This window comes from Sphingobacterium sp. FBM7-1 (assembly GCF_020687765.1).
In the GTDB taxonomy this organism is placed as follows: domain Bacteria; phylum Bacteroidota; class Bacteroidia; order Sphingobacteriales; family Sphingobacteriaceae; genus Sphingobacterium.
Window position 1 is genome coordinate 57,672 of the sequence record NZ_JAJEWJ010000010.1, and the last position, 57,671, is coordinate 115,342.

Sequence of the window (57,671 nt, forward strand, 5' to 3'; positions counted from 1 at the left end):
TTCCGTCGAGCGGGATAAGGCACATTGTTTGGGTTCGTATGTGTTTTTGTGGGGACAGAAGCAGGAGAGGACGCCGACCTGGTACGGTCTTTTGTCGGCTGATGGTAAGGAAAATCATGTAATGGATATCATGCAGTATGTATGGACGGGAGTATTGCCGGAAAATAAGGCGCCGCAGATTTACGGCTTCGTCATGAACGGTTTACAGGCCCATCAGAATGTCTATCTGAACAAAAACAAAAATTATGAGGTTACGGTCACGGCATCAGATCCCGATCACGACGAGATTACGTATCGCTGGGAGCTCCTATCGGAAGCGACCAATGTCGGCGAAGGGGGTGACTATGAGCGGAAACCGGAAACCAAAAAGATGCGGTACTCGGAAAAGGGGGAAGGAAAGATTACTTTTACTTCGCCAAAGGTGGGCGGGGCGTACCGCCTGTTCGTTTATGTGCATGATGGAAAGAATAAAATAGCCACAGCAAATATTCCGTTTTTTGTGAAACAATAAAGATTATTTTTTTTAGTATAAAAACAAGATGTCGAATGAAAGTATATAAATTGCTATTTAGAAGTATTTCGCTGGTTTTTTTATTATTGACCACGATGGGCATGAGTTGTAAAAAAGGATCGGAGGGTGGCGCGCCGTCCAATCTTGAGCTAGCAGTTAACGTATTTAAGGACGGTTCGGGAAGGGTTGATTTCATTGCCACCGCAAACAATGCCGACCGTTATTTTTTCTCTTTTGGACAGGGTAATGAGAGTATCCGTTCGAATGATGGTAAAGTGTCTACCGTCTACAAAGCAAGTGGCGTGTATAATGTAAAGGTGATTGCTTATTCTTCCGCAAATAAATCTATTGAACTTGCTCAAAACGTGTCCGTTAGTATGGACGATGCGATAGAGGATGTGGGTTATGTGTCGCCCGAAGATTACCCAGGTATGAGCTTGGTTTGGCAGGATGAATTCGATGGCAATCGCCTAAATACTAAATTCTGGAGTTTTGATATCGGTACAGGAGTTGACGGTTGGGGTAACCATGAATTGCAATATTATCGGGAAGAGAATGTCGAGGTGCAAAATGGTTATCTAACAATTACTGCAAAGAAAGAAGCTTATAGCGGTAAGCAATACACGTCGTCGCGGATAAAGACAGAAGGTAAAAAAAGCTTTTTATATGGCCGTATCGATATGAGGGCAAAGCTGCCGAAAGGGCAAGGGATCTGGCCAGCATTTTGGGCTTTGGGCGCTAACCATAACACAGTGGGTTGGCCATTATGCGGAGAAATCGATTTTATGGAAATGGTCGGCGGGGGGCCAGGCAAGGACAACACGGTGCACGGAACGGTACATTATGAGCATGGAGGACATCAGTATGTTGGTGGATCGCATACGTTAACATCTGGAGATTTTTATGATAAGTTTCACGTCTTCTCCATTGTTTGGACGGCGAATAAACTAACTTGGTATGTAGATAATGAAGAATACTATAGCTTTGATACTACGGACGAGCATAAAGACGAGTTTAGACGGCCTTACTTTATCTTACTGAATATGGCTGTCGGGGGTATTTGGCCGGGAAGCCCTGATGTAAATACCGTATTTCCACAGAAATATATTATAGACTACGTTCGCGTTTTCCAATAGGAAACGCGAACTTGTTTGTTAGCCTTCCTATTTAATGGGAGCTATATCGAATACGAATCTTCGCCAGCCTATCTGTATTATAGTCTACGGCTTCCGTTTTAAGCATATAATGAATACCTTTGCTTTCGCAACGTTACAGAATATTACAGCCTAGTATGCTGGCTTTCTGTAATTGTTAAGTTTCATTTTTTTAATAAATTAAAATCATATTCGTAGATGATTAACATTACACTGCCTGACGGCTCTGTCCGTCAGTATGAAAAGGGGACGACTGCGATGCAGATAGCCCAATCGATTTCTGAAGGTTTAGCTAGAAATGTATTAGGAGCCGAGGTTAATGGCGACGTATGGGATGCATCCCGAGCGATAGAAGAGGACGCCGCTGTTAAACTGCTGACTTGGAATGATGATAAAGGGAAATCTACCTTCTGGCATTCGTCTGCACATTTACTGGCAGAGGCTTTGGAAGCGTTGTATCCGGGGATAAAATTTGGGATTGGACCAGCAATCGAAACGGGGTTTTATTACGATGTGGATTTCGGCGATCGTGAATTTTCTTCCGACGATTTCAAGCAGATCGAAGACAAAATGCTAGCGCTGGCGAAGCAAAAAGAAACGTTTGAGCGTAAATCAGTTTCGAAGGCAGATGCAGTGGCTTATTTCACCGAGAAAGGCGATGAATATAAGTTGGATTTAATCAAGGATCTAGAGGATGGTAAAATCACGTTCTACACGCAGGGTAATTTTACAGATCTCTGTCGTGGTCCACATATTCCGCATACGGGAGTTATCAAGGCGATTAAGTTAACAAACGTTGCTGGAGCCTATTGGCGCGGCGATGAAACACGTAAACAGCTAACGCGTATATATGGTGTGAGTTTTCCAAAAGCGTCTGAGTTAAGCGAATATCTGAAATTTGTTGAAGAAGCGAAGAAACGCGATCACCGTAAGCTAGGAAAAGAATTGGAGCTTTTTGCTTTTTCAGACAAAGTAGGAGCAGGGTTACCGCTGTGGTTACCAAAAGGAGCAACACTTCGTCAAAAATTGCAAGAATTCTTACAACGTGCGCAAATAAAGGCTGGCTATGAACCGGTTGTGACACCGCACATTGGCCATAAACAATTATACGTTACATCGGGGCATTACGAAAAGTACGGCGAAGACGCCTTCCAACCGATTCAGACACCTGTGGAGGGGGAGGAATTTTTTCTGAAACCGATGAACTGTCCGCACCATTGCGAGATATACAAAACAAAACCACGTTCTTATAAGGATTTACCTGTACGCTTTGCTGAATTCGGAACCGTATATCGTTATGAAAAATCAGGCGAATTGCACGGTTTGACACGTGTAAGGGGGTTTACACAGGATGATGCACATTTGTTTTGTAGACCAGACCAAGTAAAAGAAGAGTTTAAAAAGGTAATAGACCTTACCCTATATGTGTTTGATGCCTTAGGCTTTGAAGATTATACGGCTCAAGTTTCCCTGCGTGATCCGGAAAATAGGACAAAATATATTGGTACGGATGAAAATTGGAATCTTGCAGAATCGGCAATTATGGAAGCGGCAGCGGAGAAAGGACTTTCGACGATTGTCGAGTATGGGGAAGCTGCATTTTATGGCCCGAAGCTCGACTTCATGGTAAAAGATGCATTGGGACGGAAATGGCAATTGGGGACGATTCAAGTGGATTACAATTTGCCAGAACGGTTTGAATTGGAATATACAGGAAGTGATAATCAGAAGCATCGTCCGGTGATGATTCACCGTGCACCATTTGGTTCTTTGGAGCGATTTGTAGCGGTACTTATAGAGCATTGTGGTGGCCAATTTCCATTATGGCTTGCACCAGAGCAATTTATAATCCTGCCGGTATCGGAAAAATATGAAGAAACTGCTAAAACCCTTTTAAATTCATTAAATAATTCCGATATTTGCGGACTGATTGACTTTCGTGATGAGAAGGTCGGTCGTAAGATTCGTGATGCAGAAGTGAAAAAAATCCCTTATATGTTGATTGTAGGGGAGAAAGAGCTGGAAAATGGCACAGTTTCTGTTCGTAAGCACGGGTCTGTAGATTTAGGTTCAATGAGCCCACAAGAATTTAAGGAATTATTAATTAAAGAAATAACCGTTTAATATTTAAACATTTGGCATTAAAAAGATCAGGTGGTTTCAGACCGCCAATGAGAAAGAAAGAACCAGAACATCGCATTAACGAATTTATCCGGGTACCGGAGGTTCGTTTAGTGGGAGATAACGTTGAGCAAGGTGTTTATCCTACTCGTAAGGCATTAGAAATGGCGGACGAGCTGGAGCTTGACTTAGTGGAGATTTCGCCAAATGCCACTCCTCCTGTTTGTAGAGTTATTGATTATAGCAAATTTGTATACGAACAGAAGAAGAAGCAAAAGGAGATCAAATCGAATGCGAAGCAAACTGTGGTTAAGGAAATCCGTTTTGGACCTAATACTAATGATCACGACTTCGAATTCAAATTAAAACATGCTATAAAGTTTTTGGAGAGTGGTGAGAAAGTCCGTGCTTACGTGCATTTTAAAGGTCGTGCTATTGTCTTCAAGGAGCAAGGAGAGATCTTGTTGTTACGTTTTGCGCAGGCCTTAGAGGATTACGGGAAAGTTGAATTGTTGCCGAAACTAGAGGGAAAGCGGATGTTTTTAACGCTTGCTCCGAAGACGGCTCCAAAAAAATAAAGAGAATCTAACAGATTGATATAAAATTAATTTCATTATGCCAAAAGTAAAAACCAATTCCAGCGCGAAAAAACGTTTCAAATTGACTGGAACAGGTAAGATTGCAAGAAAAAGTGCTTACAAAAGTCACATCTTGACAAAAAAGGAAACAAAGCAAAAACGTAATTTGACACAAACAAGTTATGTTTCTGACGCAGATATGGGCAACGTAAAACGTATGCTTGGTATCGGCAAATAAGTTTATTTCTATTATAATATCATTTTTTTAACCGGGTATTGGGCTGTAAGATTACTGAAAAACGTAACGCCTCATACCAAACTAAATTTTAAATAATATGCCACGTTCGGTTAACGCAGTAGCTTCGAGAAGAAGAAGAAAAAGAATCATGAAAATGGCCAAAGGCTATTTCGGTTCAAGAAGCAAAGTTTATACTATTGCTAAAAATACAGTAGAAAAAGGTTTACAGTACGCTTACCGCGACCGTAAAACTAAAAAACGTGAGTTCAGAGCTTTATGGATTCAACGTATCAACGCAGGTGCTCGTCAACATGGAATTTCTTATTCGCAGTTGATTGGTAAATTAAACGCTAAAAATATTGGCCTTAACCGTAAGGTTTTAGCTGATTTAGCGATGAATAATCCCGACGCTTTTAAAGCGGTAATTGATACTGTTAACAAATAGAGTTCTAACCGTTATCAATTTGTTAGAGATTTGAAAGAGGAGCCAAGAGGCTCCTTTTTTTTGTGCTCGATTTCGGCAACGTTTGCGTAACTTTTTTTTGATAAATGACTTATGTAATATAAATTGCATGTATATGCAACCGATTGCATATATCGTATTATTTATAAACCCAGAAAAGTTCTATGAGAGAAAAATTATTTTTGATGTGTGTACTTTTTTTCAGTATGTGGAAAAGTTATGCCCAACCATCCGAAATTGTCGGTACGGTGATCGAAGCACAGTCTAAGTTGCCGCTAGCGGGCGTTACTGTACGGTTTCAAGGAGAGACAAGTACCTCTTCTACCTCGACAGATGAATCGGGACGATTTGTGTTAAAAGCAAGTGAAGCCGCTGGAAACCTGTCGTTTAGTTTGGTAGGTTATTTAGCTCGTGAGGTAGTGTATCCAGGAGTGTCATTGCAAACTATAGCATTGACAAAAGAAAACACCGCATTGGATGAGGTGGTTGTTGTAGGGTACGGAACAGTAAGAAAACGTGACTTGACTGGTTCTGTTGTTTCGGTAAAGGGTGATGAAATAGCCAAAGTGCCTTCTGCAAATATCATCGAATCTATTCAGGGGAAAGTGCCCGGAGTAGATATTACAAGGAGTAGCGGGTCAGCTTCGTCAGGCGTTTCTATGACTGTACGCGGAAACCGCTCTATTACCGCACAAAATGGACCTTTGTTTATTGTTGATGGTGTTCAGTATAGTAATATTCAAGATATCAATCCAAACGATATCGAATCTATGGAAATATTAAAGGATGCTTCTTCCACCGCTATTTATGGATCAAGAGGGGCTAACGGGGTTGTTATAGTCACGACAAAGAAAGGGAAAGCTGGACAGGCACGGGTGAGCGTCAATTCGTATGCTGGTGTTTCTAAGGTGGATCGATATCCTAGTGTGATGAATCTGGAGCAATGGGTAAAATTAAGAAGGGAAGCGTATCGGACTACCGGCAGATGGAATTCGGAAGCTGATGACGATAAAGCCTTCAACAATGCGGAACTCGAGGCCATTCGTAACAATGATTATATCGACTATTTTGATTTGTTAGTTAAAGATGGTATGCAACAGAATTATCAGGTAAGTATTAACGGAGGTAGTGATAAGACGACCGTATACTTTAGCGGCGATTACATGAATGAGCGAGGTGTTTTTGACATGGATATGACGAATCGATTTGGTGGACGGTTGAATATAGACCAGAAATTAGGGGATTATTTCAAAGCAGGAATGCAGGCGCAGGTAACGAGATATGAAATTGATAAGCGAAGAGATCCGTTAAACCAAGCGAATAAGATTAATCCACTGGGACGGGTGTATGACGATGCCGGAAAGTTGATTATGTATCCATTAAGTGGTTCAGCAATCAGTCCGTTGGCCGATATGGAACCGAATGCTTATAAAGCGGAAGGTAATATCACGCGTACCCTCACGAACGCTTATGTAGAACTGACGAACTGGAAAGGTTTTTCGGGAAAATCGACGTTAGGTGTTACGTTTACGAATACACGTGATGGATCTTATGCAGGTTCGTATACTATAGATCGTAATGGTTCTTTTTCCAAAGCAACCTATGACGCAGGAAACAGTTACTTGATTAATATGGAAAATGTATTGTCCTATCAAAAAGAAATTGAGGATCATAACTTTACGTTGACGGCTGTTAATAGTTTTCTTTGGAACCGTTCGGATAATATCAATGCTTCAGGAGAGGAATTGTTATTAGATGGTCAGTTGTTTTATGCGTTAGGCAATGCGAGAAGAAATTTAGCTACCAATACGAATTATTCGATGAATAATTTGGTTTCTTTCGCGGGTCGCTTGAACTATGCGTATAAAGGAAAATATTTATTAACGGCTACGGGTCGTACGGATGGTTCTTCTATTCTGGCTCAAGGCCGGAAATGGGCTTTCTTTCCTTCAGTAGCAGCAGCATGGCGTATGGTAGATGAAAATTTTATGGCAGATCAAAATACATTTAGTGAATTAAAATTGAGGGCGAGCTATGGAAAGGCAGGGAATTATGCAGTCGACCCGTATTCCACGCAGAATAGTTTGACAAGGGTGGCGTTTGGCTGGGACGAGGAGCAAGCTACTGGATACACATTTTCACCTCGTATAGGTAACTATGGCCTAGGTTGGGAAATTACAGCCACGACAAATATCGGGGTTGATTTTGGTTTTTTGCAAAACCGGATTAATGCGTCCATCGATCTTTATGATTCGCGTACCAGTGATTTACTCCTTGAGCGGGGTCTTCCTCCTACAACAGGAGTAACTTCTGTGATACAGAACGTGGGCAAAACCCGGAATAGAGGTGTCGAGATTGCGGTGAATGCGGATCTCCTACGAGAGCGTGCGTTTAATTGGAATTCCGGATTGTCGTTCACTAGCAATAAAGAAGAAATTGTGGAACTGGTAACAAAAGATGATGATATCGGCAATGGTTGGTTCATCGGTCACCCTACGAGCGTTTTTTACGATTATGATAAGGTTGGCATATGGCAATTGGGAGAAGAAGCGGAAGCCGCAAAATGGGGACAAGAACCTGGGGATATACGGGTAAAGGATATCAATGGAGACGGGAAGATCGATGCTTCGAGCGATCGTATTATTTTGGGGTCGCCTCGTCCGAAATGGCTGATTGGCTGGGATAATACATTTACTTATAAAGGCTTTGATCTGAATGTATATATATTCGCGCGGTGGGGACAATTGATTCAGCCGAATTTCTTAAGAAGGTATGATCCACAGGGTTTAGGGCAAAGTACCGCTGCGATCGACTATTGGACGCCTGAAAACCCGACGAATGCTTACCCGAGACCAAATTCAGGAACTTCACTTAATAGTATGCTTTATACCAGTACACTGGGGTATGTAGATGGTTCATTTATTAGGGTGCGTAACTTATCGCTCGGTTATACGTTTGACAGCAATGTTCTAAGATCGGGATTTGTTAAGAACCTAAGGGTCTATGGAACTGCTCGAAATCCTTTTACATGGACAAAAGCAAACGAATTAAAAGAGTATGATCCGGAACGTGGTGGGTCAGAAAATTTTCCGATGACAAAATTATTTGTGTTTGGGGTAAATATTGGATTTTAAAAGAAGAGATATAATGAGAAATATAATTTTTAAGCTAGCGGCGGGAGCTTTATTGATAAATATGAATGTATCCTGTAGTGATATATTGGAGGAGTATAATCCAAGTGGTATTACAGCAGAGACGGTATACACCACTCCGGATGGTTTCGAAACACTGGTTAATGCTGCCTACTCTTATCAACGGTGGTGGTATGGAAAAGAGGAAGGATATAGTCTCTCTGAAATGGGAACAGATCTCTGGATGAGTGGGGCGGGAGATGTTTATCCGGATTTAACAAAGTATGTAAATCTGCAGAGTAATAACGGGGCAGTAACTACAGAATGGAAAGCACTATATGCGGCGGTTAATATTTGTAATGCTGGAATTGGCCGGATAGCAGATGCTGGACTTGATGAAGAATTGATGAATATACGCCTAGCTGAATTAAGATTTTTGCGGGCATTTTATTATTGGCATATTGTAGAGACCTGGGGTAATGTGCATTTAACTACGGATGAAACCAGTGGTATTGTAACGACGGCCAATAAGACTTCGGTCGACGAGTTCTATAAATTAATAGAGGAAGACTTGTTATTCGCTGTAAAGCATTTGCCCAGAACGACTAGTGATTATGGACGGGTTACTAATCCTGCAGCACAAGCATTTCTTTCTAGAATGTATTTAGTTACCGGAAATAATGAAAAGGCCAATCAATTTGCGACGAGCGTAATCAATGGGAATTTTGGTTTCGAGCTGGAGTCGAACTATGCAGACCTTTGGGAAATGTCTAATCTTAAAAGCAAGGAAGTTGTTTACGCGATAAATTATTCGACTAATCTGGCGTTAAATGATATTCAAAATAATATTCTCAATCCGCTAGGCCATAGTCGGGGCAGTAATACGGGACACCTCATGTTTATTATGAAATATGATACGGAGACAGGTATGATGCGAGATATAGAAAATGGTAGACCCTTCAATAGATATATGCCGACTCGATTTTTATTGGATTTATATCCAGAAGGAGATGCGCGATATGAAGGAAGCTTTAAAGATGTTTTCTATGTAAACAATCCCATTGGTAACCTATCGTTAGGTGACACGGCTGTTTACGTTACACGAGAATCAATAACCGCTACAGGTAAAGCGTATAAGACTTACGATCGGAATTATATGTATCAGACAGACGGTAAAGTGAAAGATCAATTGCGCTATCCTACACTTCGTAAATTTTTGGATAACACCCGTGCATCAGCCAATGAGGCACAAAGTGCAAGGGATGTATTTGTAATCCGCTTCGCCGAGCTATATCTAAATGCTGCAGAAGCACAACTGAAATTAGGAAATATAGATTCCGCTGCACATTGGGTGAATATCGTTCGCGATCGGGCAGCTAAACCGGGCTTCGAAGATCAGATGGAAGTTAGTCCATCTGAGATTACGCTAGATTTTATTTTAGATGAGCGCGCGAGGGAATTTGCGGGAGAGCAAATTCGTTGGTTTGACCTCAAACGGACGGGGAAATTGTTAGAGAGGGTAAAAGCGCACAACCCAGATGTAGCATCTACCGTGCAAAATTATCACGTGCTCCGACCTATTCCTCAAGAGCAACTTGACGCAATTTTTAATAAAGCAGAGTTCACCCAAAATGAGGGATATCAATAAAAATCATTTAACTTAAAACAAAAAGAGGCTGTCTCAAAAGGATAGTCTCTTTTTTATTTGGGACAATTTTGGTGTTTAAGGCATGGGAATGCTTTGAATCCTCGTTGTTTTCTTGAGCGGGATGATACGCAATATCGGCTAAGAGGTTTATACTTTTGGTGGACATTTCCGTGGGTAAAGGCAAATAATATGCGCGTATCGCGTATCTTTGTTGTTGTTTGTAAAGGGGCTGTGCCGACATTATGACCGCGGAGTACTTCGATCTGTCGTCGGAGTACTTCGATCTGTCGTCGGGGTACTTCGATCTGTCGCCGGGGTACATGAACACATCGGCGAGGTAGTCGGCGTTTCTGTTGGGCAATACAGCGTATAGGATGACGTAGGAGATACGCGAGTAGAGCTACTTTATACTGTCGTATCTATACAATGCTGCGTAGTCGGGCTCGCGTGTCATAATGTTAGCTGAGTGTAAGGTGCAGTCGGGGTACTTAGTCTTCGTTTCGCTCGACTTGAGGATCATGATGTATACATAAATGGCCAGCTAGTGCTATCGCATCATGGTGTTGGTCTTCATGCTCGTGCGGATAGACTAGCTCGTGATGTTGATACCCTAACCAAGCGTTAAATCCCTCTACTTCGTCACCTTGTGCCCCTAGCATGCGAGCATGATGCCCATCATAGCCACATGGAAAGATGTCTTACTCGCCGCGTACCTCGCCGTCCTCGTGATGTACTCCGTCGTCCTCGTGATGTACTCCGTCGTCCTCGTGATGTACTCCGTCGTCCTCGTAATGTACCCCGCCGTTCTCGTGAAGTACCCCGCCGTTCTCGTGAAGTACGCCGTCGTCCTCGTGATGTACTCCGCCGCCGTGATGATGTTGTTGTACGAAATGCCCCTAAAGCGATCAAATGCCATCAAAAAAAATGTTTTACTGACAATGAATAATGTTTTTCAGTATGCTTTTTACACCTGTATTCTCTCAGGTATCAACACTTAAATAGGTCACAAAAAAACCGTCTCATAACTGCTTATGAGACGGCCTCTGTGTTTTATCCTTTATTAAAACTTTTCAAAAGACTATTCTGCAGGCACTGCAGGGGTAACCGGTTGTGCATCCGGACTTATACCTAATTTAGAGCGCACGTCCATGGATATATCTTCGCCTCCTTGGAAATAAATGACGCTTCCAGAAGAAGTATCCAAAATGTAAGCATATCCTTTTTCTTTTGCTACCGCATTAATAGCAGTTATCACTTTTGTTTGGATAGGGTTTAAAAGTTCTTGTTGCTTTTTACCTAAATCTTCTTGTGCAACGCGTTGTACTTCTTGTATACGTTGTTCGATGTTTTGAAGTTCCTGACCTAAAACCTGTAATTCTGCATCAATTGTTTCCTTATTGGCCTCACTACGACTTCTGTATTTTTCGTTAGCCTCAGTCTGTTTCTTCTGAAACTCTGCATACATTCCCTGTAGCTCTTGTGTTTTGGTTTCATTTAAGGTTCTCAACTGATCATTCGCTGTTTTAAATTCAGGAGTCAATTGAAAAATCTCATCCGCATTGATATGACCAATTTTTTGTTGGGCATTTACGTTTTGTACACCCAAAAATACCACCGCTCCTAAAGCTAAACTTCTAAATAAACTTTTCATTCTTCTCATTTTAATCGTTTTGCTTGCGTCTTTTTGATCAACCAAGCCACTTTTTTGTTTTTAAATCTACCGTTGATAATTAATTGAAACTTGTTGTTACAAGTATAGTAAAAAAATTAATTTGCCAAGCTAGGATTAGGTTTTAATCCTAATTTTGTAATGATCTCATTACTTTTGTCTAAACTGGGATTAGCGAATACAATCGCTACCTCACTGCCTTTGTCTAGGATAAGGTCCAGACTTTCGTTTTTTGCTAATTCCTGAATGGCTTTTGAAACACGGTCCTGGATAGGTTGTATCAAACGTGTTCGTTCTTTGAAAAGATCTCCTTCGAAACCAAATTTTTGGCGTTGAAATTCTTTTACTTCTTTTTCTTTGTTAACAATTTCGTCTTCTCTGCGGCGACGCATGTCTTCATTTAACAGTACTTGATCGTTTTGATAAGCTTGGTACAGTTTTTCAATTTCTTCGTATTGTTTATCGACTTGCGCTTGCCAATTGCCGGAAAGTTCATCTAACTGTTTTTGAGCAGCTGTGTATTCTGGTATATGTTTTAAGATATATTCAGAATCCACATATGCTAAGCGCTGAGCGGAAGCTAAGGTTACGGAACCTATAATCAAGCTAATGACAAATATTACCTTTTTCATATATTTCAAATTATTTATTATCTAAATTTTAGGACAACAATGGTTCCAAAAAGTTTAAAAGCCTCCCATGTTTTGTAATATACTGAATGTAAAATTCTGTTTCCATTGACTAGATTGTAAGCCCGGTATAGGATCGAATGCATGACCATAATCTATACCCAACATACCAAATATGGGAAGGAAGATACGTGCGCCTATACCGGCAGAACGACGCATTTTCAATGGATTGACTTCGCTAAATTTATTCCAGGTATTACCCGCTTCAGCGAATGCTAACACAAATACAGTTGCTTGTTCGTTCAACATAACTGGGTGACGAAGTTCTAACTGATATTTCGCATAGATAGGGCTACCGGAATTGATCGCTCTATTGATGCCATTATTCTGTGATCCAGTGGATTCCGGAATAATGGTCCCGTTAGCGTAACCACGCATTGCAATAATCTCGGAACCTTGCAAAAAGTCAAATCCCATCATACCATCACCTCCTAATTTAAACCGCTCAAACGTAGAAGTTTCGGTTCTATTCGTGTAGTTGCCGAGATAACCAAATTGTGCTTGGCTTTTCAGAACTAGTTTTCCGGCAATTCGGGTATACCACTGACTGTCAAATTTCCATTTATGGTATTCTGTCCATTTGTATTTGACTTGACTGGACGCATTCTGATAATCTATATTATTCCATGCAGAATATGGAGGCGTTAATTGTACGGAAAATTTGAAATGTGATCCGGAGGTAGGATAGATAGGCGCGTCTACTGAATTACGGCTAATTTCTTGCGTAATGTTCATGTTATAGGCGGTGCCGTTGTCGAACAGGAAGTAGCCACCGTAGTTTTGCAGCTTATAACGTTGGAAGGAGAGTGACGTATTAACTTGAAAATAGTTATCCGGCCACTGTAAGCGTTTACCTAAAGTAGCAGTCACCCCTGTCATCCAAATACGGCTGAGTTGATCATCAGCGACCATTTGACGGCCAGTGAAATAATCAAATCCACCATAGGACGAGTTCGAAGTATAGGCACTCAAACCAAAATAAATAGGTTTTTTACCTCCCAGCCAAGGCTCGGAGAAGGAGAAGCTGTAAGACTGATAGCGCTTACCGGATGTTTGCCCGCGAATACTCAGCTTTTGTCCATCACCGCGAGGAAGTGGTTTCCATGCATCTTTCCTGAAAAGGTTACTTGTGGAAAAGTTATTGAAAGTTAACCCTAACGTCCCGATAACCTGTCCCGCTCCGTATCCACCGGATAATTCCACTTGGTCAGATGGTTTTTCCGCAACATTAAATACGAGATCCGTTGTTCCCTCTTCGTAATTCATGGAAGATTGCGGAATGTCCGGTTGAATTTTTTGTTCATCAAACATCCCCAGTTGGGAGATCTCACGTATACTACGCATGATAAGTTCGCGCGAATATTTTTGTCCCGGCTTAGAATAGATTGAACGTAATACGACGCGGTCATTGGTAACGTCGTTTCCTTTAACAATAACATTATTAATGGTGAACTGTTTTCCTTCACTTATCACGATTTCTACGTCTACCGTATCGTTGTAGATACGTTTGATAATGGGTTGCACACCAAAAGTAAGATATCCGTCGTTTTGATACAATGCACTTATATCGTCGCTATTGCGGGTAGGCCCTTGAAGCTTCGTGGTTAATTTTTCTTCGCTATATACATCTCCTTTTTCGATACCTAGCAATAGATTTAAAATAGAGTCGGTGTATTTCGAGTTTCCGGACCATTGGATATCGCCCATATAATATTGAGGCCCTTCATGAAGGTCAATGTGTATATCGATCTCGTTATTGTCATAACGCGATATGCTATCCTTAAGAATCTGTGCATCCCGATATCCTTTATCCTGCATTTTAGCAATCAGGTTTTCTTTGGCTTCTTTGTATTTGTCATCTTTGAATTTACCGGGCCCGAAAATGCGATACCATCGACGTGGTTTCACGCCTTTTAAATACTTGCTTAATTGGCGATCAGAAAAGGCTTCATTTCCGTCGAAATATACGCGATGCACTTTTATTTTCTTATTTTTGGTTACATCTACAACGACGATTTCATTATTTGCTTCGGCACTATCCTTTTTAGTAGAGATATCTATTTCTGGATAAAGAAAAGACTTTTCCCGGAGAAATTTTTCGATTGTAGCGCGGGTAGTTTTCAAGAGGTTTTCATTAACGATCCTGCCGGAACTGGTGTTCAGACGCTTTTGTACTTCTTCTTTTTCCCCCTTCTTCAGCCCTTCGATTTCAATGCGTGTAAGGCGCGGCCGCTCCCGGACACGTATCTCTAGATAAACGTTTTCTCCTTGAAATCTTTCCGCATATAACTGTACGTCGTCAAATAAATTTTGCGCCATTAAGGTCTTGATAACATTGGCCGTTTCTTCACTCGGGATTTCTATATATTGACCGACCACAAGTTTCGAAATGGTGATTAGAACATCGTTATCCAGATACTCAGTCCCCGAAACCCGTACTCCACCGATAACGTAATTTTTAGGGTCTAAATAACTGATTTCATCAGGGTCGTTTAGGTTAATGGGGTTGTTTCCTTGGATTTGAGCAAATAACGGTTGCCCTCCGAAAACTAGTGTAAATGTTATTAGATATAGTAAGCGCTTCATTTATTCTATTTTCTCGGTGCTAAAGTACACCAATCTCGTGTTAATTTTTGTTAAAAGAAATAATTAATAACCAGCCTTTTAATTAGGCTTAAAAATGATGGTGCAAAGGTAGTAAATTATAATATTATAGCTGTTCGCTTGTTTTACCATATCTCCGCTCTCTTTGTTGATAGTTGTAGATAGCTTCAAAGAGATCGTCTCGTTTAAATTCTGGCCACATTTTTTTCAAAAAACAAAATTCGGTATAGGCCATTTGATAAAGAAGATAGTTGCTAATTCGCTGTTCACCGCTGGTTCTGATCATGAGATCCGGATCTGGCATTCCGGCAGTATACAGACTATTTCCGAATAGGTTTTCGTCGATATCGTCTATGTTCAGTTTTCCGGCAATAACTTGTTTTGCGATAGATTTTGTCGCATCGATAATTTCCCGGCGAGAACCATAACTTAATGCCAAAGTAAGGATACATTTGTTGTTGTTCTTTGTAAGCGCGATGGTGTCTTTTAATTTTGTTTTGCAGTTTTCGGGCAAATCTGCAATATTACCTATCGCATTTAAGCGGATGTCATTTTCTAAAAAAGTCTTGGTTTCTTTTGTTAGTGTGTCCACTAAGAGCTCCATCAACGCATTCACTTCGAACTTCGGTCTGTTCCAATTTTCAGATGAAAAAGCGTAAAGCGTTAAATACGGCACTCCGATTTCTATACATCCTTCCAATGCCTCCCGAACGGCAGTCACACCATTCTGGTGACCGAAGATACGTAACTTTCCGAAGCCTTTTGCCCACCTTCCGTTGCCATCCATAATAATTGCTACGTGTTGTGGCAACGCTTTCGGATTAATCTTTTGTTTGAAATTCATTTTTTTAATCAGGTTTCCCTATACGATTTACGGTGTAAATATAGACGTTTTGACGCAATATGAAGGTATTAAATTGTGTTAAATATAGAGCTAGTAATTCCTAACGTCCAACCCCCATAGTAGTTTCTCGCGTAAAGTTCCGAAAAAACTGTCGGATGCCAAACGGATAAGGTTTACGGAAAAAGGTGCTCTTTTTATATGTAGTTTAGTTGCTGTGGTTAAGGTCTCATTCTTTGAATCGCAGCTTAGGATGTATTTTTCTGTTCGGCTTTCTATCTCCAATTCTAGTTCACTATCTGCTGAGAAGATGAGCGGCCGCACATTTAAGTTATGAGGAGAGACGGGTGTGATGACAAAATTTCCGCTTCCTGGCATAATAATAGGACCGCCGCAACTTAAGGAGTATGCTGTGGAGCCTGTAGGGGTGGCGATGATCACCCCGTCTGCCCAATACGAATTTAAAATCTCTCCGTTCAGCTTCACATTGATCGTTATCATAGAGGAACTATCATGACGAAAAACAGTTATGTCGTTTAATGCAAAATTAGCGTCTTTAAAAATATTTTGTTGGTCGCTGCTCACCTCTAGCAAATCCCGAGCTTGTAAAGTATAGCGCTCGGCAAAGATATCATCAAGCGCCTGAATGATTTTTGTTTTGTGTATAGAGGCCAGAAAGCCAAGACGACCGAAGTTTACGCCTGCAATTGGAATACCCGAATCTCTAACCTGTGACACGGCTGAAAGCATCGTGCCGTCACCACCTAAGCTCAGTAAAAATAAGATGTTCTGGGGAAGGTCTTGGTGGTTGTAGTAGCGATGTAATGTATTAGGACATTCTAATTGCCCGTTCAGAAAATCATAAAAATCAGAATATATATAAACAGTGATGTTTTTTTCGTTTAAATAAGCAAATAATTGCTTAACATAAGGAACGACCGATGAGTTGAAAGCCCTGCCGTATATAGCGATGGATTTTTGTTGCATAGAAAGCGGTTTTGTCAAAAACTAACGCAAATATGCTAAAATTACAGAGAGTTTTATAAATTTAGGTAATTCATCAAAATGTCATAGCGTTCTTTAATATCAGAATCTTGGCTACCGTCGTTGAAAGTGGCTTTAACCACATAATCGAAACGCCAAAGGGAGGCGATCAGAGTTGAAACGTTTTGTTTGTCGACTTTAATAGTTATTTCCATTTTTGTGGTATCGGGAATGTCACGGACTGCAGTATGAAGTATCCGCACGTTTTCCGACTCAAAGATATGGGCGATTTGTGAAAACGATATGTCATTCTTGCCTAATTCGAGGACAATAATGGCACCAGGATTTTTGTTGCCCATTGTTTCGTTAATGGCAGATAATAGGTCGACTGGTCTTACGACACCTACATAGTTGTTATCCTTATCCAGGATCGGAAGAATCTCCAAATGATGGGCATCCATATACTGAAGTGCGTCGTAAACGTGCTGATATTCGTATAAATACAGAAATCGAAGTGATATTAATAGGCTATGGATGGAATGCGTTTCATCATGTGCTGAGAGTAAATCGTCTTCTGTAATAATCCCAAGGAAATTTTGTTCGTCAACTATCGATAGCTGCGGAGTGTGGAGTTCGTTCATCTTGTCTAATGCCAACCCAATACTGTCGCCGGACTGTATGTCAAAATAGTTCTTTGTTAGAATTTCACCTATATACATGATGAACGTTTTAAAATTAAACAAAACAAACCTAAAAGCGTTTTTATAACCTGTTTAATTATATGCTAATTTAGTAATATTGCTGTTAATAGGTGTACAATTCATGTAAATAACTTTTTACATCAATAAGATTTAATTTTGTTATTTTTACGCCAAGAAAGTAAACGTGCAGTTCCGCGATTTGTTAGAAAGAAAATGGCCAAAGAAGAAGAGCAAGTAAAGTTTATTCAAGTTCGTGAAGTAATTCGAAAGAAGAGTCCAAAATTGGCCAAATGGATGCCCAATCCGCTAATTAGCTATCTAGAACGTCTTATTCATGAAGACGAAATTAATGATATTATGACCCGGTTCCGGGATTTATACGGTTTAGATTTCGTGGACGCGCTAATAGCGGATCTCGGTGTAAATGTCGTGCTAGAAGGTGCTGAAAATATTCCGGTGGAAGATAGCGTAATATTTGCTTCGAATCATCCGCTCGGCGGATTGGACGGTATTGCGATCATGCAGGCTATAGGTCGTTACCGGCGTGATGTGAAATTTTTGGTGAATGACATTTTAATGAATATCCGCAACTTAGAGCCTCTTTTTGTTCCTGTAAATAAAGTGGGCGGGCAGGCGAAGAGTGGAATTATGGCGATTGATCAGGCGTACGCTTCTGATAACGCCTTGTTAGTATTTCCCGCGGGCTTAGTTTCACGCAAAATAAGTGGAGAAATTACAGACTTAGAATGGAAGAAGAGCTTTATAACGAAGTCGAAAAAGTATAAAAAAGATGTTGTACCCGTTTATATTGAGGGTAGAAATTCTGATTTTTTCTATAATTTAGCTAGACTGAGGCAAAAATTAAAAATAAAAGTAAATATAGAGATGTTATATTTGCCGGATGAGATGTTTTTACAACGAAACCATACGGTAACTATTCGTGTAGGACAGCGAATTTCTTATGAGGATTTCGATCGATCGAAAAGTGAGCGCGAATGGGCACGCCAGGTACGGGAAGTTGTATACAGAATGGGAGACAAAAAATAATATATGCAGGAGATTATACCACCGGTAGATAGAGCGCTGATAAAAGCGGAACTGACTGAAGATGCTTTTGTGCGCTATACAAATAATGGAAATAATGAGGTTTATTTGATTAATCATCATACTGCTCCCCATATTATGCGCGAGATCGGGCGTTTACGGGAGGTTACGTTTCGCGGAGCAGGGGGAGGGACAGGTCTGCCGTTGGATATTGACGAGAATGATACTTGTGAACACAATTATGACCAACTTATCGCATGGAATCCTGAGGAGGAGGAAATCATTGCTGGATATCGGGTGATTAAATGTCTAGATGCGTTGGATAACGAGGGGAATCTTCATCTCTCCACGGCCCATTATTTCCATTTTTCTGACAAATTTAAAAAGGAGTTTTTACCGTACACATTGGAGCTGGGACGTTCCTGGGTACAACCCCGTTTTCAACCTTCGATAGACAATAGAAAAGGGCTATTTTCCTTAGATAATCTATGGGACGGACTAGGCGCATTGGTAGTTATAAATTCTGACGTCAAATATCTGTTCGGTAAAGTGACCATGTATCCACATTATAATGAGACAGCCCGTGATCTATTGATTTATTTTATGGAACATTATTTTCCTGATAACGATCAATTAGTAGTCCCTTTCGAGCATCTTAACTTAAAATATAAAACGGATATTACACCATATCAGGGTATGTTCGATAATCTGCCTTACAAAGAGGGATATAAATTGCTTAATACGAAAGTTCGCGAATTGGGGGAAAATATTCCGCCATTGATTAATACTTATATGAATTTATCGCCCACCATGCGTATGTTTGGAACAGCATTAAACGATGAATTCGGAGAGGTCGAAGAAACGGGAATAATGATTACATTAGCGGATGTTTATCCGGCTAAAAAAGAGCGTCATATGAGCACCTACGACAGAGATAAGAATCATAAAACAGAACGGAACGGATGATGAAAGGAACTGATCGTGCCTGCACCATGCTAAAGAAGTTTATATAAAAAAATTCTGAAGCGGGGAGCTCCAGAATTTTAACTAACCAATTATTAACCTAAATTATGAATACTGTGTAGTAGATAATGTTTGTGCCAAAAATGAAGTCTGGGGGGGGATCAATTTTAATAGCGATTAATTGTGAAAATTCCAGTTTCTGACGGCATTTCGCTTTCATCTAGGACAATTACACTTCCACCATATCCAAAAACCAAACACGCCAGTTCATTGATGACATCCGTATGCTGTCCGTTTTTTTGTACTATTTTACGTTCATCTATATCGATATGTCCGTCAATGGATTTACCGTTTTCGATACAAAGTACCTCTACTTTCCCATCTATCACATCTCGTATCACATCGCCTATGTCTAAGCTGCTTAAATTTTCAGGTATCGCGAGTTGATAACGTTCCAGAAGTTCTTTTTTTCGTTTTTCAAGAAGGGTGTTAAATATCTCTTGTACTTTTTCTAGCAAAGAGGCTTTGTTTAGGGATTGTGGATTAATATGTAAGTGAATAGGTGAAAAATTAGTGTGTTTACTTATACGCATAAAATGGCTATGGTGCTCGGGCAAAGCTGCTAATACCAAAGGTACATCGTGGGGAATAGGGTAATGCTCCAAAATAGCTTGATCGATTTTTCTGAAAAATCGATCCATATCAATATCTTCTTCTTGGCTTTTTTCCATATATCCGTGCAATCCGGCACCTTGGACAACCGATGCATGCAGATGGTTGTCTGTCAACTCACCGCCCAAGGCTTCCTTCATGGTGGTGGGTACATTGTTTTTTATGTCTATCTCTTGAAGTCGGTATTTGTCACCATGATAAAGCTGTACGTCATCTAGCGCTAGTGCCAAAAGATAGTATTGCTGGTTTTCGTGATATAGCTTGAAGAGCGGTTTAACACAGAAAGAATCGGCCACACAGGTTATCTCCTGGACTTTTTCTGGTAGACGTATGATCTGCGTGCTGTCCGGAGATACAAAAATCGCCAGGCCTTCATCATTATGATCCCAAAATGTTTTATCGCTAATAAGCTTTTCCAATGGTTGGATAAGCTTCGCATGCTTCTGAAGGTCGTTATCCTGTATATACTGTAATGCCTGTTTATATAGGTTTTTAAAAGTGATCGGATCTGTCGCATTGGCTGGGTGTACCCTGTGGGTGGGCATGTAAATAGAGATACAGGGTGTGTCTTGGACGTCCACCAATTCTTTCAGTAATTTCAAATCGATTGTCTGCATAATAGCTGTTTTTAGTGAATGCATTAATGTTTGTTTAATATTCGCGTAGCCTATATATAGAACAGTGCGAACAAAGAGATGTTTAGAAAAATTTAGGATAGATCGGAAATAAAAAATACCGGAGTGGGGAACTACGGTATTTAAACTAACTAACTAACCAATTACTTAAACCTAAATTATGAAGTACGGATATAACGGTTTATCCTGATCATTATTATACATTAATCGTTTCGTTAACAATTTTTAACGAATAATAGGTGGTAGATAACTTTTTACAGTATCAGGTGCGAAATACCCGAATTCGAACTGCGGAAGATGTATAAATACCTAATTTGATTTCAGTGACAACTATAAAAGTGTCGTGTTGTTCATTTATTGATTTAGAAATTGGTCTAAAATCAAAATAAATATACAGCTATGAAAGGATTCATGTTTTTTGCAGTACTAGGATTACTAGCTACGGGATGTGGTGGTAACCAAAACGAGAACACAGACACGATGAATGACAGACACACTCAGGATGAACCGGGATATCGAAGCGGTACCATACCCGCGGATACTGCACTTGTGGACACAACGGACTCCGTTCTCCCACCTACTCCAATAACGACCCCTTAAAAATATACAAGAATTTAGAATCAGTTGTTTTCTTAAATAGTTATGGCAAAACTCGCGAATTATAATAAGAAACGAGATTTTAAGGAGACAGGGGAACCGAAGGGTAGCATACCCAAAAGTGGGCTTAAACATAAGATCGACAAAACAAAGAAGTTACGCTTTGTGGTTCAGCGGCACCACGCTTCCCGGCTACATTACGACTTCCGACTAGAATTGGACGGAGTTTTGAAAAGCTGGGCGGTTCCCAAAGGGCCTTCCTTATACCCTAAAGATAAGCGGTTGGCCATGCTTGTGGAAGATCATCCAGTCGATTATGCGACTTTTGAGGGTGTAATTCCCAAAGGTAATTATGGTGCGGGCGTTGTACATATTTTCGATTCGGGGTATTATGATTTCATAGAAGCTAGCGATGCAAAGGAATTTCTAAGACGCTTTAAGAGTGGGACACTTAAATTTAAGTTGCGTGGACATATCCTTAAGGGCGAATTCGCACTTGTTCGTATGAAAGGGCAAGATGATAACGCTTGGTTACTTATAAAACATAAAGACCGATATGCTTCCGACGGCCCTTATAACAGCGAACCTCTCTGCCTGTATTTTCATTAATGCGTTTATACCTGATGTTAGCTTTGTCTTTTCTATCTAGCATATCCAGGTCTAACGTGCTGCTTTGTACAGCACTGTAAATTTTAATAGGGATATTGACTAATCCGAATCCTATTGCTCCAGTCCAAATAGCTCTCATATTGTTTACCTTGTTTCTATTAGAGTAAACAATATTTATCTAAAAAAGTTCAGCTTTTTCTGATAGTCACCGTGTTAAACCTTCGGTGCGCGCCAAGTCCAAAATAGCCCCCAAATGAAGGCACCGAGCCCGACGACAAAACTTTGCAGCAGTGTTCCACCATGTTCGATCCATTGCTTAGCGAGCCAAGGACCGATCAGTTGCGAGCCAGCATAAAGAGCGATGAGTGCAGCCGACAATCGAGGGCCTTGGTGCGGTTGCAAGCGTCTGGCCAACCGCTGGGTGCACATGACTGATCCTAAGAAACTTCCGCCGATTAAGACGGCACAAGTTAGCACGCCAACCGTAGACGGAAATAGTAATATCGCCGTTACGCCAAGGGCTTGGAAAATATAGGTATAGATTAAACTGATCCGGTCGCCAAATCGATGGCCAATTCCATTCCAGAGCGGAATAAAAAGAAGGGAAGAAACCGACGTAATTACCCAAACATTTTTAACAAAGGGACTATCGGCGGGCATCGTTTCGTGCGCCAGCGTAGGTAGAAAAGTCATGGGGAGTATATAACCTAAACCTGCGCCGATATAGGATAAAAATAGAGGAGTACTACGTCGATCAAATAGTTGGGTCGGTGTACCTTGTTTAGGGCCTTTGTAAGTGACCGGTTGGACTTGCAGTTGGTAGAAACGTGTCGCACTGTAAAATGCTAAAGAAGCAGCGGCTATTGCTACTGGAATCCATCGGTATTCACCAGAAAAATAGAGGGATGTACTATCTACTAATAGGCCTCCTACTAACAAGCCTCCACCGACGCCGAAATAAACCAAGCCGCTGAGGTGTGCTTTGTTTTGTGAGATTAGCCACTCTAAAAGTAGGGAAGGTGCTAAAACGAAGACAATGCCATTTGTGATACCATTGAATAGACGTAAGACGAGGAGTAGTTCAAACTGTGGCGTAAAACATTGCACAACGGTAATGAACGCATTTCCCAAAAGACCAGTGAGTAAAAATTTTTTTATTACCTCGGGGCCGGAGTAACGCACGGCGATGAGTGCGCCGATTAAATAGCCGATATAGTTGACGGTAGCTAAATCAGCGCCCTGTGTAATTGTCAACATATGATCTTCGATGAAATAGGGCAGTAAAGGCGTAAATGAAAAACGTCCTAAGGCGTGGACGACCGCAAGAGCAGCACTTCCTGCCATCAAATAACGAAAGATTTTTCTTTTATTTACCGAATCCATGTTTTAATAAATAACGTTTTTATTGCGTATACTTATTTTAATGTTACAATATAACAAATAGCTAAAAGTAACTCAACTTTATAACAAATAACCAAAAGTAACTCAACTTTCGAACCATTTGCAAAACTTTTTTCAGTTGGAACTATTCTCTAATTACAGGAAGTTGTTTTAATAAGAACTATGGCGATTATTGGAGAAATTATCAAACGTGTAATAGATGTAAATGGCTTAATTAATCAGGATGCCAGTCCCTGGGAGGCCCAGAAACAGGTGCTGTTAGGTTTATTAGACACTGCGAAAAACACGGCATTCGGAAGGAGGTACCATTTTGCGGAGATTCTTGCGGCCTCGGAGACCGTCAGAGAATTTCAACGTATTGTACCGAAGTTCGACTACGATAAGCTTCATGCAGAATGGTGGCATTATCTTCATGAAGGACATCAAAATATAACCTGGCCGGGTGGACAGCGCTATTTCGCTAAAAGCAGTGGCACGACAGGCAATAGCAAGGCTATACCGGTTACAGGTGATATGTTAAGCACTATCAAAAAGGCAGGTATACAGCAAATACTAAGCCTGAAGAACTTTGACCTTCCGGCCGACTTTTTTGGGAAGGACATTATGATGCTCGGTAGTAGCACAAAGTTGATTGATAACAATGGATTTTTGGAAGGAGAAATAAGTGGTATATCGGCAGCTAATTTACCTTTATGGTTCCGTAAATTTTATAAGCCAGGAAGGGAAATCGCGGCCACTCAAGATTGGGACGAACGCGTTCAAAAAATAACGAGGTCAGCAAAAAAATGGGATATAGGGAGTATGACTGGTATTCCGTCCTGGTCGGAAATTTTGCTGAAGGAAATTGTCCGCCATAATAAGGTGGATACAATACATGATATCTGGCCGAATTTGCAGGTATACAGTACGGGGGGAGTAGCCTTTGGTCCATATCGTAAAAGCTTTGAAAGTTTATTCGCAAAGCCCATGACTTATATAGATACTTATCTGGCATCAGAAGGATATCTCGCGACGCAGAAGCGACCGGATACGAATGCGATGGCACTTATTACAAATAACGGCGTATTCTTTGAGTTTGTTCCTTTTAAACCAGAAAATATGGATGACCGCGGACGTGTAAAGCAACATGCGCGGGCGTTGACCATTGAAGATGCAGAGGAAAATGTGGAGTACGTTCTGTTAGTTTCCACGGTAGCAGGGGCTTGGCGTTACATGATAGGAGACACGGTCATTATTACCGATAAAGAAAGGGCGGAAATTATTATTAGTGGACGAACGAAGCATTTTCTTAATGTAGTTGGCGAGCAGTTATCAGTGCACCAGATGAATCAGGCGATCGAAAAATTGCAGGTGCAGTTTGGTCTGGATATTCAGGAATTTACGGTTGCTTCCATGCGTCGAAATGAACACTATATCAATAAATGGTACCTAGGAGTTGGTCATGCACAAGACGACGGGTCGGCGGAAATTACGCAAGTCCTTGACAGGGCCTTGCAGGAAAGTAGTAAGGGGTATACGGTCGCAAGGCGTCAGACACTGGACGACGTCGAAGTGGAGATCATACCCGTTACACATTTTTATAAATGGAGTGAACATCATAACCAGCTCGGTGGGCAAGCAAAAATACCTCGGGTTATGAATGCGGACGATTTTGAAGCTTTTGAAACTTTTATCACTAAATTATGATGTCGGCACGTATTAGTTGTTGTCGTTCTGGGTGATAAGCTATTTTAACAAGAAGTCCTTTGCTAAGAGCTTTTCTCTTTCAAGGGGTGTCTCCTGTTCTAATCGTGCAACGATTTCGATAATGTCATCGGGGGAAAGGTACAAGCGTGCTATTTTATCTTTATAACGCGCGGAAAGATAGCTGTGTTGTAGAATGAATTCTTTTGTTGACAAGATAAAAGGAGCCATACCTCGATGGACAGCAAATGTATCTGCTGCTCTTTCTGCTTTCCGTATAAATCGTTTTGACAACCAATAAAGTAATCCAAAAGACGCAATTCCCCATGTTGTTCTTCGCTCATAGTCCATTATATGTCCTAGTTCGTGCCCAACCCATCCGATTAACACTTCTGTCGGAAGGTGATGAATAGGTTCAATATGTTGAGTAAGTTTGAATACGGGGTTAATTAAAATAGTATATCGTCGTTTTTCACGCCTCTGAAAAAGAGTACGGAGAACAGGTCGGGCGGCCATAACCGACTTTTTTAGCTTTTGGCTGAAACGGAATCGAATGCGTGTGTGTAATAGTTCGGGGTAGTGAGACAGGGCCTGGAGAACTATCTGTTCTAAGATTTTAGGAATTTCCTTATTTTGAGAAAATCTTATTGCGTATTCTGGTGTGTTATTTTCTTTATCCCGTTTGATATCCATAAGTTTTTTGACGTACGAACATGAGTTTAAAGCTCTTTTCTTAATCTAGCGACGGGAATATTCATGGCCTCCCGATATTTCGCAACAGTACGGCGTGCGATGGTGTATCCTTTTTCCTTTAAGATCTCTGTCAGTTTTTCATCCGCCAACGGCTTACGTTTATTTTCATTGGCAATACATTCCTCCAATATTTTCTTAACTTCTTTATTGGAAACCTCTTCGCCTGAGTCGGTTTGTATGGCTTCTGAAAAGAACGATTTTAACAGGAAAGTTCCGAATTCTGTCTGGACATATTTCGAGTTAGCAACGCGAGATACCGTCGAGATATCCATCTCAATCTTGTCTGCGATATCCTTCAATATCATTGGTTTGAGTAGACGCTCATCGCCGGTTAAAAAATAATCGTACTGATATTCCATAATAGCGTTCATGGTTTTCAGTAAGGTTTGTTGCCTTTGTTTGATAGCATCGATGAACCATTTAGCGGAATCCAATTTTTGTTTAACAAACTGGACTGCCTCTTTCATTTTTTTATCGTTTTTTTCCGCTTTTTCATAGTGAGCAAACATTTCTTGATAAGAACGGGATACGCGTAGCTCTGGTGCATTTCTTCCGTTCAGCGTAAGATGTAGCACGCCATCATTATTGTTGATATGAAAGTCAGGAATAATATGAAGTTGCTTCCCTGCGGAAGCGCCCGAATCACCCGGTTTAGGGTTCAATTTCAAAATTTCATTGATAATATCCTTGAGTTCTTCTGAAGTGACGCCAAGCTGTTTTTCTATCTTGTCATAATGTTTTTTCGTAAACTCATCGAGAAAGTGTTCCACTACTTTGATAGCTTGGTTGATGATAGAGTTGTTTTGATCTTTCTTGCGTAACTGTATAAGTAAGCATTCCTGTAGATCACGTGCTCCTATGCCTGCGGGCTCAAAGTCTTGGATTACCTTCAAAATAGCGAGCACTTCATTTTCTTCAACAATTACATTTTGCGAAAATGCGAGATCATCAATTAAAGAGAGAATCGGACGCCGTAAATAACCATCATCATCTAGACTGCCGATAATTTGTTGTCCGACGAGATAATCTTTGTCTGACAAGGCTAGCAAATCTAACTGATTTTGTAAGGATTCAAAAAAAGAATCCTGGACGGCGATCGGAATTTCTTTCCTATCGTCGTCATCATCACCGCCATAATTGGGAGAGTAATCGTTGTAATTGTCTTCTTGTATATATTCGTCTACACTAAACTCTTCTTCAAAATCGTTGTCGGGAGTGTCGAAATCGTCATCGGGATCACGATCCGGATATTCCTCTACCGGATCATTCATATTCGTTAAACTCCCGTCCTCTAAAGCGGGGTTCTCCTCGAGTTCTTCTTTAATACGAGCATCTAGGGAAACAGTGGGTACTTGCAACAATTTTATAAATTGGATTTGTTGCGGAGAGAGTTTCTGTAATAATTTTTGTTGTAAAGTCTGTTTTAACATGCTCTTGCTGATTATGCAGTGTAAAAATACTTAATTAAATCAGAAAACTAAAGTGCAGCGTGTCGGATAACAAGAGATTAGGTATAATTATTGAGGGGGCGATGGTTGGGAAGTGTAAAACAAGCGTAAACCAAAGAATGTTAAAATACGTTAATTTCAAAAACGGGAAACCGTTTTTTCTCCTCGCATGTCTGTTTTTAAAAAAACAATTTCCATATTTACCAGATGTTTAAAAGGGTTAAAAACAAAGTGATCCGTTTGCTTTTGATAGCGGTTTATAGCCTTATTATATTAGTATGTGCTGTACAGTTAAACTTCTTATGGCTATTTGGGTATTCCCCGACTAAAAATGATATTCTTTTGCCTACCCTTCATATTTCCTCCGAATTATATACAGCTGACTCCGTATTGATAGGGCGATATTTTGAAGAAGATAGAGATCCCGTGAGTTTTGATAGTATTTCGGTAAACCTCTTAAATGCACTGGTGGCGACCGAAGATGTTCGTTTTTATCGACATAAGGGTGTGGATTTTATAGGGTTATTTTCAAGTTTAGTCTCCACATTGCGAGGAGACAAAAGAGGGGGGAGTACGATAACCCAACAGTTAGCCAAGAATTTATACCGTACTCGATATAATCAGTCGCAAGGTGCCCTGGGGTATATCCCGGGTGTTCGTATGGGTATTACCAAATTCAAGGAATGGATGACGGCCTATAAACTGGAAAGTAAATACGAAAAGAATGAAATCATCACCATGTACTTGAACACCGTCTCATTTAGCAATAATGCCTACGGTATTAAATCAGCTTCGTTGCGTTATTTCAATAAACAGCCTAGTGAGTTGTCGGCTCCCGAATCTGCGGTGCTTATAGGGATGCTAAAAGGGACGACTCTCTATAATCCTATCCGTAACCCGGATAAATCAAAAGCGCGTAGAAATATTGTGCTGAGCCAAATGCAAAAGGAGGGATATATTAACAACGAACAATATATAGCTTACTCAAAGGAACCACTAATTCTAAATGTAAATAGTTCAGAACGTGAAGGAACGAATGATTCTTATTTACGGGCTGCGGTTCAGAAGTGGCTGGAAAAATGGAGTGAAGAAAATGATGTAGATATCTATACCGCGGGACTGAAAATATATACGACCATTGATTCCCGTATGCAAAAATTGGCGGAAGAAACGGTTGCGGAACAGATGGATAGGCTGCAAGATCGTCTAGATAATACATGGCGTGGTGAAGAACCATGGCGAGATAAAAGCGGTGTTGTAATTCCTGGCTTTTTAGAGGATAAAGCTCGAAAATTGCCAGTCTTTATGGCATTGATGGAGAAGTTTAATGGTGAAGAGGAAAGGGTATTTGAGCAGCTGCGTCAACCTAAGAAAATGAAGGTGTTCACGTGGGAAGGGGATAAGGAAGTTGAAATGTCAACGATGGATTCTCTGAAACATTATGTGAGTATGTTGAATACCGGGATGATGGCAATGAATCCATACAATGGAGAAATTAAAGTGTGGGTAGGGGGGATTAACCATCGTTATTATAAATTCGATCATGTGAATCAGGCTAAAAGACAGGCTGGCTCCACTTTCAAGCCTTTTGTCTACTTAACTGCATTAGAAGCAGGAATGGAGCCTTGTGATACCTATGAAGATAAGCCTGTACGACTGGATTTTGTGAATGATGAGGGAGAAAAAGAGATTTGGGAACCTAAAAATGCTGATTGGACTTTTTCTCACCGTGATATGTCGCTTCGCTGGGCAATGGCCCGTTCTTTAAATACAATCACCGCGCAGATTACGATGGATGTGGGTTGGGATAAAATCGTAGAAACCGCTCATCGAGTAGGTATCAATAGTCATTTGGCGTCTGTGCCTTCTGTGGGATTAGGTTCTAACGATGTATCTGTATTCGAGATGGTAAATGCCTATGCAACTTTTATGAACGAAGGAAAACGCGTAGAGCCGATTTTGGTGTCGGAGATTTACGATAATAATGGGGAGTTGATTGCTTCTTTCAAGACGACAGAGAAGCAGGTAGTAGATCCAGAAAATGCTTGGTTAATGACATATATGTTACGCGGAACGATAGAAGAACCTGGGGGAACTTCACAAGCGTTATGGGAATGGGATCTTTTTGGGGATGAAAATCAAATCGGCGGCAAGACAGGTACTTCATCAGATTATGTGGACGGATGGTATATGGGGGTTGCAAAAGATTTAGTTTCAGGGGTTTGGGTAGGTTGTGATGAACAAAGCATTCGTTTTAAAAATTCGCAAACAGGCGAAGGTTCTAAAACAGCACTACCGATATATGCGGCATTTATGGAAAAGCTCTATAGGCACCCGGAATTAGGAGTGACTAAAGGTAAATTTCCCGATTCAAAAGTGGAGATTTTAAAAAAATATAATTGTCCGAGTCCGAGGATCCGGACTGTTTCACCACCAGACAGTGTAAACACTGAACTAGATAGGGAGGAGCGTGGTTTGCAAATTTTATTAACCTTACCTGAAGTAGGAGATACGGCAGGAAACGAAATAGAAAGATAATTTGTATTTTTGGGAAAGACTAATCTTTGATTATGAAGGTAAAAAACAGATGCTGTTTAGCAAGAATCCAAAAATTGGCTATTGGATTAGTGTTATTGTGGATTATACCCCATATTGCTTCTGCTCAGTATTTCGGGCAGAATAAAATGCGTTATAAGAAACTTGATTTCAATGTGAAGGAAACGCCACATTTTGAGATGTATAGTTATCTTGAGAACGATAGTATGATGACTTGGCTGGCGAAAGAATCTGAGGTATGGTACAATATGCATCAGCAAGTTTTTCAGGACACCTTCGTACGAAAAAATCCGCTTATATTCTATAATAATCATCCCGAATTTCAGCAAACTACAGCCATCTCGGGTGAAATATCCGTGGGTACGGGCGGTGTGACAGAGGCGTTTAAACAACGCGTCGTCATGCCTATTATGCAGATTAATCATCAAACACGCCACGTCTTAGGGCATGAGATGGTACACGCTTTTCAATTTCGTGTGTTAATGGAAGGACGGGATACAACGCGTTTGGAAAATGTTGGAAATATACCATTGTGGATGGTGGAGGGTATGGCAGAGTATCTGTCTATCGGGAAAAAAGATGCATTTACCGCCATGTGGATGCGAGATGCCTATGCGCGTAACGATATTCCGACTTTAAAACAATTGACCGAGCAATCCTATAATTATTTTCCCTACCGTTATGGACAGGCTTTTTTAGCATTTATTGGTGCCACATATGGCGATACTGTGATTATGCCCATGTTTATAGAAACTGCCAAATACGGATATGAAATGGGGATACGACGGGTTTTTGGTTATGATGCACAGACGATGTCAACCTTATGGCGGAATACCATGGAGTCCACTTTTAAGGCGTTGAATAAAGACACAACTTCTCGCCCTATCGGACAGGCATTGATTACGCAAACAAATGGAGGTCGGATGAACGTCGCTCCAGCCATTTCTCCAGATGGACGCTTGGTGGCTTTTATGTCAGAAAAGGACCTGTTTGGTATAGACCTTTTTTTGGCCGATGCGCATACGGGGCAGATTTTACGAAAATTAGGTAGCCGAACCACTAATCAAGATATCGATGAATTCAGTTATCTGGAGTCAGCGGGCGACTTTTCCTCCGATAGCCGCTATTTTGCATTTAGTGTATTCAGTGAGGGTAAAAATAAATTGATGGTGATTGATGTTCAGAGCGGACGGACGATCGCACTTGAAGCCATGGGGGATATTGTCGAGTTTACCAATATCAATTTTGCGCCGGATGGTGAAAGCGTCGCATTTTCCGGTTTGCGAGAAGGTCAAAGCGATATCTATATTTATAATTTAAAGACTAAAGAACTGGCACAATTGACGGATGATAAATATTCCGACTTCCAGCCTAGCTTTTCGCCCGATGGGAAAACGATTGTTTTTAGTACCGACAGAATGTCGTTGGAAAGTGCCTCTCGATCGGTAGATATTCCGATGGGGATGGCTATGATCGACGTATCAACTAAAAAAGTGACTATCCTGGATGTTTTTCCTGGAGCTAACAATTTGAACCCCCATTTCTCAGGCGATGGAACATATATTTATTTTCTCTCTAATGGTGATGGTTACCGAAACATGTTTCGGTATTCAATAAATAATGGGGTAGTTGAAAGGCTTACGGATTATTTTACGGGGATTAGTGGAATTACAGAGTATTCTCCAGCGATGAGTATATCAAATAACGATGATATCGTATATTCTTACTTCAAAGGCAACCAATACAGCATCTATAAAGCAAATGCATCGGAATTTGAGCCTGAAGTGATGGATGGTCATAACGTTGATTTCACAGCTGCGATGTTGCCGCCCAATATAAACCGGGGCGTTAATGTTGTCAATACCAATTTGCAAAATTTCAATGCATACCGGCGGATTGATACAGCGCTAATTAATCCAGTACCATACCGTTCTAAATTTAAGTTGGATTATTTAGCGAACTCGGGTGTGGGTATGACGGTGGGTACCCGTTATGGAGCTGGAATGGCAGGTGGTATTTTTGGTGTGTTTTCAGATATATTGGGATATAATCAGATTTATTCTACGTTGAATATCAACGGAGAAGTACAGGATTTCGGCGGGCAGGTTGCTTACGTAAATCAACGAAGCCGCTGGAATTGGGGTGGTTCCGTATCGCATATCCCATACCGGAGTGGATTCCGTACCTATGAAGTCGACAATCTGGGCCGAGGCGATGAGTTGGTTCTTAGTGATTATATCATCCGTCAATTTGAAACGCAATTGGATGCTTTTGTGGCTTATCCATTTAATCGACACCATCGCTTCGAGATAGGTGGGGCTTTGGCTCGTTACGGTTATAGTGTGGAAAAATGGCAACAGAGTTATTTTAGTTTCGGCTTTGTGGATAGAAAGCGTCTGTCTAACGAGGAAGCTATGAACCTTCTTGGATTTAACCTCGATCCATTGGTGATGCAGCAGGTGAGTACGGCGTTTGTTGGAGATAACTCTATATTCGGATTGACATCTCCGTTACAAGGGTTTCGTTACCGCCTATCTGCGGGGCAATATTTCGGAGATATTAATATGCGCGCTTATAATATCGATTTACGGCGTTATTTGCGTTTTCAACCGATAACAGTAGCGGCCCGTGCATATGCTTATATTCGCTCTGGCGACGATCAGAATCGCTTGCGCGGTAATTATATCGGTTATCCGTTTTTCGTCCGAGGGTATGACAATTTGAGCCGTGACCGCGTTGGGAATATTTCTTTTGACGATTTGATGGGATCACGTGTCGTGGTAGGAAATTTCGAGGTACGCTTACCATTTACCGGTCCGGAAAAATTGGCTGCTATAAAATCAGGATTATTGTTTTCGGATCTCAACCTCTTCTTTGACGCTGGGCTTGCTTGGAATGATGGGAATAAGATTGTGAGCAATGTGGATAATAAACCACGAGTACCACAATATAACGCTGATGGTACGCCGTTGCTGGACCAGAATGGAATGCCAGTTTATGGATATGATAGGAATTACCGGGTGCCTATATTCAGTGCAGGTATTTCTATGCGGGTGAATTTGTTCGGTGCTATGATCTTGGAACCTTATTATGCGATACCCTTCGTGTCATCGCGAACAAAATTCGGTACCTTCGGATTAAACTTTATGCCAGGATGGTAGTCCAATAAATAAGTATGAGGTAGATTAGTGTAGAGGATAAGGTTGTTGAAGGTCGTTGTTTTGCTTTAAGCACAAACAACGACCTTTTTATTATCCCTATTGTTATTCGGACCGGTGTAGTGACAAAGGTTTAACCAATTAGGGTTTTTTAACCGAATAAGCTTTTCCCGTTGCATCCTTGTATATCGGCGCAATTTGTGTTGGCAAGCAAGTGCTTTTTCTATTTCGTGAAATGTTTCCATATACACAAGGATGTTTAATTTAGGCACATGACTGAAGAATCCTGATGACGTAAAATGAGTTTCTTGTAGCCGGATAGTTATATCGGTGCAATAACCAACTTCCAAATAGGTTCGATTACTATCGGTAAGAATATATACAGTATGTGTTTCCATTGTATTTCAATTATTATACTAACAAATTTGGTGATCTGCGTATTAAATACTAATTTTATTGGCACAATAATACTAATTATATTAGTAAATAAAAATTATTTGGAAGGACGGATGGTAAATGATTGAGTTACAGTTTGATTATTTTACATTTGATAGTACTCAAATTATTAAATAGAACAAAATAGATAAGAAATTATGTCGAATATAGCATCGAATCTCAAGTTTTTGCGAAAACGAAAAGGCTTGACGCAGCAGCAATTTGCTGATGCGCTTGAAATAAAAAGAGCATCTGTTGGTGCCTATGAAGAAGATCGTGCCGAGCCGAAGTATGAACTTCTCAGAAAAATAGCGCGGTTTTATGAGCTGACTATGGATGAGTTGGCGAACGATGTGATAGACGAGAAATGGCGGCCTCAACCCAAAAGTAACGCGTCGAATTTGAGGGTATTGAGTATAACTGTGGATGGCGATGAAAGAGAGAATATAGAATTGGTTCCTGTTAAAGCAAGTGCGGGGTATTTAAATGGGTACGGTGATCCCGAATATGTCGCGGATCTGCCAAAGTTTTCATTACCTATGTTTAACCAAGGAACTTATCGGGCGTTTGAAATTAAGGGTGATTCGATGTTGCCACTTCCATCTGGAAGTGTTATTATTGGTGAATATGTCGAAAATTGGCACGATATCAAGCCCGGTCAAACTTATGTCATTGTTTCAAAAGACGACGGTGTTGTATACAAACGTATAGCCTACAAGTTCAAAGAAGAGAAAGGGATAAAACTAGTTTCTGATAATAAAACATATGAATCTTATTGGGTGAATACAGACGACATTATCGAAATCTGGAAAGCAAAAGCCTTTATCAGTACCGAGCTTCCTGAGCCGAGCCCGGAACCAACTATGGAGACATTGACTTCAATGATGGCGCAAATGCAGAAAACAATTAAATCGGTGGTGGATAACAAATAAAATCGATTTGGCTATTTAAAATAATATAATTACCTTTGTATAATCTGAATAAGAGGGGGCATATTATGCCCCCTTTTTTATTCGAATTACGAAAAGGTGGTCCATTAACAGTTAAATTCACGTATCGAATTGGGTATGCAAATAGAAGAAAGAGTACGGGAACTAGTAGAAGAGAAGATTGCGGATAGAGCAGATTTATTTATTGTGCGTATTAAAATGCATAATAATGGAATTTTGGAGATATTGATGGATGGCGACGATGGTATCGCGATTGAGGATTGTGTGCAAATTAGCCGTCATGTAGGGTTTCATTTAGAAGAGGAAAATGCAATTGATCGTGCTTATCGTTTAGAGGTTTCTTCACCGGGAATTGATACGCCTCTGTTATTGCATCGACAGTATCAGAAAAATATTGGGAGAATGGTACGTGTAAAAGGGCTTGAAGGAGACAAAAGAGAAGGTAAGCTAATCGCGGTGAATGACAAAAGCATTACGATTGAGGAAATAAAAAAAGAAAAAGGAAAAAAGGCTGTCCCACAGGAAGCTGAAATTCCGTTAGATAACATAACAGAAACAAAGGTGTTAATTTCATTTAAATAAAAAATGAGCAGCAATATCAATTTGATCGACTCTTTCCAAGAGTTTAAGGAGTTTAAAAATATCGATCGTCCGACCGTTATCACCGTATTGGAAGAGGTGTTCCGCAGCATGATACGCAAACGTTTTGGGACAGATGAGAACGTGGATGTGATTGTAAACCCAGATAACGGAGACTTGGAAATATGGCGAACACGAGTGGTCATGGACGATGGGTTTTCCGAAGATGATGATTTGGAAATCGAACTGTCTGAAGTACACCAGTATGATCCGGATTTGGAAGTCGGCGACGAATATATCGAGCAAATTACATTGGAAAGTTTTGGTAGGAGAGCTATCTTAGCCGCGCGCCAAACATTGGTTTCGAAAATATTAGAATTAGAAAAAGATGAGGTCTTTAAGAAATATAAAGATCGCGAAGGTGAATTGGTGATCGGTGAGGTTTACCAAATATGGAAGAAGGAAATTTTGGTATTGGACGAAGACGGAAACGAATTAATTCTTCCAAAAACGGAGCAGATCCCAGCAGATTATTTCAAAAAAGGAGATAGTATACGCGCTGTTGTGTTTAAAGTAGATATGATGAACAGCAACCCGAAGATCATCATTTCTCGTACTGCTCCTGAATTTTTACAGCGTTTATTTGAATTAGAAGTGCCGGAAATTTTCGATGGACTCATTACAATTAAGAAGATTGTACGTGAACCTGGAGAAAGAGCAAAAGTAGCGGTTGAGTCTTACGATGATCGTATTGATCCGGTAGGAGCGTGTGTAGGTATGAAAGGATCCCGTATTCACGGTATCGTGAGAGAGCTTCGTAATGAAAATATTGACGTTATAAACTATACTTCAAATCATATTCTATATATTACCCGTGCTTTAAGCCCGGCTCGTATCTCCTCCATTAAAATTGATGATGAGAATAAGACTGCCGCTGTTTACCTGAAGCCAGATCAGGTGTCTTTGGCGATAGGCCGCGGCGGACACAATATAAAACTCGCTGGAAAATTGACGGGTTATGAAATAGATGTATACAGAGAGAATGATGAAGTGGAGGAAGATGTGGATATCGAAGAATTCGCGGACGAAATCGATAGCTGGATTATCGATGAGCTGAAACGCGTTGGACTTGATACTGCGAAGTCAGTTCTAGGGCTCACTGAGGCAGAACTCGTGAGGCGTACGGACTTAGAGGAGGATACTATACAAGAGATTCTTCGTATCCTTGCAGCTGAGTTCGAATAAGGTGTTTCGTAATACTGTCACTGAAAAAACAATTGAGCGGAAATTGTTTTTTCAGTGTAAAAAAGCATATTTTTGTAGTATTAAAATTATAGAAGGTAAATAATAGATGACAGAAGGAAAAAGCGTAAACTTGCTAAAGGCAGCAAAAGAACTTAATATTGGGATAGGTACGGCTGTTGACTTCTTGGTGAAAAATGGTTTCGATGTCGAATCAAAACCTAGTACTAAGTTGTCTGCAGACATGTATACTGTTCTTCTAAAAGAATTTCAAGGAGACAAAATCGTAAAGGACGAAGCTAAACAAATTGTTATCGGTAAAATTCGTCGTGAAGAGTCTGCTGCTGGACCAAGTGGAGCTAATCCTACGGAATCTAGAAATGATATTCAAGAAGACGATAGCATAACGTCTAAGGAAGTCCTGATTACAGACACAGGAGTTGAGTCGGTATCCGAACCATTGGAATCGACGAGGGAGGAACCAATAGCAGAGAAAGAAAAGGAGGAAGGTTCCAGCCCGTTAAAGGTAGTTGGAAAGATTGATTTGGATAGCCTTAAACGCGGAAAGCCAAAGAAAGCATCCCAGAAAGAAGAGGTAGTGCAAGAAGTGTCTTCGAAGACGGCGGAGCCAGAAGTAAAACCTGTTGAGCAGGAGACTAAGAAAGAAGAGGTTAAACCCGTAGTAGAACAGCCTAAAGAGGAAGTTACACCACAGGAAGTTAAACCTAAGAAAGAAGAAAAGGAGGATCTGCAGCCGAAAGAGGAACAAAAACAAGAAATTAAAGCAGAGCCTGCGGCTAACATGAATAAACAAACTGAAGAAATTAAACCTCCGGTAAAAGAACAAAAAACTGCTGTGTCCGAAGCGCCGGATACAGGTGTAATACGCGCACGTTCGGAGACGTTGAGCGGCCCTAAGGTAGTTGGGAAAATTCAACTTCCGGTGGAACGTAAACCTGTAGCTTCGTCTTCAGGTTCTTCCCATCATAACGATAATAAACGTAAGCGTAAACGTTCGAATAAGAATGCACCTGTCAATCCAAATACGGTAGAGGGACAAAGAGGATCTGGTGAATCCCACGCAAACCGTGGTGTAGGATTTAACAAAGGTGGTGGCCACCCTGGAAATAGACCTGGTCAAGGAAACCAACAGCACGGGCATGCAAAAGGACGCCATGATCATCGTGGGAAAGGACGTCAGCCGGAAACACCGAAAGAGGAACCTTCAGAAAAAGAAATCCAAGATCAAATTAAAGCCACATTGGCTCGCTTAAGTGGGGCGGGTAAATCGGGTAAGTTTGCTCAGCGTGCTAAATTACGTCGTCAGAAGCGAGATGATATAGCGTTGTCTGCAGAAGAGGCGGCAATGGAGGAAGCAGCACAATCTAAAATTTTACGTGTTACCGAATTTGTCACCGCGAATGAGTTGGCAAATTTGATGGATGTACAAGTTACACAGGTCATCTCCACATGTATGAGTTTAGGGATGTTCGTTTCCATTAATCAACGCTTAGATGCAGAAACCTTATCGATTGTAGCAGAGGAGTTTGGTTATCAAGTTGAGTTTATAAAACCTGAAGATGAGGAAATTACTGAGCTTGAGGAACCAGATAATGAAGCAGACTTAATTCCTCGTGCACCGATCGTAACCGTCATGGGGCACGTTGACCACGGTAAAACATCCCTTTTAGATTACATTCGTAAAGCGAACGTAACAAAAGGTGAGGCGGGAGGTATCACGCAGCATATTGGTGCCTATGCCGTGAAATTAGAAGATGATCGTAAAATTACGTTTTTAGATACACCGGGTCACGAAGCTTTTACAGCCATGCGTGCGCGGGGTGCGAAAGTAACCGATATTGTTATTATCGTGATTGCTGCGGATGATGCGGTGATGCCGCAAACGAAAGAAGCTATTAATCACGCGCAAGCAGCGGGAGTTCCTATCGTTTTTGCTTTTACAAAAGTGGACAAGCCGGGTGCTAATGCAGACAGAATACGAGAGCAGTTATCTGCTATGAATATCCTAGTAGAAGACTGGGGAGGAAAATACCAAGCGCAAGAAATATCAGCAAAAACGGGTGAGAACGTCGACCTTTTGTTGGAGAAAGTCGTTTTAGAGGCTGAATTATTAGAGTTGAAGGCTGATCCTAAAAAACGCGCGGTCGGTTCGGTCATTGAATCTGCCTTGGATAAAGGTAGGGGGATTGTGACTACTGTATTGATACAAGCTGGTACGCTGCGTATCGGTGATCCGATTCTAGCCGGTTCGCATTCGGGTAAAGTGAAAGCATTAACGAATGAGCGAGGCGAGCGCGTAAGAGAAGCAGGTCCTTCTGTACCGGTACAGATTCTTGGTATGGCTGGTGCTCCAACGGCGGGTGATAAGCTCTATGTGATGGAAAGTGAATCCGAGGCACGCCAGGTAGCAAATAAACGTCTTCAGTTGCAACGTGAGCAAGGTATGCGTGCTACAAAACATATTACGTTAGATGAAATCGGACGTCGTTTGGCTATCGGTAACTTTAAAGAACTGAACATTATCGTTAAGGGTGATGTGGACGGTTCGATTGAAGCACTATCCGACTCCTTACTGAAATTGTCGACTGATGAGATCCAAGTTAATATCATTCACAAATCAGTGGGCGCTATTTCGGAATCCGACGTATTGTTAGCATCTGCTTCAGATGCGATCATTATTGGTTTCCAAGTACGACCAACCCAAGGTGCTAAGAAACTCGCAGAACATGAGCAAATTGATATCCGTTTGTATTCGATTATCTATGACGCTATCGAAGAGTTGAAGTCAGCAATGGAAGGTATGTTGGCGCCGAAACTTGAAGAGAAAATTGTGGCAGAAGTCGAAATACGCGAGACGTTTAAGATTTCTAAGGTCGGTACTATCGCCGGATGTATGGTTCGTGACGGTAAGATTAACCGCAATAATGATATCCGCGTGATCCGTGACGGTGTAGTAATTCATACCGGTAAATTAGCGTCATTAAAACGCTTTAAAGACGATGTGAAAGAGGTGTCGCAAGGATACGAGTGCGGATTGAATATCGACCGTTTCAATGATATCGAAGTAGGTGATATCGTAGAGGCCTACGAGCAAGTAGAAGTTAAACGTAAATTGTAATCACTTACGTTATAATAATATAATCCCGACAGGTTCCTGTCGGGATTTTTTATAGCTCATAGATGCTATCTATTTGCCAAATTTCAATAATAAAGCTACTTTTATCCTATGTACAAATTTGAGATTTCTAATATTATATATCAACCCAATGATACTGTTACCTTAGTTTTTAAAGATTTATCCGGTAATTATCCGAAGCCGAAAGCTGGACAGTTTTTGACCGTATCTTTTATCTTCGGAGAGCGGGAGGTGCGACGCTCTTATTCTTTCAGTAGTTCCCCGAACGTCGACGAGCCCCTTGCTATTACCGTTAAGCGTGTGGACAATGGAGAAATCTCCCGTTTTTTGCATCACCAAACACGAATAGGCGACATCATTAACGTGCTCGAACCCCAAGGATTATTTTATTACGATCCACAGGCTGATCAAGAAAGAACGTTGTTTTTATTTGCGGCAGGAGTTGGTATAACACCACTGTATGCCATTTTAAAGACGGCATTAACCGCTGAGGAGAAAACCAAAGTAGTGTTGATATACAGTAACCGCAGTGTAGAAAATACCGTGTTTTATGACGAATTGTTGGACTGGCAAAAGCGTTATCCGGATCGATTCGAGATCGTGTGGATATTTTCGAGTTCCAAAAACTTGCTTCATGCCAGGCTAAATCGGGATTATCTTATTCGTATTGTAAAAGAGCATATACCCACTTCTGGCGATACGCTATTCTTTACCTGTGGTCCAGTTTTTTATATGGACTTAGTTCGCTTTACACTGTTGGGCATGGGGATTCCAGATGCCCATATCAAGAAAGAAACTTTCCATTTTCCGGAAGAAGAGGAAGACGACGATGAAAGGGAAGAAGAACCGGTAGATATGACCTCCTATGACATTAAACTGCGTTTTCAAGGGGAGGAATATGCTTTAACGATTCCCTACGACAAGACGGTGTTAGACGTAGGATTGGAACATAAGATTAGGTTGCCCTATTCGTGTAAATCAGGGATGTGTAGTACCTGTATATCGCAATGTAGAGCGGGGAGTGTCCGTATGGATTATAATGAGGTACTGACCGACAAGGAAGTGGAAAACGGACGTTGTCTGATTTGCGTTTCTCACCCACTTGAGGAAGGTACCGTAATCGAGGTTCTTTAGGTAGGTGATTGCTGCTGAAAATAATAAAGGTGACCGAAATTGGTCACCTTTTTTGTACGCCAATCAGGATTCGAACCTGAGACCGACGGTTTAGAAAACCGTTGCTCTATCCAGCTGAGCTATTGGCGCCTCCATTTGGAGTAGCAAAAGTAGGCAATTACACCTATTTTGCAAAATAAAACAACTATTTTTTGTCCAGTTTGCAGTAACTTGTTGCACATCAAAGCTATATTTATTTTTTGAAGGGAGTGTCCTTATTCTTAATGACAGATGTCTTAAATAGGAAATTTGAAATAAAATTTTGCTTAAATAAGAAAATTTGTACTTTTGCAGCGGAGAGTTGGCAGAGTGGTCGAATGCGGCGGTCTTGAAAACCGTTAACTGTCACAGGTTCGGGGGTTCGAATCCCTCACTCTCCGCAAAGCAAATAAAGCCCGACGATAGTCGGGTTTTGTTGTTTATAGGGATTCTCAAACCTGTTTGAAGAATTTCCTATAACAACAAAAATAATGAGCGGAGCGAATGGCTTTATTTGATTTAGCATCCCCCACCAAGGGATCATTCTATAATCCCTCACTCTCCACAAAGAGCTTCATTTCATCTCACATTTGGCACTTTCCCATGCAATAATAGCCGTTTTTCGTATAGTGCCCCACATATAACCGCCGGTATTTCCCGACGACTGTATAACCCGATGACAAGGAATCAGAAAAGCAATTGGATTGCTTCCAATTGCCGTTCCCACTGCTCGAGAAGCATTTGGTTTACCAACCTGCGTAGCTATGTCACCATAAGTAGCAAGTTGTCCCATCGGAATTTTGAGAAGCATCTCCCAAACTTTTAATTGAAACTCGCTACCTTTTAAATGCAATTTGATATTGCTGAATGTATTTTCGTCGCCTTGGAAGATGGATAAGGCATTTTGTTGTAACGAATCGTCCTTTTGTACCCATTCAGCATTCGGAAACTTTTGTATTGCATCGACCAAAGCTTGCTTTTCATCCTCATAAAAAGCCATGTAGCAGATACCTTTGGGAGTGGAAGCAACGAGTATATTTCCAAAAGGGCTTTTCGTCCAGCGAAAGTGAATAACCAGATTTTTCCCGCCATTTTTATATTCGGCAGGTGACATCCCTTCTATGTTTATAAATAAATCATGTAGACGCCCCGTGCCCGAGAGGCCGGTTTCCATGGCCGTGTCAAAGAGGGTTGCCTGGCGCTTTTTGAGTAGTGCTTTTGCATGCTGAATACTGGTGTATTGCAGGAACTTCTTTGGAGTCGTTCCGGCCCACTCTTTAAATAAACGTTGAAAATGGAAAGGACTTAAGTGAACCTCTTGGGCAATCTGGTTCAGCGACGGCTGTTCTTTAAAATGTTTTTTAATATACATTATCGCATCGGCAATTCGGTTGTAATTAAGTTCTTCCTGCGTCGTCATTCGTTTGTTTTTTACAAATATCTAAAGAAATAGACTTTTATAAAACCCGAAACTTGCTATCACTGTTCTTTCTTAACCTAGGTCAATGCGTAGCGGCAGGTATAAAGGTACCTTTGTAGTATAATAAATCACGCACGTTATGAAAAATAAAATTTTAGGATTACACCATATTACGGCAATCGCGGGATCTGCTCAAACAAATTTAAATTTCTATACGAAAATATTAGGCACCCGTTTAGTAAAGAAAACGGTGAATTTTGATGATCCCGGTACTTACCACTTTTACTTCGGTAATGAGACCGGAGAACCCGGTACCATTCTTACCTTTTTTCCTTGGGAGGGGATCGGTAGCGGAAGAAATGGCGCAGGGATGGCTACTCATATCGGATACGCTGTTTCTCCCGGTGCATTAGCATTTTGGAAGGAACGTCTCACACAACATGGAATATCCTATCAAGAAGGAGAAGTTTTTGGCGAAAAGCACATCGCTTTCCGAGATCCCGACGGACTACAGCTACAATTTATAGAACCTCGAACGGTAGATAACCGACAAGTGTGGACTACGGAAGATATAGATGAACCTGTCGCCTTGAAAGGATTTCATAATGTAACGTTGACTTTGCAAAAAGTGGAAGCTACAGCGCAGGTATTAACTGATATCCTCGGATATGAACTGCAGAAACAAGAAGATAGTAGATACCGCTTTGCGACGGACGCCATTACAACGGCTAATCTGCTGGACGTTGTCGTGGATCCGTCAGCCTCACGAGGACATAACGCTGCCGGTACAAACCACCATATAGCTTTCCGTGTAAAAGACGACGAGGTCTTAATGGCATATCGAGAGAAAATACTATCGGCGGGATTTCATATTACGCCCAAGATAGATCGGGATTATTTCTTTTCCCTGTACTTTCGGGAGCCAGGAGGCGTTCTGTTTGAAATCGCTACGGATAATCCCGGATTTACAGTTGACGAACATTTGGCAGACTTGGGGACCAGTTTGAAGCTTCCAAAACAGTATGAAGGTGTTCGGTCAGATATTGAAGCTGTATTACCAAAGTTAAATTTTAATCTTGACCACGTAAAATAATGAAACATCAATTCGATATAATAACCACCGGTGTCCCGTTACAAGAAGCCAAGAAAGCACTGATCATGATTCACGGACGGGGTGGAAGCGCAACAGATATACTAAGTCTAGCGTCGCATCTCCAAGTAGCGGATTACGCATTACTAGCTCCACAGGCTACAGCGCACAGCTGGTATCCCCATTCTTTTATAGCGCCGGTCGAAGACAATGAGCCTTCGTTGTCATCAGCCTTAGCTGTTATCGGCAAGACGGTCGAAAAAGCGATGGATGCTGGTATAAAGACGGAGCATATTTATTTCTTTGGATTTTCCCAGGGAGCCTGTTTGAGCCTCGAGTTTCTCGCGCGAAATGCCCGTGCCTACGGCGGAGCGGTAGCCATTATCGGAGGACTGATAGGCGAGGAGATAAATCGTACCAACTATGGCGGTAATTTTCATAAAACGCCTATCTTTATAGGAACGAGTAATCCAGATTTCCATGTGCCCATCCAACGTGTGTATGCAACGGAAAGCATATTGAAGGAAATGGATGCTGATGTAACTTTAAAGGTATACGATAATTTTGGGCATACTATTCATCCAGAAGAAGTCGAATGGGCTAATCGATTGGTGTTTAAATCGGGTTCCAATTAAATCTCGCTTTGGATCGAAAGTTGTGTGGGGTAATAAGTGCATTTAAGAAACATTCATTTTATAAATAAAATAAATAGTTATGAGATACAAAATAGCGGCCTTAGTGGGCTCTCTCCGTAAAGATTCTTTCAACAGAAAAGTCGCTGAAAATTTGATTCGGTTGGCTCCTGACAATTTGGAAATGGAAATTGTCGAAATCGGACAATTAGCGCATTATAACGAAGATTTAGATACGGATAACCCGCCGGCGGAATGGTCGGCATTCCGAGAAAAGATCAAAACTTACGACGGTGTGTTTTTATTTACGCCGGAGTATAACCGTTCTCTTTCGGGCGTACTCAAAAATGCCTTAGATGTGGGTTCTCGTCCATATGGTCAGAGTGTCTGGGACGGCAAGCCGGCAGCAGTGGCGAGCGTTTCGATGAGTCCACTAGCAGCTTCGATCGCTAATCATACGGTGCGGCAATCACTCGTGTTTTTGAATATGCCAGTGATGCAGCAGCCCGAAATATATATTGGCAGCGCCCATGAGTTGTTTGATGAAAATGGTAAGGTTATCGAAAAAAGTGAGGGATTCTTCAAACAAGTGGTGGATGCTTACGCCGCCTGGGTAGAAAAAAATATTGGATAGTAATATAACTAGTTGGTCAAAGGAACTACTGCCATAAACGAACGCACAAGTATTCCTCGTTTAGAAAAAAGAGTTATACCATAATTTAGGTATTTTTGTTATATTCACGACAAAATACCTAAATTATGATATACAGATTATTTGCCGTTGTTTGGATTTTCCAAATACTTTCGCTCGACGCTCGCGCACAAACTAACGAACTGCCCCCGATTTCTTTTCGCGATTTCGAAACACCTGCTTCAGCCATAATCGATTCGACGTCTCATGCAGTCGTTATATTAGAAAAAGGAAGATCGGACATACAGGTAGATGAAAGCGAAAGAGAATTACGGGTCATACACCGTTATGGTGTACGGATTAAGATCTTAGATAAAGAAGGATTTGATAAAGCCAATCACGTTATTCCGCTCTACAAAATTGGAAATAAATTTGAAACCGTTGGCGAGATCCGCGGATATACCCATTATATAGACGGAAAGATACATACGGTGAAGATGGATAAAGGAGCCGTCTTTCATGAAAAAGTGAATGAGTTTTTAAATTTGAGCAAATTCACGTTGCCTAGCATCACCGAAAATTGTATTATCGATATCGAATATGAGATACGATCCCCCGATATTTTTAATTACAGAACCTGGGAATATCAAGACGATATTCCTAAGCTTCACAGTGAATATACGGCTATAATTCCGGCGCTCTACAACTATAACGTAACACTGACCGGGTTTTATAAACTAACCGAACAAAAATCAAAATTACTAAGCCAGCATTTTTTACTGAATGGGCGTCGGCAGGATTGTTCACAGTTAACCTATATTATGAAAGACATTCCCGCCTTTCATGAAGAAAGCTATATGTTAGCTCCGAAGAACTATAAATCGGCAATCAACTTCGAACTGATGCAATATTATTCCACAAATGGCGCGCGGCAAGATCTTACTAAAGAATGGAAAGATGTGGATAGAGAATTATTGAGTCACCGTTCTTTCGGTGGTCAGATTAATCGGGAAGGCAGTTTCAAGCGCGTATTATCCGAAATATATACGAACAGTGATTCTGAAGAAGAAAAGGCGCGCAGAATATATAGCTATATTAAAAAGGAAATCAAGTGGAATAAAATATACGGGAAATACAGTCAATTTGGCGTAAAAGAAGCCTTAGAAAGACGAAATGGGAATGTGGGTGATATCAATCTTGCGCTGATATCGGCTTGCCGTGCCGCTGGGATTGAAGCGTACCCGGTCTTGGTCTCCACCCGGGAAAATGGTCTTCCCAAAACGATACATCCCGTCATTTCTGACTTCAACTATCTTGTTGCACAGGTTCGGGTGAACGATAAAAAATATTTTCTGGACGCGTCGGAAGAAAACCTTCCATTCGGTCTTTTACCGCTTCGGTGTATTAACGGAAATGGTCGTATTATCTATTCGAAAAAATCTTCCGAATGGATAAAGCTAGAGAATGAGATCAGTGCTTGTACGCATTTTGATGTTAGCGGAAAGATAGATGATGCCGGCAAATTTAAAGGAATACTCCGTGTAACCTATGAAGGGCTAGATGCACTGAACCGAAGAAATCATATACAGGGGTTTTCAACGTTGGACGCCTATATCGAAGAACGAATGAACACCGCTACAAATATGAAAATCGAAGAAGGAAATGTAGATGAGCTGGATAGTCTGGATAACAATCTCGTGGAACGCTACGTGATTAGTATGGATTTTTCCGATAACCTACGGGAGGAGAATTTTGTTTTTAATCCTATATTGATCAACAGAATGACAAAGAATCCTTTTAATTTAGAGGAAAGGAACTATTCCGTAGATCTCGGTTCGCGGCAGAAGGAATCTTATTCAATTGCTGTTCAGTTACCACTAGGGTTTACGATAGCTCATCAACCGAAAAATATCGCTTTAGCACTTCCCGAGACCGCAGCGAGATATACCTATCTGTCCCATTACGGAGACGGAAGTTTGAGGGTAAAACAAGAGCTAAGTCTAAATAAAGCAATTTATGAGGTGGATGAATACTTCTATCTCAAAGAATTTTACTCTAGAATAATTCAGCATCAGAAGGTAGATTTTGCATTCACTAAAAAGTAAGCTATGTCAAGAAAATTATGGCTAATTCTAGTATTGACCGGAGGTATCCACATAGGTTTGATAGCACAAAATATGTATGCCGTCAGCTTAATTAAAACGCACTTGAAAGAGCGGGCAGACGCAACGGTTAGAAATGAACGTTTAGAGATTGATATGAATAGCGTTAACGATATGACCATCCGAATAACACGTGCCGTGACCGTTCATAATCGGAGTGGTGATGAACACGGACATATCGAATTATATTATAATAAATCAAGAAAGATCAGAAATTTGAAAGGAGAAATATTTAATGAATTTGGTATTCCAATCGGAAAGTTTTCGTTAAAGGACTTTCGAGATAGAAGCGCATCTAGTCAAAGTAGTTTATATGATGATACGCGCGTTAAAGACTATAGCCCGGCGGTGTACGACTATCCGTATACCGTTGTTTATAGCGTAGAAATTAAACAAAATCAGAACCTGTTAATTCCTTCATGGGTACCCGATTACGCTTACGATGTGGCCATTGAGAGGAGCAGCTACGTCTTTACGTGTCGTCCAACAGATAAAATTCGCATTCATCAACAAAACTATGAAGCAAAAGCAGTTGTGGAGGAGGTAGGGAAAACCAAAACATATACCTGGGAAGTAACGGATATTGCGGCAAGCCGATCTGAACCGTATAGTGCCCCCCGCGATCTCCGAGCGGCGCGTGTTCGGATCGTACCCGAAAATATTCAGTATTTCAAGAAAACAGGTCATTTCAAAAATTGGGATGAGTTTGGAAAATGGACCTATGATAATTTGCTGGCAGATAAGCGTGAAGTACCCGAAGAAACTATTAGGTATGTGCAGGAATTGACGAAAGATATAAACTTGCCCAAAGAAAAAGCGAAGAGATTGTATAAATACATGCAAGATAAAACCCGATATATTAGTATCCAGGTAGGAATAGGAGGTATCGAGCCTTTTCCGGCCGAAACAGTGGACCGACTAGGATATGGCGATTGTAAAGCATTAGTTAACTATATGCAGAGCTTATTGGACATTGTTGATATCCCCTCTTACTACTGTATTGTGGAGGCGGGGACGTATAAGAGAGATGTAACTGCTGACTTTGCGAATGCAGCGGATGGAAATCACATTATATTATGTATACCTTTTGAAAACGATACGACCTGGTTGGAATGTACTAATCAGAAAATTCCCTTTGGCTTCCTAAGCGATTTTACCGATGATCGACTTGTTATCGCCTGTTCGGCAGAGGGCGGTAAGATCCTACGTACCCCAAAATTCTGTGATACCGAAAGTCTACAGTATCGGGAAGGTCACTTTAAGATACTGGAAGATGGCTCATTAGAAGGTCGTTTGACGACCACATTTAAAGGTGGACAATTTGATAACCATTATTACAATACCTTTTTAAGCCCACAAGATCAGATGCGCAACGTAAAGAATTGGTATGATATTGATAATATCAGCTTTCAGAAAGTCGATTACGAATTGATTTCGGAAGACAAAGACTCGGTTACTTTTTGTGAATCGTTGGATATTACGATAAAAAATTATGTTGTAAAGTCGGGTACATATGCTGTTCTACATCCCAATATATTTAATCAAGCTCCATCAATACCAGCGACACGAAATCGCACTAACGATTTGTATATCAATCGTGGATATACCGATATAGATATACTACATTATACGCTGCCAGAAGGCCTTGATACATCGAGCATGCCAGTTAATAAAAGATTGGAAACAGAAATGGGGACTTACGAATTACGTATTTCAATATCAAATGGTATACTAACGAGTCGTCGGATGATGCAGTTACGGGGAGGAACTTACCCGAGCGAAAAATATGAAGAATTCTACCAGTTTATGAACGAGGTTTATAGTGCTGATAGAGGGAAATACCATCTATCAACGAAGCTCTGAAAACGCTATTTTCAAAAAAAAGGGAAGCAACATATTCATGTTGTTTCCCTAAGTACCTAGGGCGGGAATCGAATTCGCACAGCCGTTTATTACTTCGATTTTTTGCTGAAATTCCGTGGTTTTGGTGTCTTTTTGCACTTGATATACCTTATTTTATCGATTAATTGGTGGGACTTTTGGTGGGACTTTTTTTTGTTTAATATTGTATTTCCGTAGAGTACTTGTTAATTCATTTTTATGCAATTTTGTTTATTCAAATATGCTGTTTAAAATTGAATACACAAAGTGCAAATTTAGTCTAGTCGATGATAATCAGGTTCAGTGGATTGGACAAATCGTACTGCTTCTGTCAGTTGGTTACGTAATAATTGAATTCTTTTCATAAGGTAGCGAAAGCGAAGTGATAATTTAAAATGCGTTATGGGAATTGTGTGTTGGATACAACAGCAATATATTATTCTATAATGTTACTTGTTGATGTACTGCTGTATACGTAACGCTCTTTGATAAACTTCTGTCCTTTTGTACCCTAAAAAAATCGAACAACATGATATAAAAAATTCATAACTTTTAAATACATGGCATCATGAATCTATTTTTTATATGACAAATTAAGAGTCGTCAAATTACTTTTTATTATTGGGTAATGACGGGCGACGACTTTTCGCTTGACATCAACAATCCGAAAGAGCCTAAGATTTTATGCGTGGGCAACAATCCCGACCGACAAAACATCTATTCCGCAGCATTGGGTTTATACAATTCAAGGATTGTAAAACTCATCAATAAAAAAGGACAGTTAAAGAGTTCGGTTATCATAGATGAGTTGCCCACAATTTATTTTAGGGGATTGGATAATCTCATCGCAACAGCGAGAAGTAATAAAGTAGCCGTATGTTTGGGTTTTCAAGATTTTTCGCAGTTAATACGTGATTATGGAGATAAAGAGGCAAAAGTTATCCAAAATACCGTAGGTAATGTATTCAGTGGACAGGTTGTGGGCGAAACCGCAAAGAGCTTGTCAGAACGGTTCGGAAAAGTATTGCAAAAACGCCAAAGTATGACCATAAACCGAAACGATAAATCTACTTCCATATCCACACAATTAGACAGCCTTATTCCTGCATCGAAAATCAGTACACTTACACAAGGTATGTTTGTAGGCTCTGTATCGGATAACTTTGACGAACGTATCGAACAAAAGATATTCCACGCTGAAATTGTGGTAGATAACGAAAAGGTAGCTTCCGAAACCAAAACCTATCAGAAGATACCACAAATCCTGTCTTTTGTAGATGAACAGGGCGAGGATAGAATGAAAGAGCAGATTGAAAGCAATTACCGTCTGATTAAGTCCGACATTCTGCATATTGTAGAGAACGAGATAGAGCGTATCAAGAATGACCCCAACTTACAACATTTGGTGCAGGAGAACTAAACATTAAAGTGCCAAATATTGTCCATTAAAAAACTATTCCTATCTTTGTGAGTGAATACTAACTAATGGTTTGTGTAGTGAATATATATTATGGAAAAGTTTAGCAATAGGCAAATAGAAATAATGGAAGCGGCTACAAACAGGATTTCAAAATTTGGAATTCAAAATTTGACCATTAAAACACTTGCCGAAGATATCGGCCTATCTGAACCGGCATTGTACCGGCACTTTAAGAGCAAAAATGAAATCCTGCTGAATTTATTGGAATATTTCCAAACGGAAATGAGAAACCGCATTCAGTCTATTCCATTTGAACCCAATGCTACTGAAGGAGATAAACTAAGGAAGATTTTCCATTCGCAACTGCAAACCTTTTCTGATAAGCCGGCAATAGTCAGTGTTATTTTTGCCGAAAGCATCTTTCATTACGATGATGGGCTGAGTAAAAAGGTATCGGAAATTATAAATATGATGCAGGAATTTGTAAACGCAAATGTCGATGCAGGTCAAAAAAACGGGACATATAAGAAACTAATCGGTACTTCTACAATCACGACCATCATTATAGGGGCAATGAGAATGGCGGTTTTGAAATGGAAATTATCAGGACATAAATCAAATTTGGTAAAAGACGGAAAAACAGTCCTGAATGGAATTTTAAAAATGATTGAAAACAAATAAATACAATTTAAGCAATGAAAAAAACGATTTTATTAGGAATAAGCGTAATGCTTTTTTGGAGTTGTAACAATACAGGAAAAACAACGCCTTCCGAAGAAACAGAAGTACAGACAGAAAACCACGCAACGCACCAACACGCTGAAAGTGCCGATGCCGTTGAACTCGACAATGGCGAAAAGTGGCTTGTGAATGAAGAAATGAAACCCTTTGTACTGAAAGGCGAAGAATTGGTCAGCACCTATATCCAAGATAATCAAACGGATTTCAAAGCCCTTGCCGAGCAACTGAAAGACCAAAACACCCAGCTCATAAAAAGCTGTACAATGACGGGAAAAAGCCACGATGAATTACACAAATGGCTGCATCCGCATCTTGAAATCGTGAAAACATTGGAAAATGAAACAGATGCCACAAAAGCAAATGAAGTTGTAGCTCAATTACAACATTCTTACAAGGAATATCACGAATATTTTCAATAAAATTTAAGACCATATGATTTGAGGGGACTATTTGTGCCATTAGTATTGATAGGTTTACTAACAGCCTGTACGAAATCAAATAACGGAGAACAGGCTTTGCAAAATCAGATCGATAGCCTGAAAACGAAATTAGAAAATGCTTACAAGCCCGGCTTTGGAGATTTTATGGGGAAGGTGCAAACCCGCCACAGCAAGCTGTGGTTTGCCGGAGTGAACGAAAACTGGGAATTGGCAGAATTTGAAATGCACGAGCTTGAAGAGGTTATCGAAGATATCCGAACCGTTTACCCTAATCGGGAAGAAACACAGTCTTTGCCTATCATCGAACCGAGCCTCGAAACTGTAAACAATGCGATTAAACAACGAGATGCAGAAGTATTTAAAAAAGGATATTTAACACTTACAAATGCTTGCAACAGTTGTCATCAAGCAACAAAAGTGGAGTTCATAAAAATTAAAACGCCTACAATTCCGCCACACAGCAATCAGGATTTTATGAAATTGGTCAACAATGATAGAATAGAATAATAATTTTAAAAAGTAGATTTATGAAAATTAAAAATGTAACAATGCCGGAACGGGAGTTTTAGGTAGTCAAATCGCTTTTCAATCAGCATTTAAAGGATTTAATGTTCGATTTATGACATTAACGATGACGCATTAGAAAAAGCAAATGAAAGACTTATTGTCTTAAAAGGGCGGTATGTTGAAGATAATTATGGTACGAAAGAAGAGGTTGACAATGCCTACAATCGTATTTCACAATACACCGATCTAGCAAAAGCTGTAGAAAATGCAGATTTGGTCATTGAGGCAGTACCGGAATTGCTTCCTATAAAACAAGATTTCTACACGAAATTGTCAGCGGTGGCGAATGAAAAAACCATTTTTGCATCCAATTCATCTACGATGACACCGAGTCAGATTGTAGATTTCACAGATCGCCCTGAAAAGTATTTGCATCTGCATTTTGCGAATGAAATATGGAAACTTAATATTGCCGAAATCATGAAGCATGAACGTACTTCAGACGAGGTGTTTGAGACTATAATTGAGTTTGCTAAAGATATTGCCATGATTCCGATTCTACTTCATAAGGAGCAGCCTGGCTATGTTTTAAATACGCTTTTGGTTCCTTTCCTGAAGGCGGCTATGCAATTAGCTGCTGATGGAGTTGCTGATCCAAAAGTGGTTGATAAGACTTGGATGATTTCCACAGGTGCTCCAATTGGACCATTTGCATTTTTAGATATTATCGGACCAAACACGCCGTATAATTTGTACAAAGCATGGGGTGATCAAGGAGATGAGCTATCCGCTAAGGTTGCTGCATGGATTAAGTCGGAATACTTAGATAAAGACAGAATGGGAACGGCTAATGGAAAAGGTGTATATGATTATCCGAATCCAGCTTATCAAACGCCAGATTTTTTAAAATAATTTAGTTCAGTAATTGTGCCATCAAAGACGATGGCACAATTTGCAACCTATTCGATCAATCAAAAAAATAACACAATTAAAAATAAATTATGGAAAAAATTATCATCCCAACGGTAAGCGTTTTGGCGACAGGTACTGACTTTGCAGCCAAGCAAATGCAAGCCAATGCCAACGAAGTAATGCCACTTCATCACGCCAATTTAGAATCCATTCTTTTTATTTATGAAGGAGAATGCATCCTGCAAATGAATGACGAAGAACTTTTGCTAAAACCGGGTGAGGCGGTGGTTATTCCACCACTTATCAAGCACCAAATCAAAGCAGTAAAGGATTATAAAGGGATTCATTTTATGCCCAAAGACATCAAGTTTGAGTTTTTTAAAAATGTTTAATGTTTATTTTCAATCTTTATTGTGATATGAGTTTTAAAAGTCAACTTTATGAAGCCAATCCCTTATATCGAATATACAAAGCTGGAGGCAAGACACCTGCGTTCAGACAAGTGGTTTTATATGTCGCATCTCAGCAATGCCTGTGCTTCCGAAGATGCCCACCGCACTTCAGCTTATGCCATTTGTCTACTGAGTGAAGGTGAACTTCAGTTAGAATCTGATTTGTTTGTGCACCAAGCCAAAGCACAGACCATATTTACCATTGCACCGTCGGCGATTCGTAAATTTACAGATTTGGGAAGCACCTATGATGCACAGATTTTGTTCTTTCGAAAAGAAGTCTTCTTGGAAGGACAATCAGACATCAATTATCTGGACAAATTTGATTTTTTTGAAAAAACAGGCGAGCAAGTCATCAAATTGGATGAAGGATTATTTAGTCAATTTAAGTCTTATTTTGAACTAATTCAACTAAAATCTTCTGAAAATGCGCCGCACACTTCGACCATTATCAGGAGTTTGATTTATATCATTCTCAATGAAATCGATGACGCACATCAAAAACAAAAGCCAGATATCTCTCACGAAACAAATAAAAATGCACACATACTTACGCAATTCAAAAGTCTGCTTTCGGAGCATTTTATAGCAGAAAGAGAAGTGTCGTTTTATGCCGACAAATTGCACTTGACGCCTAAATATTTCTCAACGCTCATCAGGGAAGTCAGCGGAAAAACTGCTGGTGCCTGGATTAATGAAATGGTTTTACTCGAATCCAAAGTCCGTTTGCAAAACCAAAAACAAAGCATCGCCCAAATTGCTTACGACCTCAATTTTTCTGACCCGTCGCATTTCGGTAAATTCTTCAAAAAACACGTCGGCGTAAGCCCGAAAGAATACAGAGAGGCTTAAGAAGCTTCAAAATCCGACTTCTATACCATTACCCCCTACTTTTGCTCTTCCGATCGGATAGGGCTATTCTTATCTTTGTAATGAGCTCAAAAAGAACTATTAATCATTAAAAAAAGATAAAAATGAAAACAATTAAAATTCAATTAGAAACCCTTACATGCCCGAGTTGTATTAACAAAATTGAAGGGGTACTTAATAAACAAAACGGAGTGGATGATGCAAAAGTCATGTTCAATTCAAGTAAAGTAAAAGTAACTTATAACGAGGAAGAAACCAATCCTAAAGAACTCTCTGAAATAATAGAGAAACTGGGATATCCTGTGTTATCATAATTTATAGTAGCAATGAATATAAACACAAAAACTAGAAATATATTAACCCTGGTTTCCGGCGGATTGTTGTTGGCGGCTTTGACCGTGTACCTGATAAGCCCCGGAAGTCTGGCACAAGACATCATTTTGATTGTTGCCGCGATTTTTGCGGGAGTTCCCATTGCCATCAAAGCCTTTCAAGCATTGCGAATGAAAGCTTTCAGTATTGATTTGCTGGTAACAATTGCCGTGGTTGGTGCAATGATTATCGGTGAATATACAGAAGCCGCAGTCGTTTCCTTTCTGTTTTTGTTTGGTCACTACTTAGAAGGACGTACCTTACAAAGAACAAGAGCCTCCTTAAAGTCGCTGATGGATATGGCACCGCTTGAAGCTACAATTTTAAAGAACGGAAAGCGCATCACCATCCCTGCGGAGGAAGTGCAAGTGGGCGATCACGTCATTGTACAACCCGGAGGAAAAATTCCCGTGGACGGAAAAGTGATTACGGGACAGTCTTTAATTAACCAAGCGGCGATTACCGGTGAATCGGTTCCTGTGAACAAAACCAAAGGAGATCATGTGTTTAGTAGTACGGTTTCGGACAACGGATATTTGGAAATCCTTGCCGAAAAAGTGGGCGACGACACGACTTTTGCTAAAATCATCGAATTGGTTGAAGAAGCACAAGAAACAAAAGCCAAGACGCAAAAATTTATGGAGCGGTTTGCCGCTTACTACACTCCTGGGATTATCGTACTCTCGGTGATAGTTGGCCTCATCACGCTAAATGTACACTTGGCATTGACCTTTTTGGTAATCGCTTGTCCAGGTGCTTTGGTGATATCCGTGCCGGTGTCCATTGTTGCTGGAATCGGGAATGGCGCTAAAAATGGGATCCTGATTAAAGGTGGCGATAGGATGGAAGATCTTGCCAAAGTAAACACCCTTGTATTTGATAAAACCGGAACACTTACCAAAGGACAGCCTGAGGTAACAGACATTAAAGCGTATGGAATTTCAACGGATGAATTGCTTCAATTGACTGCAGAAGTCGAAGTAACTTCCGAACACCATCTCGGTAAAACCATCGTTAAAAAAGCCGAAGAAAAAGGACTTAAATTAGTTCATAATCCTTCAGACGTGGAAATTATGAAAGGTCACGGTCTGCGGGCAATGTTAAACGGCCAGCAGATTTATGTCGGAAATAAATCAGGTGCAGAAAAACTCGGAATTGCCATTGACATTGAAGCAAATGAATATATGCTTCAACAACAAAAAAATGGAAACACTTCGGTTTTCATTGCCAGAGACAAGGAAGTGATTGGGATAATTTCTATTGCCGACCAAGTTCGGGAAGAAGCTCCTGCAACGATGAATCAATTGCGAAATGCCGGAATTGGTGATTTAATGATGCTCACCGGCGACAATGAATTGGTTGCACAAAAAGTAGCTTATCAATTGGGAATCGACAAAGTTTATGCGGAATTACTCCCCGAAGACAAAGTGAGTAAAGTTACTGAACTTAAAACCTCAGGACGAAATGTGGCGATGATTGGTGATGGAATTAACGATGCACCCGCAATTGCCACCGCGGATGTTGGAATTGCAATGGGTGGAACAGGAACCGATGTAACAATGGAAACAGCAGATATTATTTTGATGTCGGATAAATTGGATAAACTGCCGTATGCCATCAAACTCGCCAAAGCCACCATCCGCAATATGAAGCAGAACACTTACTTTGCTTTGATCACTGTTGCGCTGTTGTTGGTGGGAGTTTTGACAGATAAAATTCATCTGGCTTCAGGGATGTTGATCCACGAAATAAGCGTGATACTGGTCATTCTCAACGCCGTTCGCTTGGTAGGATTTCCGAAGTATCAGGTATGGTTTAAATGGCTGAATTTTAATGCCAAAAAACGAAAGGAACATACTGAAACGCAACTGACTGTATAGGTTTAAGAAAAGACAGCTTCCGACTTCTATACCAATAGTGTCAACCAATGTACTTTATATAAACTCGGTTAAACTCTAACTTTGTACAAATAAATCATTCAATAACATTTAAAATTAATAGATATGAAAACAATGAAAAAATTTAAAATGAGACTGGGAAAAATAGCCCTTTTGCTGGGTGTTATGATGACCTTCTCGGCAACTGCATTTGCGCACTGTGATTCTTATGACGGTCCGGTAATTCAGGATGCATATAAAGCTTTGGAAATGAAAGATGCAACCTATGTAATGAAGTGGATAGCGCCCGAACACGAAGCGGAGATAAAACAACTTTTTGGTAAAACAATTGATTTGAAAAACGGCGATGCGAAAATTTACAGCATCGTAGAAAAGCATTTTTTGGAAACCCTCGTCCGGTATCACCGGGAAACCGAAGGTGCACCATATACCGGCTTAAAACCGGCAGGTTCCACTGCTCCAATCGTACAAATGGCTGATAATTCGATTGCCAATAAAGATGTAAAGCGTTTACTCACAGCGCTGGACAAACACATTAAAACAGTAGTCCAAGAGAAGTATGATAAAGTAATGAAATTGGAAAAAGTAAAAGACAATTCCGTTACCGAAGGAAGAGCTTATGTAGCTGCTTATGTTGATTACACCCATACTTTAGAGGCATTGGAGACAGTATTATCACACCAAAGCGGTCACCATCATTAACAGCTAAAAAAATCGTTACGCACCGAAATGCTCTTTAAAGACGTTGCTGGTATGTAACGATTTTTACTTTATTATCAGGTAAAAATGGGAAAACAGACCTGAGCGGAATTTTAAATATCAAATGATTTTGTTTGTTAATTTCAATATTCACATCAGTACTTTAATTAGACCAAATATAAATTTTCATAAAATCAACATAACCTATGAGCTGTCAATCAACACGTTTAAATAAATACATACCTTTGTAGTATGAAAAGATTATTGGCAATATTTTTTCTTTTTAACTTTCTGAGTGCAAATACGGCATTCGGAGAGGTACTGAAATTGCCAATGCTTGTACAACATTATTTGGAACATACCAATGAAGATAAAGACGTTACCATCTTCAATTTTTTAGTGCAGCATTATACGGGAGGGATCAATCACGACCATCGGGAAAACCACAACCACCACGACCAACTGCCGTTTAAGGCTATTGATGGTCACTTCTCGTCGGTTGTTTCCATTGCTGCATCGCCTTCTATTGTGATTTCTAACAACACTTTAGTTGTAACATCTATAAAATTACCTGCTTACAGCCAACAAAGCTATTCAAACGCATATCTGAACACCATCTGGCAACCGCCACGCTTTAGTTAATCATTTTTTGAATGAACGATAGGCTTTTTACTGTGCCTATCGCAATTGCACATTTCTCAAAACGATTAATTAAATGAATTATGCTGAATAAAATCATTGAGTTTTCAATAAAGAACAAACTCATCATAGGGCTGTTTGTACTTGCCCTTATTTGTTACGGAATTTATGAAGTTAGAAAGCTTCCAATCGATGCCGTTCCCGATATAACAAATAACCAGGTGCAAGTGATTACGGTAGCTCCTGCATTGGGTGCTCCCGATGTGGAACGCCTCATTACCTTCCCTATCGAACAGGTCAACAACAACATTCCCGGACTGATAGAACTCCGCAGTTTTTCACGCTTTGGATTGTCCGTGGTAACGATTGTTTTTGAAGATGATATCGACATTTACTGGGCAAGACAACAGGTTTCTGAACGATTGCAACAGGCTCAGGAGCAAATCCCCAAAGGTGTTGGGACACCTGTCTTAGCACCCGTTACCACAGGATTGGGCGAAATTTATCAATACACCGTTCGCCCGAAAAAAGGTTACGAA

The 57,671-nt window shown here is 40.4% G+C and carries 48 protein-coding genes, 2 tRNA genes and 3 pseudogenes (2 of these 53 cut by a window edge); 39 read left to right on the forward strand and 14 right to left on the reverse strand.

Annotated features, from left to right (window positions below):
- The 8 genes from LKO28_RS14345 to LKO28_RS14380 form a co-directional block, all read left to right on the forward strand.
- A protein-coding gene (locus tag LKO28_RS14345) for a glycoside hydrolase family 2 TIM barrel-domain containing protein (protein ID WP_227695703.1) crosses the window boundary here: on the forward strand, window positions 1-511 show its 3' end. It extends 794 nt beyond the left edge of the window; 511 of the gene's 1,305 nt are visible here — the last part of the coding sequence; its start codon lies beyond the left edge, outside the window; it ends in the stop codon at window positions 509-511.
- Window positions 512-546: 35 nt separating this feature from the next.
- Entirely contained in the window at window positions 547-1,647 is a 1,101-nt protein-coding gene (locus LKO28_RS14350) for a family 16 glycosylhydrolase (protein WP_227695704.1), read from the forward strand.
- 216 nt (window positions 1,648-1,863) lie between these two features.
- Window positions 1,864-3,789, forward strand: a complete 1,926-nt coding sequence (gene thrS / locus LKO28_RS14355) for a threonine--tRNA ligase (protein ID WP_227695705.1) — start codon at window positions 1,864-1,866, stop codon at window positions 3,787-3,789.
- 47 nt (window positions 3,790-3,836) lie between these two features.
- The gene (infC, locus tag LKO28_RS14360) at window positions 3,837-4,364 is read left to right on the forward strand and encodes a translation initiation factor IF-3 (RefSeq protein ID WP_411028048.1); all 528 of its coding nucleotides are present in this window, start codon (window positions 3,837-3,839) and stop codon (window positions 4,362-4,364) included.
- A 37-nt stretch (window positions 4,365-4,401) separates the two neighbouring features.
- Window positions 4,402-4,602 (forward strand): 50S ribosomal protein L35, encoded by a 201-nt coding sequence (gene rpmI, locus LKO28_RS14365; protein WP_105715938.1) that lies wholly within the window; start codon window positions 4,402-4,404, stop codon window positions 4,600-4,602.
- Between the two features lie 97 nt (window positions 4,603-4,699).
- The gene (gene rplT, locus LKO28_RS14370) at window positions 4,700-5,047 is read left to right on the forward strand and encodes a 50S ribosomal protein L20 (protein WP_227695709.1); all 348 of its coding nucleotides are present in this window, start codon (window positions 4,700-4,702) and stop codon (window positions 5,045-5,047) included.
- A gap of 182 nt (window positions 5,048-5,229) precedes the next feature.
- Window positions 5,230-8,199 (forward strand): SusC/RagA family TonB-linked outer membrane protein, encoded by a 2,970-nt coding sequence (locus tag LKO28_RS14375; RefSeq protein ID WP_227695710.1) that lies wholly within the window; start codon window positions 5,230-5,232, stop codon window positions 8,197-8,199.
- A 13-nt stretch (window positions 8,200-8,212) separates the two neighbouring features.
- The gene (locus LKO28_RS14380) at window positions 8,213-9,844 is read left to right on the forward strand and encodes a RagB/SusD family nutrient uptake outer membrane protein (protein WP_227695711.1); all 1,632 of its coding nucleotides are present in this window, start codon (window positions 8,213-8,215) and stop codon (window positions 9,842-9,844) included.
- 488 nt (window positions 9,845-10,332) lie between these two features.
- Here LKO28_RS14380 and LKO28_RS14385 read toward each other — a convergent pair whose 3' ends face one another.
- A complete protein-coding gene (locus LKO28_RS14385) occupies window positions 10,333-10,503 on the reverse strand; it encodes a hypothetical protein (protein WP_227695712.1) in 171 nt (56 codons plus the stop codon).
- 6 nt (window positions 10,504-10,509) lie between these two features.
- Between LKO28_RS14385 and LKO28_RS14390 the strand changes: the two genes are divergently transcribed.
- Window positions 10,510-10,842, forward strand: a complete 333-nt coding sequence (locus tag LKO28_RS14390) for a hypothetical protein (RefSeq protein WP_227695713.1) — start codon at window positions 10,510-10,512, stop codon at window positions 10,840-10,842.
- An 80-nt stretch (window positions 10,843-10,922) separates the two neighbouring features.
- Here LKO28_RS14390 and LKO28_RS14395 read toward each other — a convergent pair whose 3' ends face one another.
- The 6 genes from LKO28_RS14395 to LKO28_RS14420 form a co-directional block, all read right to left on the reverse strand.
- Entirely contained in the window at window positions 10,923-11,495 is a 573-nt protein-coding gene (locus tag LKO28_RS14395; RefSeq protein ID WP_227695714.1) for an OmpH family outer membrane protein, read from the reverse strand.
- Window positions 11,496-11,611: 116 nt separating this feature from the next.
- Window positions 11,612-12,145, reverse strand: a complete 534-nt coding sequence (locus LKO28_RS14400) for an OmpH family outer membrane protein (RefSeq protein WP_227695715.1) — start codon at window positions 12,143-12,145, stop codon at window positions 11,612-11,614.
- A gap of 54 nt (window positions 12,146-12,199) precedes the next feature.
- Window positions 12,200-14,788, reverse strand: a complete 2,589-nt coding sequence (bamA, locus tag LKO28_RS14405; RefSeq protein WP_227695716.1) for an outer membrane protein assembly factor BamA — start codon at window positions 14,786-14,788, stop codon at window positions 12,200-12,202.
- A 124-nt stretch (window positions 14,789-14,912) separates the two neighbouring features.
- Window positions 14,913-15,650, reverse strand: coding sequence for an isoprenyl transferase (locus LKO28_RS14410; protein ID WP_227695717.1), 738 nt, complete (start codon window positions 15,648-15,650; stop codon window positions 14,913-14,915).
- Window positions 15,651-15,740: 90 nt separating this feature from the next.
- Entirely contained in the window at window positions 15,741-16,634 is an 894-nt protein-coding gene (locus LKO28_RS14415; protein ID WP_227695718.1) for an NAD kinase, read from the reverse strand.
- A 53-nt stretch (window positions 16,635-16,687) separates the two neighbouring features.
- The gene (locus LKO28_RS14420) at window positions 16,688-17,350 is read right to left on the reverse strand and encodes a CBS domain-containing protein (protein ID WP_227695719.1); all 663 of its coding nucleotides are present in this window, start codon (window positions 17,348-17,350) and stop codon (window positions 16,688-16,690) included.
- Window positions 17,351-17,545: 195 nt separating this feature from the next.
- Between LKO28_RS14420 and LKO28_RS14425 the strand changes: the two genes are divergently transcribed.
- Window positions 17,546-18,379 carry a 1-acyl-sn-glycerol-3-phosphate acyltransferase gene (locus tag LKO28_RS14425; RefSeq protein ID WP_227695720.1) on the forward strand — a complete coding sequence of 278 codons (834 nt, stop codon included), beginning with the start codon at window positions 17,546-17,548 and terminating at the stop codon, window positions 18,377-18,379.
- Between the two features lie 3 nt (window positions 18,380-18,382).
- Window positions 18,383-19,342, forward strand: coding sequence for a GNAT family N-acetyltransferase (locus tag LKO28_RS14430; protein ID WP_227695721.1), 960 nt, complete (start codon window positions 18,383-18,385; stop codon window positions 19,340-19,342).
- Between the two features lie 164 nt (window positions 19,343-19,506).
- Here the strand turns inward: LKO28_RS14430 and LKO28_RS14435 are convergent, their stop codons facing one another.
- Window positions 19,507-20,652: a hypothetical protein gene (locus LKO28_RS14435; RefSeq protein WP_227695723.1), complete on the reverse strand. Its 1,146-nt coding sequence runs from the start codon at window positions 20,650-20,652 to the stop codon at window positions 19,507-19,509.
- Window positions 20,653-21,045: 393 nt separating this feature from the next.
- On the opposite strand from LKO28_RS14435, the gene LKO28_RS14440 reads away from it, so the two are divergent.
- Window positions 21,046-21,246: a hypothetical protein gene (locus LKO28_RS14440; RefSeq protein ID WP_227695724.1), complete on the forward strand. Its 201-nt coding sequence runs from the start codon at window positions 21,046-21,048 to the stop codon at window positions 21,244-21,246.
- A 42-nt stretch (window positions 21,247-21,288) separates the two neighbouring features.
- Window positions 21,289-21,828 (forward strand): annotated as a pseudogene (locus LKO28_RS14445) (DNA polymerase ligase N-terminal domain-containing protein); the annotation flags it as partial.
- On the opposite strand, the pseudogene LKO28_RS14450 reads toward LKO28_RS14445, so the two are convergent.
- Window positions 21,827-21,991, reverse strand: a pseudogene (locus LKO28_RS14450) (Ku protein); the annotation flags it as partial. The pseudogenes LKO28_RS14445 and LKO28_RS14450 sit on opposite strands and share 2 nt — an antisense overlap.
- 74 nt (window positions 21,992-22,065) lie before the next feature.
- Entirely contained in the window at window positions 22,066-23,196 is a 1,131-nt protein-coding gene (locus LKO28_RS14455) for a YbfB/YjiJ family MFS transporter (protein WP_227695725.1), read from the reverse strand.
- A gap of 219 nt (window positions 23,197-23,415) precedes the next feature.
- Between LKO28_RS14455 and LKO28_RS14460 the strand changes: the two genes are divergently transcribed.
- Window positions 23,416-24,939 (forward strand): GH3 auxin-responsive promoter family protein, encoded by a 1,524-nt coding sequence (locus tag LKO28_RS14460; protein WP_227695726.1) that lies wholly within the window; start codon window positions 23,416-23,418, stop codon window positions 24,937-24,939.
- A 39-nt stretch (window positions 24,940-24,978) separates the two neighbouring features.
- On the opposite strand, the gene LKO28_RS14465 is transcribed toward LKO28_RS14460, so the two are convergent.
- Window positions 24,979-25,629, reverse strand: coding sequence for a hypothetical protein (locus tag LKO28_RS14465; protein ID WP_227695727.1), 651 nt, complete (start codon window positions 25,627-25,629; stop codon window positions 24,979-24,981).
- Between the two features lie 26 nt (window positions 25,630-25,655).
- Complete coding sequence (rpoN, locus tag LKO28_RS14470) at window positions 25,656-27,119, reverse strand: RNA polymerase factor sigma-54 (protein WP_227695728.1); 1,464 nt, start codon at window positions 27,117-27,119, stop codon at window positions 25,656-25,658.
- 225 nt (window positions 27,120-27,344) lie between these two features.
- On the opposite strand from rpoN, the gene LKO28_RS14475 reads away from it, so the two are divergent.
- The 7 genes from LKO28_RS14475 (at window position 27,345) to LKO28_RS14505 (ending at window position 40,348) form a co-directional block, all read left to right on the forward strand.
- On the forward strand, window positions 27,345-29,675 hold the full coding sequence (locus LKO28_RS14475; RefSeq protein ID WP_227695729.1) for a penicillin-binding protein 1A: 2,331 nt from the start codon (window positions 27,345-27,347) through the stop codon (window positions 29,673-29,675).
- A 74-nt stretch (window positions 29,676-29,749) separates the two neighbouring features.
- Entirely contained in the window at window positions 29,750-32,854 is a 3,105-nt protein-coding gene (locus LKO28_RS14480) for a DPP IV N-terminal domain-containing protein (protein ID WP_317206641.1), read from the forward strand.
- Between the two features lie 590 nt (window positions 32,855-33,444).
- The gene (locus LKO28_RS14485; RefSeq protein WP_227695731.1) at window positions 33,445-34,218 is read left to right on the forward strand and encodes an XRE family transcriptional regulator; all 774 of its coding nucleotides are present in this window, start codon (window positions 33,445-33,447) and stop codon (window positions 34,216-34,218) included.
- Window positions 34,219-34,353: 135 nt separating this feature from the next.
- Window positions 34,354-34,818, forward strand: a complete 465-nt coding sequence (gene rimP / locus LKO28_RS14490) for a ribosome assembly cofactor RimP (protein WP_227695733.1) — start codon at window positions 34,354-34,356, stop codon at window positions 34,816-34,818.
- 3 nt (window positions 34,819-34,821) lie between these two features.
- Entirely contained in the window at window positions 34,822-36,060 is a 1,239-nt protein-coding gene (nusA, locus tag LKO28_RS14495) for a transcription termination factor NusA (RefSeq protein WP_227695735.1), read from the forward strand.
- A gap of 106 nt (window positions 36,061-36,166) precedes the next feature.
- Window positions 36,167-39,196, forward strand: a complete 3,030-nt coding sequence (gene infB / locus LKO28_RS14500; protein ID WP_227695737.1) for a translation initiation factor IF-2 — start codon at window positions 36,167-36,169, stop codon at window positions 39,194-39,196.
- 108 nt (window positions 39,197-39,304) lie between these two features.
- On the forward strand, window positions 39,305-40,348 hold the full coding sequence (locus LKO28_RS14505) for a ferredoxin--NADP reductase (RefSeq protein WP_227695739.1): 1,044 nt from the start codon (window positions 39,305-39,307) through the stop codon (window positions 40,346-40,348).
- A 55-nt stretch (window positions 40,349-40,403) separates the two neighbouring features.
- Here LKO28_RS14505 and LKO28_RS14510 read toward each other — a convergent pair.
- Window positions 40,404-40,477, reverse strand: a tRNA-Arg gene (locus LKO28_RS14510).
- 205 nt (window positions 40,478-40,682) lie between these two features.
- On the opposite strand from LKO28_RS14510, the gene LKO28_RS14515 reads away from it, so the two are divergent.
- Window positions 40,683-40,767: transfer RNA gene (locus LKO28_RS14515), tRNA-Ser, on the forward strand.
- Window positions 40,768-40,940: 173 nt separating this feature from the next.
- On the opposite strand, the gene LKO28_RS14520 is transcribed toward LKO28_RS14515, so the two are convergent.
- Complete coding sequence (locus LKO28_RS14520) at window positions 40,941-41,786, reverse strand: methylated-DNA--[protein]-cysteine S-methyltransferase (protein WP_227695740.1); 846 nt, start codon at window positions 41,784-41,786, stop codon at window positions 40,941-40,943.
- A gap of 139 nt (window positions 41,787-41,925) precedes the next feature.
- Here LKO28_RS14520 and LKO28_RS14525 point away from each other — a divergent pair, with 139 nt between their 5' ends.
- The 17 genes and pseudogenes from LKO28_RS14525 to LKO28_RS14605 form a co-directional block, all read left to right on the forward strand.
- A complete protein-coding gene (locus tag LKO28_RS14525) occupies window positions 41,926-42,879 on the forward strand; it encodes a ring-cleaving dioxygenase (RefSeq protein WP_227695742.1) in 954 nt (317 codons plus the stop codon).
- Window positions 42,879-43,511: an alpha/beta hydrolase gene (locus LKO28_RS14530; protein ID WP_227695744.1), complete on the forward strand. Its 633-nt coding sequence runs from the start codon at window positions 42,879-42,881 to the stop codon at window positions 43,509-43,511. The genes LKO28_RS14525 and LKO28_RS14530 overlap by 1 nt, the downstream gene beginning before the upstream one ends.
- Before the next feature lie 79 nt (window positions 43,512-43,590).
- Window positions 43,591-44,142, forward strand: a complete 552-nt coding sequence (locus LKO28_RS14535) for an NADPH-dependent FMN reductase (protein WP_227695745.1) — start codon at window positions 43,591-43,593, stop codon at window positions 44,140-44,142.
- A 125-nt stretch (window positions 44,143-44,267) separates the two neighbouring features.
- Window positions 44,268-46,244 carry a transglutaminase domain-containing protein gene (locus LKO28_RS14540; RefSeq protein ID WP_227695746.1) on the forward strand — a complete coding sequence of 659 codons (1,977 nt, stop codon included), beginning with the start codon at window positions 44,268-44,270 and terminating at the stop codon, window positions 46,242-46,244.
- Window positions 46,245-46,247: 3 nt separating this feature from the next.
- The gene (locus LKO28_RS14545) at window positions 46,248-48,164 is read left to right on the forward strand and encodes a DUF3857 domain-containing protein (protein WP_227695747.1); all 1,917 of its coding nucleotides are present in this window, start codon (window positions 46,248-46,250) and stop codon (window positions 48,162-48,164) included.
- Between the two features lie 637 nt (window positions 48,165-48,801).
- A pseudogene (locus LKO28_RS14550) lies at window positions 48,802-49,602 on the forward strand (TraM recognition domain-containing protein); the annotation flags it as partial.
- 90 nt (window positions 49,603-49,692) lie between these two features.
- Complete coding sequence (locus LKO28_RS14555; protein ID WP_008992701.1) at window positions 49,693-50,283, forward strand: TetR/AcrR family transcriptional regulator; 591 nt, start codon at window positions 49,693-49,695, stop codon at window positions 50,281-50,283.
- Window positions 50,284-50,297: 14 nt separating this feature from the next.
- Window positions 50,298-50,762, forward strand: a complete 465-nt coding sequence (locus tag LKO28_RS14560; RefSeq protein ID WP_227695748.1) for a hypothetical protein — start codon at window positions 50,298-50,300, stop codon at window positions 50,760-50,762.
- A gap of 18 nt (window positions 50,763-50,780) precedes the next feature.
- Window positions 50,781-51,290 (forward strand): hypothetical protein, encoded by a 510-nt coding sequence (locus LKO28_RS14565; protein WP_227695749.1) that lies wholly within the window; start codon window positions 50,781-50,783, stop codon window positions 51,288-51,290.
- Window positions 51,291-51,446: 156 nt separating this feature from the next.
- Window positions 51,447-52,202 (forward strand): 3-hydroxyacyl-CoA dehydrogenase, encoded by a 756-nt coding sequence (locus tag LKO28_RS14570; protein ID WP_411028049.1) that lies wholly within the window; start codon window positions 51,447-51,449, stop codon window positions 52,200-52,202.
- Between the two features lie 89 nt (window positions 52,203-52,291).
- On the forward strand, window positions 52,292-52,594 hold the full coding sequence (locus tag LKO28_RS14575) for a cupin domain-containing protein (protein ID WP_227695751.1): 303 nt from the start codon (window positions 52,292-52,294) through the stop codon (window positions 52,592-52,594).
- A gap of 48 nt (window positions 52,595-52,642) precedes the next feature.
- Window positions 52,643-53,506, forward strand: coding sequence for a helix-turn-helix domain-containing protein (locus LKO28_RS14580; RefSeq protein ID WP_227695753.1), 864 nt, complete (start codon window positions 52,643-52,645; stop codon window positions 53,504-53,506).
- Window positions 53,507-53,628: 122 nt separating this feature from the next.
- A complete protein-coding gene (locus LKO28_RS14585; RefSeq protein WP_227695755.1) occupies window positions 53,629-53,838 on the forward strand; it encodes a heavy-metal-associated domain-containing protein in 210 nt (69 codons plus the stop codon).
- A gap of 12 nt (window positions 53,839-53,850) precedes the next feature.
- Complete coding sequence (locus tag LKO28_RS14590) at window positions 53,851-55,776, forward strand: heavy metal translocating P-type ATPase (RefSeq protein ID WP_227695756.1); 1,926 nt, start codon at window positions 53,851-53,853, stop codon at window positions 55,774-55,776.
- Window positions 55,777-55,899: 123 nt separating this feature from the next.
- The gene (locus LKO28_RS14595) at window positions 55,900-56,496 is read left to right on the forward strand and encodes a DUF6448 family protein (RefSeq protein WP_227695757.1); all 597 of its coding nucleotides are present in this window, start codon (window positions 55,900-55,902) and stop codon (window positions 56,494-56,496) included.
- A gap of 249 nt (window positions 56,497-56,745) precedes the next feature.
- On the forward strand, window positions 56,746-57,135 hold the full coding sequence (locus tag LKO28_RS14600; protein ID WP_227695758.1) for a hypothetical protein: 390 nt from the start codon (window positions 56,746-56,748) through the stop codon (window positions 57,133-57,135).
- An 80-nt stretch (window positions 57,136-57,215) separates the two neighbouring features.
- Window positions 57,216-57,671: the 5' portion of a CusA/CzcA family heavy metal efflux RND transporter gene (locus LKO28_RS14605; RefSeq protein ID WP_227695759.1), read on the forward strand. It continues 3,888 nt past the right edge of the window; 456 of the gene's 4,344 nt are visible here — the first part of the coding sequence; its start codon is at window positions 57,216-57,218; its stop codon lies off the right edge, out of view.

Excerpts from the sequence above, each read along its gene's own strand:
- LKO28_RS14350 (WP_227695704.1), top strand. The coding sequence starts at position 547 with ATGAAAGTATATAAATTGCTATTTAGAAGTATTTCGCTGGTTTTTTTA.
- thrS (WP_227695705.1), top strand. The coding sequence starts at position 1,864 with ATGATTAACATTACACTGCCTGACGGCTCTGTCCGTCAGTATGAAAAG.
- infC (WP_411028048.1), top strand. The coding sequence starts at position 3,837 with ATGAGAAAGAAAGAACCAGAACATCGCATTAACGAATTTATCCGGGTA.
- rpmI (WP_105715938.1), top strand. The coding sequence starts at position 4,402 with ATGCCAAAAGTAAAAACCAATTCCAGCGCGAAAAAACGTTTCAAATTG.
- rplT (WP_227695709.1), top strand. The coding sequence starts at position 4,700 with ATGCCACGTTCGGTTAACGCAGTAGCTTCGAGAAGAAGAAGAAAAAGA.
- LKO28_RS14375 (WP_227695710.1), top strand. The coding sequence starts at position 5,230 with ATGAGAGAAAAATTATTTTTGATGTGTGTACTTTTTTTCAGTATGTGG.
- LKO28_RS14380 (WP_227695711.1), top strand. The coding sequence starts at position 8,213 with ATGAGAAATATAATTTTTAAGCTAGCGGCGGGAGCTTTATTGATAAAT.
- LKO28_RS14385 (WP_227695712.1), bottom strand. The coding sequence starts at position 10,503 with ATGCTAGGGGCACAAGGTGACGAAGTAGAGGGATTTAACGCTTGGTTA.
- LKO28_RS14390 (WP_227695713.1), top strand. The coding sequence starts at position 10,510 with ATGATGCCCATCATAGCCACATGGAAAGATGTCTTACTCGCCGCGTAC.
- LKO28_RS14395 (WP_227695714.1), bottom strand. The coding sequence starts at position 11,495 with ATGAAAAGTTTATTTAGAAGTTTAGCTTTAGGAGCGGTGGTATTTTTG.
- LKO28_RS14400 (WP_227695715.1), bottom strand. The coding sequence starts at position 12,145 with ATGAAAAAGGTAATATTTGTCATTAGCTTGATTATAGGTTCCGTAACC.
- bamA (WP_227695716.1), bottom strand. The coding sequence starts at position 14,788 with ATGAAGCGCTTACTATATCTAATAACATTTACACTAGTTTTCGGAGGG.
- LKO28_RS14410 (WP_227695717.1), bottom strand. The coding sequence starts at position 15,650 with ATGAATTTCAAACAAAAGATTAATCCGAAAGCGTTGCCACAACACGTA.
- LKO28_RS14415 (WP_227695718.1), bottom strand. The coding sequence starts at position 16,634 with ATGCAACAAAAATCCATCGCTATATACGGCAGGGCTTTCAACTCATCG.
- LKO28_RS14420 (WP_227695719.1), bottom strand. The coding sequence starts at position 17,350 with ATGTATATAGGTGAAATTCTAACAAAGAACTATTTTGACATACAGTCC.
- LKO28_RS14425 (WP_227695720.1), top strand. The coding sequence starts at position 17,546 with ATGGCCAAAGAAGAAGAGCAAGTAAAGTTTATTCAAGTTCGTGAAGTA.
- LKO28_RS14430 (WP_227695721.1), top strand. The coding sequence starts at position 18,383 with ATGCAGGAGATTATACCACCGGTAGATAGAGCGCTGATAAAAGCGGAA.
- LKO28_RS14435 (WP_227695723.1), bottom strand. The coding sequence starts at position 20,652 with ATGCATTCACTAAAAACAGCTATTATGCAGACAATCGATTTGAAATTA.
- LKO28_RS14440 (WP_227695724.1), top strand. The coding sequence starts at position 21,046 with ATGAAAGGATTCATGTTTTTTGCAGTACTAGGATTACTAGCTACGGGA.
- LKO28_RS14455 (WP_227695725.1), bottom strand. The coding sequence starts at position 23,196 with ATGGCAGGAAGTGCTGCTCTTGCGGTCGTCCACGCCTTAGGACGTTTT.
- LKO28_RS14460 (WP_227695726.1), top strand. The coding sequence starts at position 23,416 with ATGGCGATTATTGGAGAAATTATCAAACGTGTAATAGATGTAAATGGC.
- LKO28_RS14465 (WP_227695727.1), bottom strand. The coding sequence starts at position 25,629 with ATGGATATCAAACGGGATAAAGAAAATAACACACCAGAATACGCAATA.
- rpoN (WP_227695728.1), bottom strand. The coding sequence starts at position 27,119 with ATGTTAAAACAGACTTTACAACAAAAATTATTACAGAAACTCTCTCCG.
- LKO28_RS14475 (WP_227695729.1), top strand. The coding sequence starts at position 27,345 with ATGTTTAAAAGGGTTAAAAACAAAGTGATCCGTTTGCTTTTGATAGCG.
- LKO28_RS14485 (WP_227695731.1), top strand. The coding sequence starts at position 33,445 with ATGTCGAATATAGCATCGAATCTCAAGTTTTTGCGAAAACGAAAAGGC.
- rimP (WP_227695733.1), top strand. The coding sequence starts at position 34,354 with ATGCAAATAGAAGAAAGAGTACGGGAACTAGTAGAAGAGAAGATTGCG.
- nusA (WP_227695735.1), top strand. The coding sequence starts at position 34,822 with ATGAGCAGCAATATCAATTTGATCGACTCTTTCCAAGAGTTTAAGGAG.
- infB (WP_227695737.1), top strand. The coding sequence starts at position 36,167 with ATGACAGAAGGAAAAAGCGTAAACTTGCTAAAGGCAGCAAAAGAACTT.
- LKO28_RS14505 (WP_227695739.1), top strand. The coding sequence starts at position 39,305 with ATGTACAAATTTGAGATTTCTAATATTATATATCAACCCAATGATACT.
- LKO28_RS14520 (WP_227695740.1), bottom strand. The coding sequence starts at position 41,786 with ATGACGACGCAGGAAGAACTTAATTACAACCGAATTGCCGATGCGATA.
- LKO28_RS14525 (WP_227695742.1), top strand. The coding sequence starts at position 41,926 with ATGAAAAATAAAATTTTAGGATTACACCATATTACGGCAATCGCGGGA.
- LKO28_RS14530 (WP_227695744.1), top strand. The coding sequence starts at position 42,879 with ATGAAACATCAATTCGATATAATAACCACCGGTGTCCCGTTACAAGAA.
- LKO28_RS14535 (WP_227695745.1), top strand. The coding sequence starts at position 43,591 with ATGAGATACAAAATAGCGGCCTTAGTGGGCTCTCTCCGTAAAGATTCT.
- LKO28_RS14540 (WP_227695746.1), top strand. The coding sequence starts at position 44,268 with ATGATATACAGATTATTTGCCGTTGTTTGGATTTTCCAAATACTTTCG.
- LKO28_RS14545 (WP_227695747.1), top strand. The coding sequence starts at position 46,248 with ATGTCAAGAAAATTATGGCTAATTCTAGTATTGACCGGAGGTATCCAC.
- LKO28_RS14555 (WP_008992701.1), top strand. The coding sequence starts at position 49,693 with ATGGAAAAGTTTAGCAATAGGCAAATAGAAATAATGGAAGCGGCTACA.
- LKO28_RS14560 (WP_227695748.1), top strand. The coding sequence starts at position 50,298 with ATGAAAAAAACGATTTTATTAGGAATAAGCGTAATGCTTTTTTGGAGT.
- LKO28_RS14575 (WP_227695751.1), top strand. The coding sequence starts at position 52,292 with ATGGAAAAAATTATCATCCCAACGGTAAGCGTTTTGGCGACAGGTACT.
- LKO28_RS14580 (WP_227695753.1), top strand. The coding sequence starts at position 52,643 with ATGAAGCCAATCCCTTATATCGAATATACAAAGCTGGAGGCAAGACAC.
- LKO28_RS14585 (WP_227695755.1), top strand. The coding sequence starts at position 53,629 with ATGAAAACAATTAAAATTCAATTAGAAACCCTTACATGCCCGAGTTGT.
- LKO28_RS14590 (WP_227695756.1), top strand. The coding sequence starts at position 53,851 with ATGAATATAAACACAAAAACTAGAAATATATTAACCCTGGTTTCCGGC.
- LKO28_RS14595 (WP_227695757.1), top strand. The coding sequence starts at position 55,900 with ATGAAAACAATGAAAAAATTTAAAATGAGACTGGGAAAAATAGCCCTT.
- LKO28_RS14600 (WP_227695758.1), top strand. The coding sequence starts at position 56,746 with ATGAAAAGATTATTGGCAATATTTTTTCTTTTTAACTTTCTGAGTGCA.